Origin of the sequence: Streptodolium elevatio (assembly GCF_040649515.1) — a bacterium.
GTDB classification, from domain to species: domain Bacteria; phylum Actinomycetota; class Actinomycetes; order Streptomycetales; family Streptomycetaceae; genus Yinghuangia; species Yinghuangia elevatio.
The window spans coordinates 55,045-110,684 of record NZ_JBEZFP010000012.1 but is presented as its reverse complement, the minus strand read 5'-3'; the positions used below and the strand labels follow the sequence as shown (position 1 = coordinate 110,684).

Annotated in this window: 56 protein-coding genes, 2 tRNA genes and 1 other RNA gene (1 of these 59 running past the window's edge); 27 read left to right on the top strand and 32 right to left on the bottom strand. The window is 70.7% G+C overall.

Features of this window, described 5'->3' with window-relative positions:
* Positions 1-77 precede the first annotated feature (77 nt).
* Positions 78-165, bottom strand: a tRNA-Ser gene (locus AB0C36_RS07400).
* 107 nt (positions 166-272) lie between these two features.
* Between AB0C36_RS07400 and ffs the strand changes: the two genes are divergently transcribed.
* The 10 genes from ffs (at position 273) to AB0C36_RS07350 (ending at position 10,529) form a co-directional block, all read left to right on the top strand.
* Positions 273-369, top strand: an RNA gene (ffs, locus tag AB0C36_RS07395) — signal recognition particle sRNA small type.
* 45 nt (positions 370-414) lie between these two features.
* Complete coding sequence (locus AB0C36_RS07390) at positions 415-2,784, top strand: DNA polymerase III subunit gamma and tau (RefSeq protein ID WP_358350599.1); 2,370 nt, start codon at positions 415-417, stop codon at positions 2,782-2,784.
* A 164-nt stretch (positions 2,785-2,948) separates the two neighbouring features.
* On the top strand, positions 2,949-3,302 hold the full coding sequence (locus AB0C36_RS07385) for a YbaB/EbfC family nucleoid-associated protein (protein ID WP_358350589.1): 354 nt from the start codon (positions 2,949-2,951) through the stop codon (positions 3,300-3,302).
* 234 nt (positions 3,303-3,536) lie between these two features.
* Positions 3,537-4,136, top strand: a complete 600-nt coding sequence (gene recR / locus AB0C36_RS07380; RefSeq protein WP_358350587.1) for a recombination mediator RecR — start codon at positions 3,537-3,539, stop codon at positions 4,134-4,136.
* The gene (locus AB0C36_RS07375) at positions 4,129-4,758 is read left to right on the top strand and encodes a DUF5063 domain-containing protein (protein ID WP_358350585.1); all 630 of its coding nucleotides are present in this window, start codon (positions 4,129-4,131) and stop codon (positions 4,756-4,758) included. The genes recR and AB0C36_RS07375 overlap by 8 nt, the downstream gene beginning before the upstream one ends.
* A gap of 316 nt (positions 4,759-5,074) precedes the next feature.
* Complete coding sequence (locus tag AB0C36_RS07370) at positions 5,075-6,343, top strand: aspartate kinase (RefSeq protein ID WP_358350582.1); 1,269 nt, start codon at positions 5,075-5,077, stop codon at positions 6,341-6,343.
* Entirely contained in the window at positions 6,340-7,416 is a 1,077-nt protein-coding gene (locus tag AB0C36_RS07365) for an aspartate-semialdehyde dehydrogenase (RefSeq protein ID WP_358350580.1), read from the top strand. The genes AB0C36_RS07370 and AB0C36_RS07365 overlap by 4 nt, the downstream gene beginning before the upstream one ends.
* 567 nt (positions 7,417-7,983) lie before the next feature.
* Positions 7,984-8,502 (top strand): SigE family RNA polymerase sigma factor, encoded by a 519-nt coding sequence (locus tag AB0C36_RS07360; RefSeq protein ID WP_358350577.1) that lies wholly within the window; start codon positions 7,984-7,986, stop codon positions 8,500-8,502.
* Positions 8,499-9,590: a hypothetical protein gene (locus AB0C36_RS07355; protein WP_358350574.1), complete on the top strand. Its 1,092-nt coding sequence runs from the start codon at positions 8,499-8,501 to the stop codon at positions 9,588-9,590. The genes AB0C36_RS07360 and AB0C36_RS07355 overlap by 4 nt, the downstream gene beginning before the upstream one ends.
* A gap of 48 nt (positions 9,591-9,638) precedes the next feature.
* The gene (locus AB0C36_RS07350; RefSeq protein ID WP_358350571.1) at positions 9,639-10,529 is read left to right on the top strand and encodes an SURF1 family protein; all 891 of its coding nucleotides are present in this window, start codon (positions 9,639-9,641) and stop codon (positions 10,527-10,529) included.
* 64 nt (positions 10,530-10,593) lie between these two features.
* Here AB0C36_RS07350 and AB0C36_RS07345 read toward each other — a convergent pair whose 3' ends face one another.
* A complete protein-coding gene (locus AB0C36_RS07345) occupies positions 10,594-12,474 on the bottom strand; it encodes a S9 family peptidase (RefSeq protein ID WP_435839000.1) in 1,881 nt (626 codons plus the stop codon).
* A 266-nt stretch (positions 12,475-12,740) separates the two neighbouring features.
* Here AB0C36_RS07345 and AB0C36_RS07340 point away from each other — a divergent pair, with 266 nt between their 5' ends.
* On the top strand, positions 12,741-13,853 hold the full coding sequence (locus tag AB0C36_RS07340; RefSeq protein ID WP_358350565.1) for an MBL fold metallo-hydrolase: 1,113 nt from the start codon (positions 12,741-12,743) through the stop codon (positions 13,851-13,853).
* A gap of 260 nt (positions 13,854-14,113) precedes the next feature.
* A complete protein-coding gene (locus AB0C36_RS07335; protein ID WP_358350562.1) occupies positions 14,114-14,977 on the top strand; it encodes an SDR family NAD(P)-dependent oxidoreductase in 864 nt (287 codons plus the stop codon).
* A 120-nt stretch (positions 14,978-15,097) separates the two neighbouring features.
* On the opposite strand, the gene AB0C36_RS07330 is transcribed toward AB0C36_RS07335, so the two are convergent.
* Complete coding sequence (locus AB0C36_RS07330; protein ID WP_358350559.1) at positions 15,098-15,550, bottom strand: DUF6247 family protein; 453 nt, start codon at positions 15,548-15,550, stop codon at positions 15,098-15,100.
* Between the two features lie 187 nt (positions 15,551-15,737).
* Here AB0C36_RS07330 and AB0C36_RS07325 point away from each other — a divergent pair, with 187 nt between their 5' ends.
* Complete coding sequence (locus AB0C36_RS07325; RefSeq protein WP_358350556.1) at positions 15,738-16,181, top strand: PaaI family thioesterase; 444 nt, start codon at positions 15,738-15,740, stop codon at positions 16,179-16,181.
* Between the two features lie 163 nt (positions 16,182-16,344).
* On the opposite strand, the gene AB0C36_RS07320 is transcribed toward AB0C36_RS07325, so the two are convergent.
* Positions 16,345-17,061 (bottom strand): TetR/AcrR family transcriptional regulator, encoded by a 717-nt coding sequence (locus AB0C36_RS07320; RefSeq protein WP_358350554.1) that lies wholly within the window; start codon positions 17,059-17,061, stop codon positions 16,345-16,347.
* 118 nt (positions 17,062-17,179) lie between these two features.
* Here AB0C36_RS07320 and AB0C36_RS07315 point away from each other — a divergent pair, with 118 nt between their 5' ends.
* Complete coding sequence (locus AB0C36_RS07315) at positions 17,180-17,914, top strand: SDR family oxidoreductase (protein ID WP_358350552.1); 735 nt, start codon at positions 17,180-17,182, stop codon at positions 17,912-17,914.
* Between the two features lie 66 nt (positions 17,915-17,980).
* On the opposite strand, the gene AB0C36_RS07310 is transcribed toward AB0C36_RS07315, so the two are convergent.
* From AB0C36_RS07310 to AB0C36_RS07300, 3 genes are all read right to left on the bottom strand, one after another.
* Positions 17,981-18,442 (bottom strand): GlxA family transcriptional regulator, encoded by a 462-nt coding sequence (locus tag AB0C36_RS07310; RefSeq protein WP_358350549.1) that lies wholly within the window; start codon positions 18,440-18,442, stop codon positions 17,981-17,983.
* A 691-nt stretch (positions 18,443-19,133) separates the two neighbouring features.
* Positions 19,134-19,526: a cupin gene (locus AB0C36_RS07305; protein ID WP_358350547.1), complete on the bottom strand. Its 393-nt coding sequence runs from the start codon at positions 19,524-19,526 to the stop codon at positions 19,134-19,136.
* Positions 19,523-20,983 (bottom strand): MFS transporter, encoded by a 1,461-nt coding sequence (locus AB0C36_RS07300; RefSeq protein ID WP_358350544.1) that lies wholly within the window; start codon positions 20,981-20,983, stop codon positions 19,523-19,525. Before AB0C36_RS07300 ends, AB0C36_RS07305 begins: the two co-directional genes overlap by 4 nt.
* 58 nt (positions 20,984-21,041) lie before the next feature.
* Here AB0C36_RS07300 and AB0C36_RS07295 point away from each other — a divergent pair, with 58 nt between their 5' ends.
* Positions 21,042-21,710: a TetR/AcrR family transcriptional regulator gene (locus AB0C36_RS07295; protein ID WP_358350541.1), complete on the top strand. Its 669-nt coding sequence runs from the start codon at positions 21,042-21,044 to the stop codon at positions 21,708-21,710.
* Between the two features lie 252 nt (positions 21,711-21,962).
* Positions 21,963-23,288 (top strand): sensor histidine kinase, encoded by a 1,326-nt coding sequence (locus tag AB0C36_RS07290; protein WP_358350538.1) that lies wholly within the window; start codon positions 21,963-21,965, stop codon positions 23,286-23,288.
* 352 nt (positions 23,289-23,640) lie between these two features.
* On the opposite strand, the gene AB0C36_RS07285 is transcribed toward AB0C36_RS07290, so the two are convergent.
* The 3 genes from AB0C36_RS07285 to AB0C36_RS07275 form a co-directional block, all read right to left on the bottom strand.
* Entirely contained in the window at positions 23,641-23,877 is a 237-nt protein-coding gene (locus AB0C36_RS07285) for a hypothetical protein (protein ID WP_358350535.1), read from the bottom strand.
* Positions 23,878-24,833: 956 nt separating this feature from the next.
* A tRNA-Pro gene (locus AB0C36_RS07280) sits at positions 24,834-24,907 on the bottom strand.
* A 72-nt stretch (positions 24,908-24,979) separates the two neighbouring features.
* On the bottom strand, positions 24,980-25,876 hold the full coding sequence (locus tag AB0C36_RS07275; RefSeq protein ID WP_358350533.1) for a metallophosphoesterase: 897 nt from the start codon (positions 25,874-25,876) through the stop codon (positions 24,980-24,982).
* A 111-nt stretch (positions 25,877-25,987) separates the two neighbouring features.
* Between AB0C36_RS07275 and AB0C36_RS07270 the strand changes: the two genes are divergently transcribed.
* Positions 25,988-26,443: a GatB/YqeY domain-containing protein gene (locus AB0C36_RS07270; protein WP_358350530.1), complete on the top strand. Its 456-nt coding sequence runs from the start codon at positions 25,988-25,990 to the stop codon at positions 26,441-26,443.
* Between the two features lie 91 nt (positions 26,444-26,534).
* Here AB0C36_RS07270 and AB0C36_RS07265 read toward each other — a convergent pair whose 3' ends face one another.
* On the bottom strand, positions 26,535-28,859 hold the full coding sequence (locus tag AB0C36_RS07265) for a transglycosylase domain-containing protein (RefSeq protein ID WP_358350527.1): 2,325 nt from the start codon (positions 28,857-28,859) through the stop codon (positions 26,535-26,537).
* A gap of 356 nt (positions 28,860-29,215) precedes the next feature.
* Between AB0C36_RS07265 and AB0C36_RS07260 the strand changes: the two genes are divergently transcribed.
* The gene (locus AB0C36_RS07260; RefSeq protein WP_358350524.1) at positions 29,216-29,539 is read left to right on the top strand and encodes a WhiB family transcriptional regulator; all 324 of its coding nucleotides are present in this window, start codon (positions 29,216-29,218) and stop codon (positions 29,537-29,539) included.
* Positions 29,540-29,818: 279 nt separating this feature from the next.
* Here the strand turns inward: AB0C36_RS07260 and bagB are convergent, their stop codons facing one another.
* The 4 genes from bagB to AB0C36_RS07240 all read right to left on the bottom strand — a co-directional run bounded on the left by bagB (position 29,819) and on the right by AB0C36_RS07240 (position 35,040).
* Complete coding sequence (gene bagB / locus AB0C36_RS07255) at positions 29,819-31,312, bottom strand: ATPase BagB (RefSeq protein WP_358350521.1); 1,494 nt, start codon at positions 31,310-31,312, stop codon at positions 29,819-29,821.
* Positions 31,309-32,259 (bottom strand): ATPase BagA, encoded by a 951-nt coding sequence (gene bagA / locus AB0C36_RS07250; protein ID WP_358350597.1) that lies wholly within the window; start codon positions 32,257-32,259, stop codon positions 31,309-31,311. Before bagA ends, bagB begins: the two co-directional genes overlap by 4 nt.
* A gap of 408 nt (positions 32,260-32,667) precedes the next feature.
* Complete coding sequence (kynU, locus tag AB0C36_RS07245; protein WP_358350518.1) at positions 32,668-33,903, bottom strand: kynureninase; 1,236 nt, start codon at positions 33,901-33,903, stop codon at positions 32,668-32,670.
* A 186-nt stretch (positions 33,904-34,089) separates the two neighbouring features.
* Positions 34,090-35,040 carry a tryptophan 2,3-dioxygenase gene (locus AB0C36_RS07240; RefSeq protein WP_358350516.1) on the bottom strand — a complete coding sequence of 317 codons (951 nt, stop codon included), beginning with the start codon at positions 35,038-35,040 and terminating at the stop codon, positions 34,090-34,092.
* A gap of 152 nt (positions 35,041-35,192) precedes the next feature.
* On the opposite strand from AB0C36_RS07240, the gene AB0C36_RS07235 reads away from it, so the two are divergent.
* The 5 genes from AB0C36_RS07235 to AB0C36_RS07215 all read left to right on the top strand — a co-directional run bounded on the left by AB0C36_RS07235 (position 35,193) and on the right by AB0C36_RS07215 (position 38,395).
* Positions 35,193-35,648, top strand: a complete 456-nt coding sequence (locus AB0C36_RS07235) for an Lrp/AsnC family transcriptional regulator (RefSeq protein ID WP_358350513.1) — start codon at positions 35,193-35,195, stop codon at positions 35,646-35,648.
* 11 nt (positions 35,649-35,659) lie between these two features.
* A complete protein-coding gene (gene sp36 / locus AB0C36_RS07230; protein WP_231773247.1) occupies positions 35,660-35,818 on the top strand; it encodes a Sp36 family protein in 159 nt (52 codons plus the stop codon).
* Positions 35,815-36,288, top strand: a complete 474-nt coding sequence (locus AB0C36_RS07225) for a RidA family protein (RefSeq protein ID WP_358350510.1) — start codon at positions 35,815-35,817, stop codon at positions 36,286-36,288. Before sp36 ends, AB0C36_RS07225 begins: the two co-directional genes overlap by 4 nt.
* Before the next feature lie 381 nt (positions 36,289-36,669).
* On the top strand, positions 36,670-37,515 hold the full coding sequence (locus tag AB0C36_RS07220; RefSeq protein ID WP_358350507.1) for an NUDIX hydrolase: 846 nt from the start codon (positions 36,670-36,672) through the stop codon (positions 37,513-37,515).
* Positions 37,516-37,576: 61 nt separating this feature from the next.
* Positions 37,577-38,395, top strand: coding sequence for an MBL fold metallo-hydrolase (locus AB0C36_RS07215; protein WP_358350504.1), 819 nt, complete (start codon positions 37,577-37,579; stop codon positions 38,393-38,395).
* 487 nt (positions 38,396-38,882) lie between these two features.
* Here the strand turns inward: AB0C36_RS07215 and AB0C36_RS07210 are convergent, their stop codons facing one another.
* Entirely contained in the window at positions 38,883-39,557 is a 675-nt protein-coding gene (locus AB0C36_RS07210) for a Crp/Fnr family transcriptional regulator (RefSeq protein WP_235053408.1), read from the bottom strand.
* A gap of 452 nt (positions 39,558-40,009) precedes the next feature.
* Here AB0C36_RS07210 and nth point away from each other — a divergent pair, with 452 nt between their 5' ends.
* From nth to AB0C36_RS07195, 3 genes are all read left to right on the top strand, one after another.
* Entirely contained in the window at positions 40,010-40,813 is an 804-nt protein-coding gene (nth, locus tag AB0C36_RS07205) for an endonuclease III (RefSeq protein WP_358350501.1), read from the top strand.
* A complete protein-coding gene (locus AB0C36_RS07200; RefSeq protein WP_358350499.1) occupies positions 40,810-41,550 on the top strand; it encodes an NUDIX hydrolase in 741 nt (246 codons plus the stop codon). The genes nth and AB0C36_RS07200 overlap by 4 nt, the downstream gene beginning before the upstream one ends.
* Positions 41,551-41,760: 210 nt before the next feature.
* Entirely contained in the window at positions 41,761-42,945 is a 1,185-nt protein-coding gene (locus AB0C36_RS07195; RefSeq protein WP_358350497.1) for a MarP family serine protease, read from the top strand.
* 658 nt (positions 42,946-43,603) lie between these two features.
* Here AB0C36_RS07195 and AB0C36_RS07190 read toward each other — a convergent pair.
* The 5 genes from AB0C36_RS07190 to AB0C36_RS07170 all read right to left on the bottom strand — a co-directional run bounded on the left by AB0C36_RS07190 (position 43,604) and on the right by AB0C36_RS07170 (position 48,637).
* Positions 43,604-44,524: an alpha/beta fold hydrolase gene (locus tag AB0C36_RS07190; RefSeq protein ID WP_358350494.1), complete on the bottom strand. Its 921-nt coding sequence runs from the start codon at positions 44,522-44,524 to the stop codon at positions 43,604-43,606.
* A gap of 125 nt (positions 44,525-44,649) precedes the next feature.
* Positions 44,650-45,069, bottom strand: a complete 420-nt coding sequence (locus AB0C36_RS07185; RefSeq protein WP_358350491.1) for a phage holin family protein — start codon at positions 45,067-45,069, stop codon at positions 44,650-44,652.
* A gap of 115 nt (positions 45,070-45,184) precedes the next feature.
* Positions 45,185-46,531 carry a Na+/H+ antiporter NhaA gene (gene nhaA, locus AB0C36_RS07180; RefSeq protein ID WP_358350489.1) on the bottom strand — a complete coding sequence of 449 codons (1,347 nt, stop codon included), beginning with the start codon at positions 46,529-46,531 and terminating at the stop codon, positions 45,185-45,187.
* Between the two features lie 457 nt (positions 46,532-46,988).
* Positions 46,989-47,654, bottom strand: a complete 666-nt coding sequence (gene merB, locus AB0C36_RS07175; protein ID WP_358350486.1) for an organomercurial lyase — start codon at positions 47,652-47,654, stop codon at positions 46,989-46,991.
* A 116-nt stretch (positions 47,655-47,770) separates the two neighbouring features.
* On the bottom strand, positions 47,771-48,637 hold the full coding sequence (locus AB0C36_RS07170) for a GNAT family N-acetyltransferase (protein WP_358350483.1): 867 nt from the start codon (positions 48,635-48,637) through the stop codon (positions 47,771-47,773).
* Between the two features lie 105 nt (positions 48,638-48,742).
* Between AB0C36_RS07170 and AB0C36_RS07165 the strand changes: the two genes are divergently transcribed.
* Complete coding sequence (locus tag AB0C36_RS07165; RefSeq protein WP_358350480.1) at positions 48,743-49,255, top strand: protein-tyrosine phosphatase family protein; 513 nt, start codon at positions 48,743-48,745, stop codon at positions 49,253-49,255.
* Positions 49,256-49,356: 101 nt separating this feature from the next.
* Here AB0C36_RS07165 and AB0C36_RS07160 read toward each other — a convergent pair whose 3' ends face one another.
* From AB0C36_RS07160 to AB0C36_RS07110, 11 genes are all read right to left on the bottom strand, one after another.
* A complete protein-coding gene (locus tag AB0C36_RS07160; protein ID WP_358350477.1) occupies positions 49,357-51,387 on the bottom strand; it encodes a recombinase family protein in 2,031 nt (676 codons plus the stop codon).
* A 238-nt stretch (positions 51,388-51,625) separates the two neighbouring features.
* Complete coding sequence (locus tag AB0C36_RS07155; RefSeq protein WP_358350474.1) at positions 51,626-52,018, bottom strand: hypothetical protein; 393 nt, start codon at positions 52,016-52,018, stop codon at positions 51,626-51,628.
* Positions 52,019-52,121: 103 nt separating this feature from the next.
* Positions 52,122-52,397: a hypothetical protein gene (locus AB0C36_RS07150; protein WP_358350471.1), complete on the bottom strand. Its 276-nt coding sequence runs from the start codon at positions 52,395-52,397 to the stop codon at positions 52,122-52,124.
* Between the two features lie 264 nt (positions 52,398-52,661).
* Positions 52,662-53,162: a hypothetical protein gene (locus tag AB0C36_RS07145; RefSeq protein ID WP_358350468.1), complete on the bottom strand. Its 501-nt coding sequence runs from the start codon at positions 53,160-53,162 to the stop codon at positions 52,662-52,664.
* Positions 53,159-53,365 (bottom strand): hypothetical protein, encoded by a 207-nt coding sequence (locus AB0C36_RS07140; protein WP_358350465.1) that lies wholly within the window; start codon positions 53,363-53,365, stop codon positions 53,159-53,161. The genes AB0C36_RS07145 and AB0C36_RS07140 overlap by 4 nt, the downstream gene beginning before the upstream one ends.
* Complete coding sequence (locus AB0C36_RS07135) at positions 53,358-53,657, bottom strand: hypothetical protein (protein ID WP_358350462.1); 300 nt, start codon at positions 53,655-53,657, stop codon at positions 53,358-53,360. Before AB0C36_RS07135 ends, AB0C36_RS07140 begins: the two co-directional genes overlap by 8 nt.
* Positions 53,658-53,742: 85 nt before the next feature.
* Positions 53,743-54,321 (bottom strand): deoxynucleotide monophosphate kinase family protein, encoded by a 579-nt coding sequence (locus AB0C36_RS07130; RefSeq protein WP_358350460.1) that lies wholly within the window; start codon positions 54,319-54,321, stop codon positions 53,743-53,745.
* Positions 54,318-54,599: a hypothetical protein gene (locus AB0C36_RS07125; protein WP_358350457.1), complete on the bottom strand. Its 282-nt coding sequence runs from the start codon at positions 54,597-54,599 to the stop codon at positions 54,318-54,320. The genes AB0C36_RS07130 and AB0C36_RS07125 overlap by 4 nt, the downstream gene beginning before the upstream one ends.
* 13 nt (positions 54,600-54,612) lie before the next feature.
* Complete coding sequence (locus AB0C36_RS07120) at positions 54,613-54,921, bottom strand: hypothetical protein (protein WP_358350454.1); 309 nt, start codon at positions 54,919-54,921, stop codon at positions 54,613-54,615.
* Positions 54,922-55,027: 106 nt separating this feature from the next.
* On the bottom strand, positions 55,028-55,480 hold the full coding sequence (locus AB0C36_RS07115) for a hypothetical protein (protein ID WP_358350451.1): 453 nt from the start codon (positions 55,478-55,480) through the stop codon (positions 55,028-55,030).
* Between the two features lie 59 nt (positions 55,481-55,539).
* On the bottom strand, positions 55,540-55,640 hold the end of the coding sequence (locus tag AB0C36_RS07110; RefSeq protein WP_358350448.1) for a hypothetical protein. It continues 460 nt past the right edge of the window; only the last 101 of its 561 coding nucleotides appear in the window; its start codon lies off the right edge, out of view; the stop codon is at positions 55,540-55,542.

Here is a 55,640-nt window from a genome sequence, read left to right as displayed (position 1 = left end):
CCCGGTACTCGAAGTCGGTGTAACTCAGCCCGTGCCCGAACGGGAAGACGACCGGCCGACGCTTTGCCTGTTCAGGCTGGCGGAGGATACGAGATTCGAACTCGTGAGGGGTTGCCCCCAACACGCTTTCCAAGCGTGCGCCCTAGGCCACTAGGCGAATCCTCCGCCGGACAGCTTACCGGAGGGTTCGGGGTGGTCGCGCACGAGTATCCGGGGGCGGTGGGTGGGGGAGTGGTGGGAGCGCGGGGGGCCGCGGTTCGGGTACTGTAGGCGCGGACCCCCCGTGTGGCGGCATCCTGCTAAACCCCCCCAGGGCCGGAAGGCAGCAAGGGTAGGCGGGCTCTGTCGGGTGCGCGGGGGGTCTTCAGCGTTCCCGGGGCGTGGTGACGGGCGCCGGACGTGGCTTGGCTCCGGATGTGGGTCGGTCCGGCTATCGTCGTCGTCGTGTCGCTTGCCCTTTACCGTCGCTATCGCCCCGAGACCTATGCCGAGGTCATCGGGCAGGAGCACGTGACGGATCCCCTGCAGCAGGCCTTGCGGAACAACCGCGTGAACCACGCGTACCTGTTCAGCGGGCCACGGGGGTGCGGCAAGACGACCAGTGCGCGCATTCTCGCCCGGTGCCTGAACTGTGAGAAGGGCCCGACGCCGACGCCGTGTGGTGAGTGCCGGTCGTGCGAGGACCTCGCGCGGGGCGGGCCGGGGAGCATCGACGTCATCGAGATCGACGCGGCGTCGCACGGTGGTGTGGACGATGCGCGTGATCTGCGGGAGAAGGCGTTCTTCGCGCCGGTCAACTCGCGCTACAAGATCTACATCATCGACGAGGCCCACATGGTCACGTCGGCGGGCTTCAACGCGTTGCTGAAGGTGGTCGAAGAGCCGCCGGAGCACCTGAAGTTCATCTTTGCGACGACCGAGCCCGAGAAGGTCATCGGGACGATCCGGTCGCGTACGCACCACTACCCGTTCCGCCTCGTGCCGCCCGGTGTGCTGCGCGACTATCTGGAGCAGGTGTGCTCGACCGAGGGCATCTCGGTCGACAAGGAGGTCTTCCCGCTGGTCGTGCAGGCCGGCGCGGGGTCGGTGCGTGACTCGATGTCGGTCATGGACCAGCTGCTGGCCGGGGCCGACGAGGGCGGTGTGACGTACGCGATGGCGACGTCGCTGCTCGGGTTCACCGACCGGGCGCTGCTCGACGACGTGGCGGAGGCGTTCGCGGCGCGGGACGGGGCGGCGGCGTTCCAGGTGATCGACCGGGTGATCGAGGGCGGGTTCGACCCTCGGCGCTTCGTGGCGGACCTGTTGTCGAGGCTGCGGGACCTGGTGATCCTGGCCGCGGTGCCGGATGCGGCCGACAAGGGGCTCATCGACGTACCCGGTGACCAGTTGCAGCGCATGGTCGCGCAGGCGCGCTCCTTCGGGCAGGCGGAGTTGACGCGTGCGGCGGACATCGTCAATGCCGGGCTGACGGAGATGCGCGGGGCGACCTCGCCGCGCCTACAGCTCGAACTCATTTGCGCGCGTGTGCTGTTGCCCGGCGCCGGGGCGGACGAGCAGTCCCTCGGGGCGCGGCTCGATCGGCTGGAGCGCCGCGTCGAACTCGGGCCGCCCGGCAACGCGTTCGGTGGGTCGGCCGGCCCGGCGGGCGGTGGCATGGGGTCCGGGGGCGGCGGGTTCGAGGAAGCGCCGCCTGTGCAGCGTGCGCCTGCGGTACGCCCTGCCGCGCCGCCCCGCGAGGCCCCGGCTCCGGTGCCCGCCGCTGCCGAGCCCGCAGCGGCTGTGGCCGGCTCGGCCGCGAAGGCGCCCGGCGCCTGGCCGACGACGTCGCGTCCACCGCAGCAACAACAACAGCAACAACAGCAGTCACAGCCGCAGCCGGTTCAGCCGCAGCAGGCCGCCGCCCCGGGGGGAGCACCCGCGGCGGTGCGGGCGCAGCCTTCGTCCCAGCCGCAGCCGCAGGCTTCGGGAGGCGGCGGGGATGTGAACCGCGTCCGCGGAATGTGGCCGCAGATCATAGAGGCCGTCGCGCGGCGCAAGCGTGTGACCTGGGTGCTGCTCCAGCGCGCGGGCGTGGCCGGGTTCGACGGGTCGACGCTTCAGGTGTCGTTCGAGCACGCCGGGGCCCGCGACGGGTTCGTCAACAGCGGGCACGACGAGGTGTTGCGCCAGGCCGTGATGGACGCGGTCGGCGTGGAGTGGCGTATCGAGTGCATCGTCGACCCGGGAACGGGCGGCGGCTCGGGGCCCGGCGGCGGCGGTTCGGGACCGGGCGGCGGTTTTGCGTCCGGTGGCGGCTCGGGCGGCGGTTTCGGCGGCGGTGGCGGTGGCGGGCGTACGCAGCAGGCCTCCGCGCCCGCGCAGCCCCTGGCGGCCCAGGCGCCGCAGGCTCCCACCCAGCAGGCCTCGGCTCAGCAGGCCCCGGGGGCGTGGCCCGCGACGTCGCGTCCGCCGCAGCAGCAGACGGCCCAGGCGGTCATGGCGCAGGCAGCCCCGCCGATGTCCGCGCCGGCGGGGCCGGTGGCCGCGGTTCCGGCGCCCGCGTCGCGGCCCGTCGCGCCGCCGTATGCGGAGGAGCCGCCTCCGCCGATGGACGCGTACGAGCCGCCCGTCCCCGAGTACATGCCCGGCCCGGCCGACGAGCCGCCCCCGGACGACGCGGTCGACTATGCGGACGCCGGGTCGTACGAGGACGAAGAGGTCGATTTCGGCGGCGTCAGCAGCCACGAGCTGCTGGCGCGGGAGCTGGGCGCGACCGTCATCGAGGAGACTCCCGGGCACTGAGCAGCGGCCCGTGCACCCGGTGTGATGATCGCATCGGACGCGCCGCCCAACGCCACCCCTCCCGCGCGCCTCTTAACAGCGCCACACCTCTCCACCCCGTAGTCTCAAGCCCAAGTGGCAGCCGCGATCCGGGCTGCCGCGGTCAGCGACGAAGGGTGCGTCAAGTGTTTCCCGGTGGAGGCCAGCCCGACATGCAGCAATTGCTGCAGCAGGCGCAGAAGATGCAGCAGGACCTGATGGCCGCGCAGGAGGAGCTTGCGCGTACGCAGGTGAAGGGCACCGCCGGCGGCGGCCTCGTCACCGCGACCGTCAACGGCGCCGGTGAGCTGCTCGCTCTGGAGATCTCGCCCAAGGCGGTGGATCCTGAGGACACGGAGACACTCGGCGATCTGATCGTCGCCGCCGTCCGCGACGCCAACCGCGCCGCCGCGGAACTCGCCTCCCGCACCATGGGTCCGCTGGCCCAGGGTCTGGGCGGCGGTGGCGGCCTCGGCGGTCTGGGCCTGCCGGGCATGTAGCCGTACGGCACGACAGCCGCACAACACAACGACGCGGCAGGCACAGCAAGGCAACACAGCAAGGCAGCACAGCAAGGCAACACAGCACCACGACGGCACCGCCAGGCAACATCCAGCACCACCGCAGCATTACCGCAGACACCGCAGCACCACCGCAGCACCACCGCAGACACCGCAGCACCACCCGCAGAAGCACACCACCAGCCCGAGCAGCCCGAGCCGAGGAGCCCGCAGGTGTACGAAGGCGCCGTACAGGACCTCATCGACGAGCTGGGCCGCCTGCCCGGCGTCGGTCCGAAGAGTGCGCAGCGCATCGCCTTCCACCTCCTCGCCGCCGACCCCGCCGACGTACGCCGCCTGGTGAACGCCCTCGTCGAGGTCAAGGACAAGGTCCGCTTCTGCACCACCTGCGGCAACGTCGCCGAAGCCGACCAGTGCCGCATCTGCCTCGACCCGCGCCGCGACCCCGCGGTCATCTGCGTCGTCGAGGAATCGAAGGACGTCGTCGCGGTCGAGAAGACGCGCGAGTTCCGCGGCAAATACCACGTGCTCGGCGGCGCGATCAGCCCCATCGAGGGCGTCGGCCCCGACGACCTGCGCATCCGCGAGCTGATGACCCGGCTCGCGGACGGCACGGTGACCGAGCTCATCCTGGCGACCGACCCGAACCTGGAAGGAGAGGCGACGGCGACGTACCTGGCCCGCCTGTGCAAGCCGATGGGTCTCAAAGTGACCCGGCTGGCCAGCGGGCTGCCGGTGGGGGGTGACCTGGAGTACGCCGACGAGGTGACCCTCGGGCGTGCCTTTGAGGGGAGACGACTGCTCGATGTCTGACGACGACCTGACCGACTTCACCGCGGAAATCGCCGACCAGATCGAGAGCTTCGTGGTGGCTGTCACGGAGGTGGCCCGCGGCGAGGAGCCCGGGGCGGCCGTGTCGATGCTGCTGCTGGAGGTCTCGCAGCTGATGCTCGCCGGCGGCCGACTCGGCGCGATCGCCGACGTCGTGCCCGACGAGCGCTTCGAGCCCGATTCGGGCCCGGACCCCGATGTGGACGCGCTGCGCTCGTCGCTGTCCGTCCTGCTCGAACCGATCGACGTGTACTACGAGGTCTTCGACCCGTACACGCCGCGCCCCAAACCGGTCGCCTTCCGCATCTCCGACGACATGGCGGATGTGGTCACCGACCTGATGCACGGGCTCGCCCACCACCGGGCCGGGCGTACGACCGAGGCGTTGTGGTGGTGGCAGTTCTCCTACCTCGCCAACTGGGGTGCGACCGCCAGCGCGGTGCTGCGCGCGCTGCAGTCCGTCGTCGCGCACGCTCGCCTCGACGCGGCCTCCGCCGAGGGCCTGGAGTCCGCGGTCGACGACGCGCTGGGCGACGAGTTGGCCGACGAGCTCGCGGAGCAGCTGGACGACGCCGTCGTGCTCGGCGGCCCGCAAACTCCCTGAAACTCGCATAAAGCCCGAACAGCCCGAACACAGCCCGAACAGCCCGAACGGCTCCCGGACAGCTCCCGTACAGCTCCAACGGCCCCTGACATTCGCCGGCGCGGGCCACCGGGGAACGGGACGGCAGGTCCTGGCAGCGGACAACCGGAACCGCAGCTTTTCGCGGTTTCGGTCGTCCGTACGCCACATTTGGCGGCCTTCACTCCACTCTGTTCAAAAAGTGATACGTACGTCTCACTATGTGAATAGAGGTTGGGTCCCCCGGCCGCCTCGTTAGACTGTGCCGACCGCAGCAAACACGAAACGAGGAGCGCACGTGGGCCTTGTCGTGCAGAAGTACGGAGGCTCCTCCGTTGCCGATGCCGAAGGCATCAAGCGCGTCGCCAAGCGGATCGTCGACACCAAGAAGCTCGGCCACGAAGTGGTCGTGGTGGTGTCCGCCATGGGTGACACGACGGACGAGCTCATCGATCTCGCGCAGCAGGTGAGTCCCATCCCTGCCGGCCGCGAGCTCGACATGCTGCTCACCTCGGGTGAGCGGATCTCGATGGCACTCCTGGCGATGGCGATCAAAAACCTCGGTGTCGAGGCCCGGTCGTTCACCGGCAGCCAGGCGGGTGTCATCACCGACTCCGTCCACAACAAAGCGCGCATCATCGACGTGACGCCCGGCCGCATCCGCTCCGCGCTCGACGAGGACGCCGTGGCGATCGTCGCCGGCTTCCAGGGCGTGTCGCAGGACACGAAGGACATCACCACCCTGGGCCGCGGCGGCTCGGACACCACCGCGGTCGCGCTGGCCGCCGCCCTCGACGCGCAGGTCTGCGAGATCTACACGGACGTCGACGGCGTGTTCACCGCCGACCCCCGCGTGGTGAAGAAGGCCCGCAAGATCGACCGCATCAGCTACCAGGAGATGCTGGAGCTGGCGGCGAGCGGTTCCAAGGTGCTGCACCTGCGGTGCGTCGAGTACGCGCGCCGTTACAACATGCCCGTCCACGTGCGCTCGTCCTTCTCCGGACTCGAGGGCACCTGGGTACGAAGCGAGTCCGAAGGGGACGACGTGGAGCAGGCGATCATCTCCGGTGTCGCCCACGACACCAGCGAGGCCAAGGTCACCGTGGTCGGGGTCCCGGACAAGCCGGGCGAGGCCGCGAAGATCTTCCGCACGGTGGCCGACGCCGAGATCAACATCGACATGGTCGTGCAGAACGTGTCGGCCGCGTCGACGGGTCGCACCGACATCTCCTTCACGCTGCCCATGACCGACGGACACAAGGCGATCGAGTCGCTGACCAAGGTCCAGGAGGGCATCGGCTTCGAGTCCCTCCAGTACGACGACCAGATCGGCAAGATCTCGCTGGTCGGCGCCGGGATGCGCTCGCACCCCGGGGTCACCGCCGAGTTCTTCGAGGCGCTGTCCAACGCCGGCGTCAACATCGAGCTGATCTCGACGTCCGAGATCCGCATCTCGGTGGTCTGCCGCGCCGACCAGGTGCCCACCGCAATCCAGGCCGTCCACACCGCATTCGGCCTCGACGCCGAGTCCGAGGAGGCCGTCGTCTACGGAGGTACCGGCCGATGAGCGCCGCCAGCAGTACCCGCAAGCCCACCCTCGCCCTCGTCGGCGCGACCGGCGCGGTCGGCACCGTGATGCTCGAACTGCTGTCGACGCGCCAGGACGTCTGGGGCGAGATCCGCCTCATCGCCTCCGCCCGCTCGGCCGGCAAGAAGCTCGTCGTACGCGGCGAGGAGGTCGAGGTCCAGGCGCTCTCCGAGGAGTGCTTCGAGGGCGTCGACGTCGCGATGTTCGACGTGCCCGACGAGGTGTCCGCGCAGTGGGCGCCGATCGCCGCCGCCAAGGGCGCGGTCGCGGTCGACAACTCGGGCGCGTTCCGCATGGACCCCGAGGTCCCGCTCGTGGTGCCCGAGGTCAACCCGGCCGCGGCGCGCATCCGTCCGCGCGGCATCATCGCGAACCCGAACTGCACGACGCTGAGCATGGTCGTCGCCATCGGCGCGCTGCACGCCGAACTGGGGCTGCGCGAGCTGGTCGTGTCGTCGTACCAGGCGGCGTCGGGGGCCGGCCAGCCCGGCATCGACACGCTGCGCGAGCAGCTCGCCAAGGTCGCGGGCTCGGCCACGCTCGGCACGCAGCCGGGCGACGTACGCCGCGCGGTGGGCGAGTTCGGCCCGTTCCCGGCGCCGCTCGCGCTCAACGTGGTGCCGTGGGCCGGCTCGCTCAAGGACGACGGCTGGTCGTCCGAGGAGCTCAAGGTCCGCAACGAGTCCCGCAAGATCCTCGGCCTGCCGGACCTCAAGGTCTCCGCGACCTGTGTCCGGGTCCCGGTGATCACGACGCACTCGCTGACCGTGCACGCGGTGTTCGAGAACGACGTCACGGTGGCGCGCGCCCACGAGATCCTGGCCGAGGCGCCCGGTGTCGTGCTGTGCGACGACCCGGCCAACGGCGAGTTCCCGACGCCGGCGGACGTCGTCGGCACGGACCCGACCTGGGTCGGCCGCGTACGTCAGGCGCTGGACTTCCCGAACACGCTCGAGATGTTCATGTGCGGTGACAACCTCCGCAAGGGCGCGGCACTCAACACCGCCCAGATCGCCGAGCTGATCGCGGCCGAGCTGAGCGAGCAGGGCTGACCGAGCGGTCCTGCTCCTGACCGAGCGGGCCAGGCCCAGCAGGCCCAGCAGGCCAAGCCGGCAGGGCCGACCGCGTACGCGCGTACGACCGACGCCCCCGATCCCGCACCCGCGGGACCGGGGGCGTCGCGCGTGTCCGCCCGTCCGCCCGTACCGCGACGTCTCGACCCTCAAGAAGCCCCTCCCTGACGGGCCGTCACGCAGTAGCGTGTCTCCCCAGGCCGACAACCTGATTTTCCCGGAGCGACCCGGTGGCCCCCGACGACTTCCCGGGAACTTTCCGAACAACCTTCCGGGGCGACTGGGTGTCTAACGTTCGTGGCGGAGTTGGTGGGGGTGGAACCACGGGTCAAGCGGGGCGTCCGCCCTGCGCGCCCGCCTGTCGACGTGCCGGTCCCCGGGTCCGCGGCGGTCTCGCCGTCGGCCTCCGATCCGCCGGGGGGCGGATGGGAGTCCATGGACTCGCTGCTCGGGTACGCGGTTTCTGACGTGGCGTCCGACACCGTCCCCGACACCGCGCCGGAGGCCGGCCCCGGCCGATCCGCCGAAAGTCCGGAACGGAGAACCATGTCGGCCGCGGAGGCGTCCGACGGTGCGGGGGTCTCCGTTGATCTGCTGACCGAGACATACCGTGCGCACTACGGCACACTGCTCAGGCTCGCCGCGCTGCTGCTCGACGACCCGCACTCGTGCGAGGACGTCGTGCAGGAGGCTTTCGTCCGCGTCCATGTCGCCCGGCACCGACTGCGGGAACCGGACAAGACGCTGGCGTACCTGCGGCAGACTGTCGTGAACCTCTCGCGGTCGACGCTGCGCCGCAGGCTGATGGCCTTGCGTCTGATGCCCCGGCCCGCGGCGGACGAACCGGCCGCGGAGGAAGGTGCGCACAGTGTGCTGGAGCGCGATGCCCTGGTCAGGGTGCTGCGCGAACTGCCGAGAAGGCAGCGTGAGGTGATCGTGCTGCGCTACTACGCGGATCTGACGGAGGTTCAGGTGGCTGACCTGCTTGGACTGTCGGTCGGTTCGGTGAAGGCATACGGTTCGCGGGGGCTTGAGGCGTTGCGGGCCCGGATGGAGACGTCGTGAGCGCGATGAACGAGGACCGGGGGGCGGCCGGCGGGCGGTCCGGTGACGAGATGCCCGACGACGGCCTGCCCTTCGAGCTGCGCCGCAGACTGAACGACGCGGTGTCGGACATCCGTCCGGCACCCGACGCGCTGGACCGGCTGCGTGCCGCGGTGCCCGCGCGACGCAGGCGGCGCCGTGCGATGGTCCTGACCACGGTCGGCACCGTCGCCGTGCTCGCCGTCGCGACGCCGGTCGTGCGGACCGCGGTCATCACCGACCAGACGACCCAGAAGAGCGGTACGCAGGCCGACGCGGACTCCGGCGAAAACGACGTCGAAAACGCCAACGGCAACGGTGCGGACGACGACGGCGAGGGCAACAAGGACGGCCACGGGTCGCTCGGTTCGAGCAGCTCCGGCAAGGACGACGGCGACAATCCGCCGGCGAGCGTGTCCACCCTGAACACGCCCTCGACGCCGACCGCGCTGCCCACGTTCGGCCTCATCCCGACACCGCCGGCCTCCGTGCCGTCCGCCACCGCCGGGCCGACGATCACGCCGACCACGGCCACCGCGACCGTCGGGCCGACCGGTGCCACCACGCCGCCTCCGGCACCCGCGTGCACCGTCAACGATCTTGAGCAGGGGCCGGCCACGGTGCTCGGCTCGCCGGGGGCCGACGGCATCGCGTACGGCGTCGTCGAGATCCGCAACACCTCGCGGCGCGACTGCTCGATCGGCGGTCCCGGCAACGTCATGGTCGCGGCCCCGCCCGGCAATCCGCCGATCCAGGTGTCGGTGATCGTGCACCAGAGCTCGGACCCCGCGGTACGCCTGCCGGAGGTGGCCGCTCCGACCGGACCGCTGACGGTGCGCAAGGGCGCGGCGTACGAGTTCCAGTTCGCGTGGCAGCCGACGGCCGGCACCGGCGCCGGGGGCAGCTGTACGCCCGGCGACCCGCCCGGTCCGCCGCCGCCCGTGCCCGCGCTCGGCTACGCCCTCTCGGACGGCGGCGTGAAGCTGGCCGAGGTCCGGCTGACGGCGGCGTGCGGCGGTGTGGTGTACCGCACGGACGTGTACCTGTCCGGGGCGTACCCCAAGGCCTGACCGGACCCGAGGGACTGCGGACCCTCCCGCCCCGGTTACCGTGGTTGCGTGCACCGCTTCCTCTTGCAGCCGCGCTGGGTGGCCTTCCACGTCCTCGTACTGGTGGCCGTCCCGGTGTGCGCGGCGCTCGGGCTGTGGCAGTTCCAGCGGTACAACGAGCACAGCAAGTCCACCGAGAAGGCCGCCGAGACGAAGGTCTCGGCCGAGCCGGCGGTGGCGCTCGCGGACCAACTGCGCGGCGGCGTACGCGTGACCTCCGACGACCGCGGCCGCAACGTCTTCGTGGACGGCCGCTACGACGCCGCGAACCAGTTGCTCGTGCCGGGCCGCGAGGTCGACGGGCGCGACGGCTCGTACGTCCTGACGCCCCTCGAACCGAAGGGCGGCGGCGACCGCCTCCTCGTCGTCCGCGGCTGGGTGCCCGGCGCCCCGCAGCCGGAGACCGTGCCGCCGGCACCGACGGGCGACGTCCGCGTGACCGGGCGCCTCGAACTGTCCGAGACCGAGCACGGCTCCGGGATCGACCGCCAGGTCGGGCTGCCCGCGGGACAGGTCTCCCTCATCAATCCGCCGGACCTGGTCAACATCCTTCCGTACCCGATCTACGACGGGTACGTGGCACTGAGCGCGCAGGAGCCGGCCGCCCCGGCCGGGCTCACGCCGGTGCCGCCCGCCAAGGCGCAGAAGGGCGGCGGCATTTCGGGCCGCGCCTGGCAGAACCTGGGCTACACCGCGCAGTGGTTCGTCTTCGCGGGTGCGTCCGTGTTCCTGTGGTGGCGGGTCGTGCGGCGGGAGATCGAGGAGCGCCGGGAGGCCGAGGAGGCCGCCGTGCTGCGCGAGTTGGGCCTCGAACCGCAGGAACAGGGCCAGGAACAGGGCCAGGGGCGGGAGCAGAGGCAGGACCAGGAGCAGAAGCAGGAGCCCCAGGTCTCCGCCTGACCGTTCCCCGGCGAGCGGTCGGACGGCCGCCGGTCCCGGCAGCCGTCCGCGAACCCGCGTCCGCTCACACGCTCTTGGGCATCTCCAGATGCCGCTTCACGAAGTCGAGTTCCTTGCGCACCTGCCGGATGCGCTCCTCGACGACCGCCGAGCCGTGTCCCGCCTCGTACCGGTAGACCTCGTGCACCGCGCCCAGTTCGCCGAGCCGCGCCACGTAGTTCTCGATCTGCCGGATCGGGCAGCGCGGGTCGTTGAGGCCCGCGCTGATGAACACCGGGACACGCACGCGGTCGACGTACGTGATCGGCGACGACGCCGCGTACCGCTCCGGGACCTCATCGGGAGTGCCGCCGACGAGCGTGCGGTCCATCGCCTTCAGGGCCTCCATCTCGTCCTCGTACGCCGCGACATAGTCGGCCACCGGCACGGCCGCGAGCCCCAGCGCCCAGTTCTCCGGCTGGACGCCCAGACCCAGCAGCGTCAGGTAGCCGCCCCACGAGCCCCCGGACAGCACGAGGCGCTCCGGGTCGGCGAGCCCGGACGACACGGCCCACTCGCGTACCGCGGCGATGTCCTCCAACTCGATGAGGCCGACCCGCTCGCGCAGCGCGTCGGTCCATTCCTTGCCGTAGCCGGTCGAGCCCCGGTAGTTGACCCGGACCACCGCGAAGCCGTGGTCGATCCACACCGCGACACCGGGCGCGAAGTGGTCCTCGTCGTGCGCGGTCGGGCCGCCGTGCACCTCGAACACCGTCGGGTACGGGCCCTCCCCGCCGGCCGGCCGCGACACCAGCGCGTGGATCACACCGCCGGGCCCCGCCACCCACGCGTCCTCGACCGCCACCGAACCGGGGGCCCGGTCGCCGGGCGGCACCAGCACCGTGCCGCCGCCCGTCGAGCGCAGCTCACTCGGGCGTTCGCCGCTGGACCACAGGTATTCGACGCTCCCGTCCGGGCGCGCGGTGGCGCCCAGCACGGTGCCGGCCGGGGTGGCGAGGCGTTCGAGGGCGCCGGTCGCGAGGTCGTAGCGGTACAACTCGGACCGTGCCTGGTGGTCATGCTCGACCAGCAGCGCGCTCGCGTCCGGATACCAGTCCACCCCCACGTCGCCCGGCAGCCCGAGGTCGATCTCGTGCTCCTCGCCGGTCAGCGGGTTCCAGATCATCGGCTCCCAGCGGCCGCGGCGCTGGTGCGACACGAGCACGCGGGAGTCGCCGAACACCGGGGCGAAGCCGGTGCAGGACAGGCCGGAGGCGGGCGCCTCGCCAGGTGGGCCGTCGTGCAGGTCGGCGACGAGCGACCCGTCCAGGCGTACCGCGCGCAGCGACGGGTGCATCGTGTCACCGTGCTCGCTGTGCTCGATCACGACGAGCGTGTCGTCCTCGGACAGCGCCGAGACGCCCGCCGACTCGCGGTGCCGGTAGATGGTGACCGGCTCGGCCCCGGAGCGTACGACGTGGACCGTCGATCCGTCCTCGTCCGTGGACCGGGCGACGACCGCGAGGCCGTCGGCCCCGATCGCCAGGCCCGCCGGGTACGACGGCGCCAGGCCGGGCGCCGCCTCGACGTCGGGGCCGCCGCCGAACGGCTGCCGCATCCACACGCCGAACTCGTCGCCGTCGGTATCCGCGAACCACCAGATCCATTCCCCGGTCGGATCGATCGAGGCCGTCGTGGTGCCGTTGGCCCGGTCGGTGACCTGCCGCTGCGCCCCGGTGCCGCGGTCCCAGGCGTAGATCTCGTACGTGCCCGACGCGTTCGACAGGAACACCGAACGGTCGGGGGCGTGTTCCGCCCAGTCGGGGAGGCTCACCCGAGGAGCCCGGAAGCGCCTTTCCCACGCGGGCGCGGCATCGTCGAGGGGAACGGCGGAATCGGCGGTACCAGGGGTGTCTGCGGAATCAAATGGACCCACGGCAGCGACCGTGGACGCGGAGTCGGACATGCGCTCCATTGAACTACGCCCGCCCGCCGCCCGGCGTGTACCCGGTCCCTCCGGTCGAGACAGCGGCCCCAGGGGCACATCCGCGCACCACGGGCACCGCGGGCACCGCAATCCGGACGGATGCCGGGAGAGAACGGCAACGACTTCGTGCGGCGCGGCACGGGGGAGCGTACGAAGAACGGGAACTCGGCATAACTGCGGGCACCCGCGGGAACACAGAGCGCCCTGCGGCGGTTGAACATCCAGGCGAACCGAGGAGCGACCCGATGGCAACACGAGCACTGCGCGGCCTGGTCACCGGCGGAGTGGCGCTGGCCGCCGCCGGGTGGGCGCTGCGCGACGTCCCGGCCGAGTTCGGCGGCAAGGCAAGCGGCGAGCGCCTGGCGCGTATGCAGCGGTCGCCGCAGTTCCGCGACGGGTCCTTCCACAACGCGGTGCCCGCGAGTGTGGTGTCCCCGACCAGCGCGCCGCAGATCATGCGCGAGATGGCGCGCAACCGTGCGCTGCGGCATCCGGTCGGCGACGTACCGCTCGTGTCCGCGCCGAGCACCCCGGCGTCCGCCGACGGCGTGAGCGCGATTTGGTACGGGCACGCCAGCACGCTCGTCGAACTCGAAGGCCGCCGCATCCTGTTCGACCCCGTGTGGAGCGAACGCGTCTCGCCCTCGCAGCTCGTGGGCCCGCGCCGCCTGCACCCGCTTCCGGTGCCGCTCGGCGACCTCCCGGCGCCCGACGCCGTCGTGATCTCGCACGACCACTACGACCACCTCGACCGAGCCACCATCCGGGCGCTCCTCGCGGCGCACTCGGCGCCGTTCCTGGTCCCGCTCGGTATCGGCGCGCACTTGGCGCGCTGGGGCGTCCCGGAGGACCGCATTGTCGAACTGGACTGGGAGGAAGAGGCCGTCGTCGCGGGGCTGCGCTTCACGGCCACCGCCGCCCGCCACTTCTCCGGGCGTACGCTGCGCCGCAACGACACCCTCTGGGGCTCGTGGGTGGTGGCCGGTGACCGACACCGCGTGTTCTACGCGGGGGACTCCGGCTACTTCGACGGGTACGCCAAGATCGGTGCGGAGCACGGGCCGTTCGACCTCACGTTGATGCCGATCGGTGCGTACAGCCCGAGTTGGCCGGACATCCACATGGACCCCGAAGAAGCCGTCGCCGCACATCTCGACCTGGGCGGGCGCCTGCTCCTGCCGGTGCACTGGGCGACGTTCGACCTGGCCCCGCACCCCTGGGCGGAACCGGTCGACCGGCTGCTCCGCGAGGCGAAGGCGACCGGCACGACGCTCGCTCTGCCGCGCCCCGGCGACCGGGTCACGACCAGCCTGCCTGTGCAGACGCCTTGGTGGGAGAGCCTGGTCGCGACTCCCTGAACCGACACGGTGAACCGAGTTCCTGAACCGAGTTCCTGAACCGGCACCGGGCGCCTGCGCGCTCAACCAGGATGCCGAGTCGGTGTACTGCACCGGGGTCTGAACCGACCCACCTGACCGGCGGGTTGACCGCAGAGCGCAAGGGCCGGCGTTCGTCACCGGCCGCCGGCCCTTGCGCTCTGCGGTCGTGCGCGTCACGCTCCCTGTGGAAATACCGAAAGGCCCTTCGGTATATCAAAACTTCCCCCCAGGAGGCGCCCATGACCGGCGGTTCTGACCCCTCGGACGTCTTCACGCTCCCGGGTAAGGCGGCCGTCGTCACCGGCGCCGCGTCGGGCATCGGCCGCGAGACGGCCGTGGTTCTGGCCGAGGCGGGCGCCGCCGTCGTGCTGGCCGACGTCGATGCCGCCGGGTTGGCCGCGACCGCGGAAGCCGTACGCTCCCGCGGCGGCCGCGCCGACGTCGTCCCCACCGACGTCACCGACGCCGCCCAGGTCACCGCCCTCGCGGAGCGCGCGGTCGCCGAGCACGGGCGCATCGACGTCTGGGCGAACGTCGCCGGCGTGATCCGCTCCGCGCCGGTGGTCGACACCTCCGAGGAGACGTTGGACCTGATCATCGGGGTGAACCTGAAGGGCACGTACTTCGGCTGCCAGGCCGCCGCGCGCGTGATGACCGCCCAGGGTTCGGGTGCGATCGTCAACGTGGCATCGGCCGGGGCGGACATGCCGGCGCCGGGGATCTCGGCGTACGCCCTGACCAAGGCGGCGGTGCTCATGCTCACGCGTACCCTGGCCGTCGAGGTCGGCCCGGCGGGCGTACGCGTCAACTCCGTCGCGCCCGGCTTCATCGACACGCCCATGGTCCAGGGCTATTGGACCGCCCCCGACGGCACCGTGGACGAGGACGCGCGCACCCGAACCATCGGGAACCGCGCGGCCCAGGCCCCACTTGGCGTCATCGGCGAGCCCCGCGACATCGCGCTGGCGATCCTCTACCTCGCCTCCGACGCCGCCCGCTTCGTCACCGGGCAGACCATCCGGCCCAATGGCGGCGTCGTCATGCCGTGGCGCCCGGGGGTCGCGGGGGCGCGACGATCGCGAGCCCGACGGCGATGCCGGTGAGCGGCGGCAGGATCAGGCCAACCGCGCCGTACTGGACCGGATCTGCGACAAGTGGACGATGCTCGTCGTTGCCACGCTCCACGAACAGCGCGAGCAGGCCCGCTTTCGACACTCCGGCGGCTACTGCGGACCCAGGCGCTCGGTGACCCGGTAACCGAAGGCCAGGTAGCGCAGCGGGAGGTGGTCCAGCGTCACGGCGGCCTCCTCGGCGGCGTTCCGGAACGCCTCCTCGAACCGCACGATGATGGCCGTCGCCTGGTTGCCGAAGGCGAACGCCGTGTGCCGGCAACAGGTTTCGTCCTGCGGGACGCAGTGCGCGTGATCGGCGTGTCCGGCCACCGTGTCGCGGTCGATTCGCGCCACGGCGGGGTCGCCGCCGGAGGCGATCCACCACCTTCGGACCACTTCGCTGAGCGGTTCCACGTCGTACGTCACGGCCGCCACGTGCAGCGCGTCGTGGAACTCCCGGTCGAACTTGCGCCGTTCTTCGTCGGACAAGGCCGCGTACACCGCCGGTCCGGTCATCTCCAGTGGAATTGCCGCACCGCGCTCCGTCGAGTGGGTCGCACTCATGGCCACCAGTGTGACCCGCCGCCGCGCCGCACGCGAGGGGGCCTTCCGCATGAGGGAGGTCAAATTCGCGTCGGCTGCGGAGTTTCCGCACTCCGGGTCAAGTAGGGGACCCGGCAACGCATTTCGGCACGGCAATTCGCGGCGTCGTCACCCTGCCGGAGAGGGTGCTCGGGACTAGGGTCCCCCCATGACGACTCATGCGGAGAGGCAGGGCCCGTTCTGGGACGTCCTGGCGGGGCGTACCCCACCGCCGCCCGCGGCGGAGACGCTCGGGTGGGAACTGGTCGCGGTCGACCCCGAACAGGGCACCATCGAAGTCGCCTTCCAGGCCACCGAACGCTTCCTCAACCCGGCAGGCGTGGTCCAAGGCGGGTTCCTGGCCGCGATGTTGGACGACACGATGGGCCCGGCCCTCGTCGCGACCCTGCCCCACGGCCAGTTCGCACCGACGCTCGACCTGCACGTGCAGTTCCTGCGTCCGGCCCGCCCCGGCCGCCTGCTCGGCCGCGGGCGAATCGTCCAACGCGGCAGGGAAGTCTGCTTCCTGGCCGGCGAACTCCTGTCCCCGGAAGGCAAACTCGTAGCCGTAGCGACCGCGACAGCCCGTATCCAGGGCGTACCGGCGTCCTGAAAACCGACCGACCGGAATCACGCCGGGCCTTCACGCCGGGAATCCCACCGCCCAGTATTCCGCCGGTAGTTGGTGGTCGCGCCGCGAACGGACGGGACGGCACGACCACACCGCCCCGGATCCGGTCATTCGGTCTCCGGTCGTTCGGTCCCCGGTCATCCGGTCATCGTGATCCGCTGCCCGTCATCCGGTCGAGCCACCTGAGGAGCAGGGCCGACTCCTCGGGCTCCAGTGCGTCGGCAGCGGCCAGTTGCAGTTGCGCGCGGAGTCGCCGCGCGGCCGCGCGTACCGGATCCTCGTCGTCGCGTGCCGCGTCGGACGCCGGGCTCTCGGTGAGGACGCGGGCGAACACCGCGTCGCGGAGTCGGTGCGAGCGTTCGACGCTGTCGAACCGCGCGGGTTCGGCGATGTGGTCGAGCGCGATCCCGACATTCGCGGCGAGCGCCATTTCGGCCGCCGCCCGTGGTTCGATCCGCAGCCTGCCGACTGCCGCACACCGCACCAGGGCCGCGACCAGGAGGTCGAACACCCGGTCGCGCGCTCGGGAGTGCGACCACGGGCGCGGCGCGAACATCAGCTGGTAGAGCGCCGGGTTGTCCCGGGCGAACGCCATGTGGCCGTCCCAGCCGGCCAGCAGGTCGGCCACGGGATCGCCGGTCTGCTCCTGGGCCGCCTTCAGCTGCGCGTACCGCTCGTAGCCGTGGTCGGCGACCGCGTCGAGCAGGCCGCGCTTGTCACCGAACAGGCGGTACAGCACCGGCTGGGTCACGCCCACGGCCTCGCAGACCGACCGGGTCGCGATGTCGAAGTCCGGCGAGGCCGCCAACTGCCCCTCGGCGGCTTCGATCATCTGCGCCCTGAGCTGCTCCGTCTCCACCATGGAATCAATGATACGTGTCAGTGCTAGCGCCGGTACGCGCGCGGTGCTACCGTCGATACATAACGTCGATACGAGTCATTCATATCGCCGATACAACGGACCGAATCGGAGACTTCCCATGAACAGCGAGCGCGTCGCCGTCGTCAGCGGCGGATCCCGGGGGATCGGACGAGCCGTCGCCCAGACGCTGGGCGGCCAGGGCTACGCGGTGGTCGTCGGCTACACGTCGGCGGCGGACGCCGCGGCCGAGGTGGTGGACGCCGTCACGGCGTCCGGCGGCCGGGCCGTCGCGGTTCGGGCCGACGTCGCCGACGAACAGGCCGTGGCGGCCATGTTCGACGCCGCCGAGCGGGAGTTCGGCGGCGTCGACGTCGTCGTGAACTCGGCGGGCCGGATGGCACTTTCGCCAGTCGCCGACCTCGACCTGGCCGACCTGGACGCCCAGTACCGTACGAACGTCCGCGGTGCCTTCGTCATGGCCCGCGAAGCCGCCCGCCGCGTCCGGCCCGGCGGTGCCATCGTCACCTTCTCCACGTCGGTCGTCGGGCTGCGCTTCCCCGGCTATGCCGCGTACGCCGCAGGCAAGGCCGCGGTCGAGACGATGACGCAGATCCTCGCCCGAGAACTCCGCGGCCGGGACGTCACCGCCAACGCCGTCGCCCCCGGCCCGACCGCCACCGACCTCTTCCTCGACGGCAAGGACCAGGACACGATCGACCGACTCGCCAAGCAGCCCCCGCTCGAACGCCTCGGCACACCCGAGGACATCGCCGAGGTCGTCGCCTTCCTCGCAAGCCCCGCGGGCCACTGGGTCAACGGCCAGACCCTCCGCGCCAACGGCGGCATCATCTGACGGCAGCCGACAACCACGTCATCGGCGTCACAACCACCAGCAAGCCGCCACGCACACCGCCGGCACTCAAGCCGTGTCCGCGCCTGCCTCCGACTGTCCGTCGGGCGGCGGCGGCACGGACAGGAACGTGTCGCGGTACACGCTGGGCGGTACGCCGACACGGGCCTTGAAGAGCGTCCGGAAGTTGGCGGGCGTCCCCAGGCCGCAACGGCGTGCGACCGCCTCGACGGTCAGGCCGCTGGTTTCGAGGAGTTCACGTGCGCGGGCGAGTCGCGCGTCCAGCAGCCACCGCATCGGCGGCAGGCCGGTGTCGGCGTGGAAGCGTCGGATGAGGGTGCGGCGGGACACGCCCGCCCGGCGTGCCAACTGCTCGACGGTCAGGGGCTGGTGCAGGTTCTCCAGCGCCCAGTTGTACAACTTCGCGGAGCCGTCGGACGGTTCCGGCCGCACCGGCAGGTCGATGAACTGGGCCTGCCCTCCGGTGCGATGCGGTGCGGCCACCAGCAGGCGGGCCAACTGGTGCGCCACGCGGGGGCCATGGTCGCGGTGGACGAGGTGCGGGCCATCTGGTGCCGTGGTTCGGCGACATGCAACGTCACGCGGCCTTCCTTGGTGGGGACCACCACGTTCGTCGAGTCGTCGCCGAACGCCGGGCTTCGGCCCTTCCATGTAGCCGTCCGCCAGACCGCAGTTCGCCAGTGCGTCGACTCCGGAAACCTGGAGCTTCGGCGACGACTTCGACGAGGGACCGGTGGATCCGCTACTCGACGCAGTTCCGCCGTCAGCCGTGGAACCGCGGATGGCCGCAGGGCGTTCACGCTGCCTGTGGTGGACCCACCGATGTCGAACCGCCCGACTCATCTCTGTCGCAGCCCGAGATCAGCAGCGCTGCAGGGACGAGGACGGCAACGGCGAAGCGACGGACGGCCTTACGCCTGCGGAACGTTCTTTCCGAAGGATGTCGGAGCGGCAGACGGCTGAACAAAGAGCCGCCAATGTATCGGCGCCCCCACCGGCCATCGTCCCCGGCTCCGGTCTCATGCGCGTTCCGCACTCCCGGTCGTGCGAACGAGCCGACGGGCGTGCCATCCCTCATAGCTGCGCAACCTGCCGCCCGTCAACGCGCAGTGGCGGCTCCTTGAGTCGGAACCATCTCGCGGGCAGAGTCAGCTGCGCCGGCAGGGGCGGCCCAGCAGGGTGTCTGCCGGGCCGCGGCTGCTCAGTGGGTGGCGGTCCGTGGTTCGAGGCGGGTGCCGTGGCGTCGGCCGATCGACATCAGAGTGCTGGGAGCGTCCAGCTCCAACCGGTGCCAGCGGCCGCGGGGGACGACGACGGCGTCGCCCGCCTGCAATTGCGCCATGTCCTCGGTGCCGCCGGGCTCGGCGGGCCGGAGATAGAGGCGTACGCCGCCGGTCAGGCAGCACACGGCCTCGTCGGCTTCGGGGTGCATCTCCCAGTGGTCGGCGTGGACGTCGGCGTCGGTCTCCACGCGGAAGGCGGCGATCTGCCAGGCGTCGGAGTCGCCTCCTGTCATCTGCCGTTCGACGACTCGGACGTCGCCGTCGGCGTGGAAGTGCAAGGCCGAGGCGAACAGGTCGAGGGTGGTGGTCATGATGCTGTTCCTTCCAACTGCTTGTCGGCCTGCCTCGTTGCCGGGGCAGGCATCTGCGGGTGCGCTGCGCCGGTCCGGCCGCGGGGCAGCACCACGACCGCCACGACGGCCGCGATGACGAAGAGGCCGGCAGCGACGGCCAGGGCCAGGGCGTAGCCGTCGTTGAGGGCCGCCGGGCTGGTGTCCGTGCCGGTGCGGTGTGCAGCGACGGTGGCCAGGACGGCCAGGCCGATGGATCCGCCGAGCTGGCGAGAGCTGTTCATGAGTCCGGACGCCATGCCGGCCTCGTGTCGCGCGATACCGGTGGTCGCGGCGGCGGCGACCGGGGCCAGCACCAGGCCGGCGCCGATGCTCGTGACGAGGGACGGGCCCAGTACGTCCGCGAGGAAGCTGCCGCCGGGGCTGATGCAGGCGAACCAGGCCAGGCCCGCTGCGGCCAGCAGCGAGCCCGGCACCAGGGACGCACGGGCGGCGCGTGCCGCGGTGATGCGGGTCGCCACGACGGTGCCCGCGACCAGGCCCGCACTGAAGGGCAGGAATGCGGCGCCGGTTGCCGCAGCTCCCATGCCCAGGACCTGCTGCATGTACAGGGACACGAAGTAGAACGCTGCGAACTGCCCGGCCGCGGCCAGGAATACCAGCACGTTCGCGCCGGCCACCCAGCGGCTGCGCAGCAGCCCGAGGCGCAGCAGCGGCGCGGAGGCCCGGGACTCGGCGAAGACGAAGCCGGACAGCAGGACACCTGCGGCGGCAAGGGTCCCCCACGTCGCGGGGGAGCCCCACCCTTGGGCGTCGGTGCGGACGACTGCGAGCACCAGCAGCCCTACTCCGCCGGAGGCCAGGACCGCACCGGGGACGTCGAGTCTCTCCCGCCGGGCAGGTGCTGCCTCGGACGGCACGCCCGCGAGGACCAGGGCCGAGGCGAAGGCGACGAACGGCAGGTTGATCAGCATGACCCAACGCCAGCCCGCGTACTCGGTCAGCAGCCCGCCGGCCAGCACGCCCAGCGCGCCGCCGGCCGCGTTGACCGCGCTCCACACTCCCAGTGCCCGGACGCGTCCGGGGCCCTCCGCGAACGTGGTGGTGAGCAGCGCCAGCGCTGCCGGTGCGGCTGCCGCGGCGCCCACTCCCTGCCCGGCGCGCGCGGCGATCAACTGCCAAGGGGCCTGAGCCAGCCCGCCGGCCAGTGAGCACACCCCGAAGACGGCCAGCCCCAGCAGGAACATCCGGCGCCGGCCGTACAGGTCGCAGGCGCAGCCTCCCAGCAGCAGCAGGCCGCCGAAGAACAGCGCGTACACGTGCACGACCCACGACAGGTCGAGCGGTGCGAACCCCAGGGCAGTGCGGATCGCGGGCAGGGCGACATTGACCACGGACATGTCGAGGGCGAACACGAACTGGGCGACGGCAGCGGCCGCAAGCACCACGCCGGGCCGCTCAGGCGAGTTTCTATACATGTAAGAAAACTAGCGCCGGACGACCGCCGCTGTCGACATCTGGGGAAAGATGGAGGGCATGTCGCAATCGCCCGCACCGCGCAGAACCCTCGGCCGGCCTGCCCGGATCTCCCGCGAGCAGGTCATCGCCACAGCCCGACGGATCGTCGACGCGGACGGCGTGGACCGGCTGACCATGCGCCGCCTGGCCACGGAGATCGGCACCACGCCGATGGCGCTCTACCACCACGTCCGCAACAAGGACGAGCTGCTCGTCGCCCTGCTGGACGACTACGCCGAACGGGCACTGCGCCGCCCCGAACTGCCCGGCGACCCCCGCGGGCGGGTCCTTGCGGCCGCCGCCGCGATCCACGAGGCCCTGGCCGCCTGCCCCTGGATCACCGAGGTGCTGACCGCCGACGACCTGATGTCCACATCCGCCCTGTGGTTCGTCGAACAGATCCTCGACGGACTGATCGCCTGCGGACTGACACCCGACCGCGCAGTCCACGGCTACCGGGCGATCTGGTACTTCACCGCCGGAGAGATCATCGTCCGGACCACCGCGACCCGGCGGCGCACGGACGACGACCGCCCCACCTACCGCGAGCGCGTCTTCGCCGACGTCGACCCGGACGAACTGCCCCGTTTGGCACAGGCCGCAGGCCGCTGGGCGGCACTGACCGCCGAGGACACCTACCTCGACGGACTCCAAGCCCTGCTCGACGGCCTCCTCGCAGCGCACTGACGGGCGGGCGGGCAGCCGAGCACGCGACTGGCTGGGCCGGTGCCCATGCGAGCCGGTTGCGCAACGGCGCGGCGGAGACCGGCTCGACGGCCGGGACGGCGAGGTCCCCTGTTCCACCCGCAGGCGGCTAGGCGCGGTGCGGTCCGTCGCCGGTGCGAGAGCGACCGGGGTCCTCCATGGGGGCACACCCCACCCCGTCCCCCCCTGGAAACCGGCTGGGCACCGGGCGCACCCTCCGGGCACGATCACCTCATGAACGACACGCGGGACGACACGCGCACGACGACCCCCGGCAGGCCCAGGCAGCGGGGCTCGTTCTGGCGTCAACTGGGCTACCTGTACTCCGGACTCCCGATCGGCATCGCCGCCTTCGCCGTCACGGTGAGCGGCCTCGCCGTCGGCGCGAGCCTCCTGGTGCTGGTCGTCGGCGTGCCGGTGCTTGCAGGGACCCACCGAATTGCGCGGGTGTTCGCAGCCAACGAACGCAGGCGCGTGGAGAAGGCCACCGGGCGTGCGCTCCCACCGCACCACTACAGCGTGCCCCGGCAAAGCGCCCCCAGGTACTGGTGGGCGGCCCTGCGCGACCCGCAGTCGTGGCGCGACACCGCGCACGCGCTCCTGGCCTTCCCGATCAGGGTCGTCACGTTCTCGCTCGCTCTCACGTGGACCGTCGGCGGCCTGGGCGAGCTGACCTACGGCCTGTGGTCTGGGCCGATCCCGCGCGACGAGGGCAAAGCGGGCCTGCTGGACCTCATGTTCGGCATCTCCTCCCGCGCCGCCGACATCGCGTTCAACACCGGCATCGGCGTCGTACTGCTGGCGACCAGCGTGCCGATGGTCCGCGGCCTCACGGCAGTGCACGCCGGCTTGGCGCGCTGGCTGCTGACCAACGAAGCGGCCGCGCTGCGCGCCCGGACCCGGCAACTCGCGGACGGACGACGCAGCGCCGTGGCCGCGGAGGCGCAGACGCTCCGCCGACTCGAACGCGACCTGCACGACGGACCTCAGCAGCGCCTCGTACGCCTCAACATGGACCTCGAAGCGGCCGCCCGCCGCCTCGACGCGGAAGAGTCGGCGCAGGCCCGACTCCTCGTCGACGAAATGATCGGGCAGAGCCAGGAGGCGCTCGCCGAACTCCGCGCGCTGTCCCGGGGGATCGCGCCTCCCGTGCTCGCCGACCGCGGGCTGCGGGCCGCTCTCACGCAGGCCGCCGGACGGTCACCGGTGCCGGCGACGCTGGCCGCCGAGATCGCGGAGGGGCAGCGGTTCCCCTCGGTCGTCGAGAACACCGCCTACTTCGTGGCGACCGAGGCGCTGACCAACGCGGCCAAGCACTCCGGCGCCACCCGCTGCGACGTCTCCCTGCACGCCGACCGCGACGCGCTGCACCTGCGAATCTCCGACGACGGCCGCGGCGGCGCGCACATCGGCAAAGGCCACGGACTCGCGGGCCTGGCCGACCGGGTCGCCGCCGTCGAAGGCACGCTGGAGATCACCAGCCCGCCCGGCGGACCCACCATCGTCGCCGCCACCATCCCGCTCACCGGCGTCGACGACGACCACGGCCCGAGGACCTGACGCGAGAAAGCAGCCGGCCTCTGCAGCGCATCGTGCCCGCCCACAACGCACTGCTGCTGCGCGAAGGACGCGATCGCCTGACCGGCGAAGCAGGCCCGCGAGCCGCCGCCGCGGTCGACGGTGCACCAGAACCCCTCGCCGCGGTGGTCGAGTTCGACCGGACACCGCGCGACGGTGGACGTGCGCATGCTGGCGGCGTTCAGCGGCGACAGGCTGCGTGCGATGGTCGGCATCCGGCGAACCGCCCCGGGCGCGGCCGCTCTGAGATGCTCGCGCCGGCCGCTGACGAGCCTTGTTTTGTTGCCCTGCTGGCCGAGACGCCGACGTCCGCTGAGTGACCGCGTTGGTCCGGTCAACCGTGATACTGGACGGGCCCGTGCTCGTGGCGCAGGTGGTCGTTCAGGACCTGCGAGATCAGGTCGAGCCAGGCTGACCACGAGGAGTTGCCGGCGGAGCCATGGCCATGGGTGTCGGCGAAGAAGCTCCGCAGGGCGGCGTCGTCGTGGAACAGTGCCCGGGCCTCGGCGCACTCGGCGACGATGGTAGGCAACTCCCAGATGCAGATTCCCGTCTTGTGAATGTTGGCCACGCACACGCCGATCCGCTCGGAGTCGGTCAGGTCTTCGTCTTCCCAACCGCTGACCCAGCTCCCAAGCGGTGGGCACCGACGCGGCGAGCTTGGCGTAGGTGTTGGTCTGCCAGGCGTTGACGTAGTCGGCGATGTGGAAGAACACCTCAGCTCGGCCGCCCGGTCCGGAGTCGGCCGCGAGTTTCCTGAGATCCTCGGGCAGTTCGTCAGTTGCCGCCTTGCCGGCTGCCAGCGCGTCTCCGATGCCCCGGACCTGGGCCGCGACCTCGTACACCGTCCGGCCGCCCCGTGCGGAGCGGTCGAGCAGTACGCGCAGCGGCGGTTGCAACGCCGCGGCGCGCTCCTCCGCGTCGACCGGGATGACACCGGTCGGGGAGTTCACGAAGGGATCAAGGAGGAGACGGGCACCGGCATAGCGGAAGTGGTTGCGGAACGGGAGCACAGTGCAGGATCCCCCAGCGGCAGACGCGGACCGGACCGGAAGATCCGGTTGGGAGCATCGTCGGCCACCGTCAAAGCTCCGCCCACCCTTCCGCGCCGGTCGGCCGAGCGCCCGCGGCTTTCGGCCAGAGCGCACTGTTCCGCTGCGAGCACGCCAGGACTGCACCACTGGATGCCGCTGGCCGCCGTCCCAGAAGAGCGCTGGAATCAGATATCCGTCGAACGGCCTTGGCGCGAAACGGCGCCAGAGAGCCGCCTGAGTACGGCTACACAGGGTCAGACGGCACCGTCTGAACACGCGCCTCGGTGGCTACCCCCAGAAATTGGCTCACCCCCACGACCCCCCAAACCAGCCCTGCACCGGCGGTTGCGTCGTCGAGCGAAGGGGGTCTGAGCTGCGGATTTCTGGTCTCCTTGGCTGTTTTGAACCACGATCCCTTTGCAGGTGCCGAAGAGCGCGAGAACGCGTCAGAGGCCCTTCCGGAAGATCCGGAAGGGCCTCTGGTACATCAGCGTCGGGGTGGCGGGATTTGAACCCACGACCTCTTCGTCCCGAACGAAGCGCGCTACCAAGCTGCGCCACACCCCGTTGATGCGCGTTTAGCTTAGCGGACGGGTGGGCCCAGGCGAAATCCGGTTTTGGTGGGGGAGAAGGTGCAGGTCAGGCGGGGGTGAGGGTGAGGAGGGTGGCCTCCGGGGGGCAGGCGAAGCGGAAGCGGGCGTAGCGGGAGGTTCCGCATCCGGCGGAGACGTGGAGGTAGGTCTCGTTGCCGGCGGAGTCGTAGCGGGAGAGGCCCTTGGCGCGCTTGCGGTCGAGGTCGCAGTTGGTGGTGAGGGCGCCGTAGAAGGGGACGCAGACCTGGCCGCCGTGGGTGTGGCCGGCGATGACGAGGGGGTAGCCCTCGGCGGTGAAGGCGTCGAGGGCGCGGCGGTAGGGCGCGTGGACGACGGCGAGGGAGAGTTGTGCGGAGCGGTCGGGGCCGCCGGCGACGAGTTCGTAGCGGTCGCGGTCGATGTGGGGGTCGTCGAGGCCCACGAGTTCGAGTTCGAGGCCTTCCAGCTTGAGGCGGCCCCGCGCGTTGTTGAGGTTCTCCCAGCCGGCGCCGTCGAAGCCGTCGCGCAGTTCGGTCCAGGGGTTCTCGACGCTGAAGCGGCGGGTGCCGTCGTCGCGGCGGAGGTAGCTGGTGGGGTCCTTGGGGCGGGGGGCGAAGTAGTCGTTGGAGCCGAAGACGTACGCGCCGGGGAGGGCGAGGAGGGGGGCGAGGGCGTCGAGGGTCTCGGGCACGGCCTCGGGGTCGGAGAGGTTGTCGCCGGTGTTGAGGACGAAGTCCGGCTTCAGGGCGGCCAGTCGGCGCAGCCAGTCCTGCTTCTTGCGCTGGCCGCACACCATGTGGATGTCGGACACCTGGAGCACCCGGAGCGGGCGTGTGCCGCGGGGCAGGACTGGGACCTCGACGCGCCGGAGCCGGAACGATCGGGCCTCGTAGGCGGCGGCATAGGTCAGGCAGGCGGCACCCGTGGCGGCGATCCCCAGTGGAAGCGCAAACTTCGTTCGCATTCTTCCCATGGTTCCAGAGGTCGGGCTCGGGCGGGGAGCCGCTGGTCTGTGAGGCGTAACGGGTGGCTAATTGGGTGGGGGCGCGCGCGGGGCGGCTGCGACACTGGGGGCATGGGTACCTTCAAGAGCCGCCTCCAGACCGACCTGACCGAGGCCATTCGCGCACGTGACGAGCTGCGTTCCTCGACGCTGCGCCTCACGCTGACCGCGGTGACCAACGAGGAGGTCGCGGGCAAGGAGGCGCGGGAGCTCTCCGACGCCGAGGTGCTGAAGATCGTGGTACGCGAGGCCAAGAAGCGCCGCGAGGCCGCCGAGGCGTTCGAGCTCGGCGGTCGCGCCGAGTCGGCGGCCCGGGAGCGTGCCGAGGGCGAGATCCTTGCCGAGTACCTGCCCAAGCAGCTCGACGACGCGGAGCTGAAGGGCATCGTGGCGGCGGCGATCGCGGAGACGGGTGCCTCGGGGCCGTCCGCGATGGGCCAGGTCATGAAGGTGGTCCGGCCCAAGGTCGGGGACCGCGCCGAGGGCGGGCGCATCGCGGCGGAGATCAAGAGCCAGCTGGGGAGCTGACAGCGGGGGACAGGAACGTGTGAGGCCCGCCCCGGGATCGGGGCGGGCCTCACACGTTGTCCGGGAAGAGATCAGACGGGATCAGACGGGATCAGCGGTCGTTGCCCGGCGGCCTCGTCGTACCCGGGAATCCCGGGATCCCCGGAATGCCCGGTGTTCCGGGATTGGTGGGCGTGCCGGGTCGGCTCGGGTCGGGCTTGTTCTGGTCGTCGTCCGGCTTGTCCTCGGGCTTCGGCGCGTGCTGCGGCGCGGGCGGCGGGATGACGCCGGCGGCCGGCGGGGTGAACCTCAGCTCCTGCTGGCCGGCCAGGGCCTTGGTCATCGCCTTCTGCCAGATCGGGGCCGGGACCGAGCCACCGAAGACCTGGGTGACGCGCTTGCCGCCGATCATGATGCCGCCGGACGGCTCCATGGTCTTCTGCGTCTTCGGACCGCCGACCCAGACCGCCGTGGACAGCTGCGGCGTGTAGCCGACGAACCAGGCGTTCTTCTTCTCGTCCGTGGTACCGGTCTTGCCGGCCGCCTCGCGCGAGATGTTCGCCTGCTTACCGGTACCGCGCTCGGTCACGCCGTTGAGCAGGAAGTTGATGACGTCGGCGTTCTCGGCCTTCATCACCTGGCGGCAGTTGCTGCCGTCGACCGCCGGGATCGGCAGCTTGGTGCCGTCGAGGCGGGTGACCTCGGTGATGGCGCGCGGCTCGCAGTACTTGCCGCGGGCGGCGAAGGTCGCGTACGCGTTGGCCATCATCAGCGGGGTGACGGTGTTGGTGCCCAGGGTCAGGCCGGGGAGCTGGTCGAGCGGCTTGCCGTTGCCCTGGGTGATGCCCATGCTCGCGGCGAGGGTGGCGACCTGGCAGAGGCCGACTTCCTTCGACAGCATCACGAAGTAGGTGTTGATCGAGAACTGGAGCGCGGTCTGCATGTCGTACGTGCCGAACTCGCTCTTCGACTCGTTCTTCAGACCTCCGCCCTTGATGTCCTTGCCCGTCCACGACTCCGCGTACAGGGGCTGGTTCTCGCAGTTGGTGAACTTCTCCTTGTCGTACTTGATGATGTACGAGTCGGTCGTGTACGTCTGACCCGGCGAGAACCCGGCCTCCAGCGCCGCCGCGGCCGTTATGGCCTTGAACGTCGATCCCGGCTGGAAGCCGAACGCCGAGCCGCCCAGCGCCTTCTCCACGGAGAAGTTGATGACGGTCTCGTTCTTGACGTCCTCGAAGCCGTACGGCCGGCTCTGCGCCATCGCCTTGATCTTGCCGGTCCCCGGCTCGACCATCACGACCGCGTCGGCGACCTCCTCCTGCTGGAGCACGCCTTCGGTGGCCGCCTTGTACGCCGCCTCCTGCATCTTCGGGTCGAGCGTCGTCTTGATGCGCAGCCCGCCCGCCCGCCACAGGGCGTCGCGCTCTTCCTTCGTCTTGCCGAACACGGGGTCGTTCTTCATGACGTTGCGCACGTAGTCGCAGAAGAACGCCGACCCGTTGAACTTGTTGGCGACCATGCAGCCGTTCTCCAGCGTCTGCACGTTCAGGTTCAGCTCGGTGAGCTTGGCCTGGTCCGCCTCGACCTGCGGGACCGCGCCGACCTCGGCCATGCGCTGGAGCACGATGTTGCGGCGCGTCTTGGCGGCCTCGGGCTGCGCGATCGGGTCGTACTTGGTCGGCGCGTTCACGACGCCGGCGAGCAGGGCCGCCTGAGGCAGCGTCAGGTCGCGGGCCTTGACGCCGAAGTAGCGGAAGGCGGCGGCCTCGACGCCGAAGGCGCGCTGGCCGAACGGGATGATGTTGAGGTAGCGCTCCAGGATCTGGTCCTTGGTGAAGCGCTGCTCCATCCCGATGGCGTACTTGAGCTCCTTGATCTTGCGGGAGAGCTCCTGCTTCGTGGCGTCCGCGACCTTGGCCTGGTCGTCGCCGGCCAGCTCGACGAAGATGTTCTTGACGTACTGCTGGGTCAGGCTGGAGCCGCCCTGGACCTCGCCGCCGGACTGGTTCTTGACGAGGGCGCGCAGCGTGCCCTTGAGGTCGATCGGCCCGTGCTCGTAGAACCGCGAGTCCTCGATGGCCACGATCGCCTTGCGCATGAGCGGCGCGACGTCGTTGATGCCGACGAGGATGCGGTAACGGTCGTAGACGGTGGCGAGCTGGTTGCCCGCGGCGTCGTAGATCGTCGACGGCTGGGCCAGGAACGGCGCCTCCAACTCGTCGGGGAAGTCGTCGAAGTTCTCCGCGCCGGCCTTCGCGGTCAGACCGAGTCCGCCGACGATGGGCAGCGCGATGCCCGCGACGAGGGCGCCGGCCAGGATGCTGGCGCCGATGAAGGCCGTGAGGCGGCCGGTGAATCCTATGAACGACCGCGGGCGCGTGGGACCTCGACCCGGTGCGCCGGGGCGGGTCCTGCCGGAGGGGGTACGGGCCATGCGGGAAAGACTACGTGGCGAAACCGCCCGCAAGTCGGAGGGACTTCGCCTAGTCTGTAACAGCAGCCGGGGGACAGCTCCCCGTACCTCGTTCACCCTTTCGAGTGAATTCGGGTGAAGGCGGGACCTACCCGGCGGCCCCCCGGCGGGGGACTACGGGCCATAGCCCCTGGTCGCGCAAGAGTTTTCACCCGGACGGGTGGGCCCATATTTGCGCATAGTCCGTCCGGGTCATTCATGACCGCCCAGTAGGGGCTGTTGCGCGCGCCTGTCTTTTCGTAGCGTCCTGCTTGGCAACGGGATTTCCCCGTTGCCGCCGTAGGGGGAGCCTCGAATCGGGAGAGGACGGCACCAGCATGAGCTGGGTTACCGACTGGAACGCACTGGCAGCGTGCCGCGCCAGCGATCCGGATGAGCTGTTCGTGCAGGGGGCGGCCCAGAATCGCGCAAAGGCCGTATGCACCGGATGTCCGGTGCGTACCGAATGCCTGGCCGACGCCCTCGACAATCGGGTCGAGTTCGGTGTCTGGGGAGGGATGACCGAGCGGGAACGCCGTGCTCTGCTGCGCCGCAGGCCGACGGTCACGTCTTGGCGCAGGCTCTTGGAAACGGCCCGCGAGGAGTACGAGCGGGACATCCACGCCGACTACGACAACTTGGGGTTGCGCGCGGCAGGCTGACGGGCGCACTTCAGCACCACGCACCATCACCACCACGCACGACCACGACGCACCACTACGACGCACCACAACGAGGCACCACCACCGACGCGCAGGCGTCCGACGCGCACTCATGGTCCACGGGCCCGGGAGTCAGGCCCCGGCTCGGGGACCCGGGTGCCGCGCCAGGCATCCGCGCGCCGGACACCCGCCATCCACCCGGGACTTCGCGGGGCGCGGCCTGTCAGGGGCGGCGCCCGGCACGCTGTCGGAGCGTACGGCCGCCGGCGCGCACGCGGGTCAGCCCAGGTGGCGGCCGATCGTCCGCAGCCCGTCGAGGTCGTGGACGTCGCCCGGCAGCGCGGGTACCTCGACCAGGGGGACGTCCGGGTGGATCGACGTGAAGCGCGTCCGTACGCGCTCCTCGCGCCCGATCATCCGCAGCCGTTCCGCGTGCAAGGTGAGCAGCCCGGCGACCAGCCGAAGGTCCTCCGCCGACGGCCCGTCCGCGCCGGGCTCACTCACATGCCCGCCCGAGGCCGCGGGGTCGCCCGAGTCGGCGTCGGGGGCGATGTCCGAGTCGGTGTCCGGATCGGTGTGGGTATCGGTGTCCGTGTCTTCGGGCGCACTGTCGTCCGGGGCCAGGTCGGGATCCGCGTCCGGGTCCAGGTCCGGATCCACGTCCACGTCCGCGTCCGGGTCCGCGTCCAGCTCCAGGGCTTCTTCCAGCAGCGTTTCGGCCGCGGCCGCGCTGCGCTCCGCGGACAGTTGGCCCGCCGCGGTTTCGTGCACGCGGTTGAGCACCAGCCCCGCGAGCGGCATGGCCTCGGCGTCCAGCCGTTCGACGAAGTACGCGGCCTCGCGCAGCGCGTCCTTCTCCGGCGCCGCCACCACCAGGAACGCCGTGCCGTGCGCCTGCAGCAGCTTGTACGTGGCGTCCGCACGCTTGCGGAAGCCCCCGAACGTCGTGTCGAGCGCGGCCACGAAGGTCTGGATGTCGGTGAGCAGATGCGTCCCGACGACCTTGCTGAGCGCACCCGTCATGAGGCCCATCCCGGCCGACAGGAACTTGAGCGCACCCCGCCCGCCGACCTTCGCCGGCGCGGACAGTATGCGGATGAGGCGCCCGTCGAGGAACGATCCGAGCCGCTGGGGAGCGTCCAGGAAGTCGAGGGCGGAACGGCTCGGCGGGGTGTCGACGACGATGAGGTCCCACGTGCCCCCGGCGTGGAGCTGGCCCAGCTTCTCCATCGCCATGTACTCCTGCGTACCGGCGAAGCTCGACGACAGCGACTGGTAGAAGGGGTTCTCCAGGATCTGCCGGGCGCGCTCGCCGTCCGCGTGCTGTTCGACGATCTCGTCGAACGTGCGCTTCATGTCGAGCATCATCGCGTGCAGGCTGCCGCCCTTGGTCTCGTCGACTCCGGCCACCTGCCGCGGCGTGTTGTCGAGTTCGGTCAGCCCCATCGACTGCGCGAGCCGACGTGCCGGGTCGATGGTCAGTACGACGACGTCGCGCCCGCGTTCCGCGGCACGCAGGGCGAGCGCCGCGGCGGTCGTGGTCTTGCCGACGCCGCCCGAGCCGCAGCACACGACGATGCGCGTGGCCGGGTCGTCGATCAGCGGGTCGATCTCCAGCGTGCGGGTGCGGGCGGCCGCCCGGGTCGCGGCCGGGCTCGCGGAGCGGCTCGTGGAGCGGGTAGTGGGGCGGGTAGTCGAGCGGGTTGTGGACCGGCCTCCGGACTGGCTCGCGGACCGGGTGCCCCGCGCGGAGCCCTTGCTCGCGGAAGTCATGCCACCCCCTGCTCGCGCAGTGCGTCGGCCAGGCGGTACAGGCCGCCCAGGTCGACTCCGTCGGGGAGCAGCGGCAGTTCGTACACCGGCAGCCCGAGGCCGCGGACGGTACGCCGCTCCTCGGTCTCCAGCGCGATCCGGCTCGCGTGCTCGTCCGCCTCGTCCAGCAGCGCCGCCACGAGGGCCTTGGTGGGACGTACGCCCGCCGCCCGCAGCCCCGCGTCCAGCAGCTCCGGGCCCAGTCTGCGCCCGGTGTCGGTCTCGTCGTCTGCGCGCAACGGCGGTCGGGCCATGTTGACCACCACCCCGCCGACCGGAAGCCCGGTGCCGCGCAGTTCGGCGACGCCGTCCACGGTCTCCTGCACCGGCATCTCCTCCAGCAGCGTCACCAGGTGCACCGCGGTCTCGGGGGAACGCAGCACCCGCATGACCGCCTCGGCCTGCGAATGGATCGGACCGAACCGGGCGAGCCCGGCCACCTCGGTGTTGACGTTCAGGAAGCGGCTGATGCGGCCCGTCGGGGGCGCGTCCATGACCACCGCGTCGTACGCCCATTGGCCGCGGTCGCCCTTGGCCCGGCGGCGCACCGACTCGCACGCCTTGCCGGTCAGCAGCACGTCGCGCAGGCCGGGGGCGATGGTGGTCGCGAAGTCGATAGCGCCCAGCTTCTTGAGGCCCTTACCGGCGCGGCCCAGGTGGTAGAACATGTCGAGGTAGTCGAGCAGGGCCTCTTCGGGGTCGATGGCGAGCGCGTACACCTCGCCCCCGCCCGGGGCGACCGCGATCTTGCGTTCCTCGTAGGGGAGTTCGGCGGTCTCGAAGAGCTGGGCGATGCCCTGCCGCCCCTCGACCTCCACGAGCAGGGTCCGGCGTCCGTCGTGGGCGAGGGCCAGCGCGAGCGCCGCGGCGACAGAGGTCTTGCCGGTGCCGCCCTTCCCGCTGACCACGTGGAGGCGGACGCCCTCCCAATCGGTGTCCCCGTCGGATTTCGGGCCCGCCGTGCGGGGATTGTCCGGTTCAGTCACCTGGCTCACATTGTCGAGACTAACCACCACTCGGGCGACCGAACCGCCCGCGGTCCGTGCGGGTGACCGGCATCACTCCTCCTGGCGTGCCCGAGGACCGCCGTCGGCTTCGCGCGGGCTCCGCTATGCCGCCGCGGGCTTCCGCATGCGTCCGGCGGGCTCCGCACGCTTCCCGCGGGTTCTGTTACGCGTCCCGCGGCTTCTGTGCGTATCCGGCGGGTTCTGTACGCATCCGGCGGGTTCTGTAAGCATCCGGTGGGTTCTGCACGCGTCCGGTGGGTTCTGCACGCGTCCGGTGGGTTCCGTACGCGTCCGGCCGGTGTACTTCGGTCAGGTGACGGTCGCGCGCACCGCGAAGCGCGGGTCCCGGTGGCTGCCGGAGGCCAGGACGTCGCCGAGTGCGGCGGCGGCATCGACGACGTCCGAGTAGGAGACGTACAGCGCGTTGAAGCCGAACCGCAGGATGTCGGGCGGCCGTACGTCGCCGATCACGCCCCGCTCGATGAGCGCCGCCATGATCGGGTGCGCCTCGTCGTGCCGTACCGCGACCTGGCTGCCGCGGCGGGCGTGCTCGCGCGGGGTGGCGACCTCCAGGCCCAGTTCGTCGACGCACGCGATGAACAGGTCGGTCAGCGCGAGGCTCTTGGCCCGGATCGCGGCCATGCCGGTCTCCCGGAAGACGCCGATCGCGGACTCCAGGGCGAGCATGCCGAGGATCGGGGGACTGCCGATGCGGGCGCGCGCGATGCCGTCGGCGGGCCGGTAGCCGGGCTCCATCGCGAACGGCTCCTGGTGGCCGTGCCATCCGGTGAGCGCGGGGTCGAAGACGTCGTGCAGGCGGCGTGCGACGTACAGGAAGGCAGGGGAGCCGGGACCGCCGGACAGGTACTTGTACGTGCAGCCGACCACGAAGTCCAGGTCGTGCGCGTCCGCGTCGATCGGCACCGCGCCCGCGGTGTGGCAGACGTCCCACAGCGCCAGCGCGCCGGCGTCGTGGGCCGCGCGCGTGATTCCCGCGAGGTCGCGCAGTTCCCCGGTGCGGTAGTCGACGTGGTTGTACGCCGCCACCGCGACGTCCGCACCCTCCGCCCCGCCCAGGACGGCGGCGGCCTCGCCGGCGGGCACACGCCGTACCCTCGCGCCGCACAGCCTTGCCACCGAGTCGGCGAGGTAGCCGTCGGTCGGGAACGTGTCGGGGTCGGTGAGGATCACCGAGCGCCCCGGCCGCAGGCGTACGGCCGCGACCAGGGCGTTGAACAACTGCACCGACGTCGAGTCGCCGCACACGACCTGGCCCTCGGCGGCACCGATGAGCGGCGCGATCGCGGCGCCCACCCGGGTCGGTGCGTTCCACCAGTCGTTGTCGTTCCACGAGCGGATCAGGTCCACGCCCCACTGCCGCAGGACCACGTCGTCGAGGGCGCCCGGCACGTCGTCGGGCAGCGCGCCCAGCGAGTTGCCGTCGAGGTAGACGACACCCTCCGGGAGGCGGAAGCGCTTGCGCAGCGGGGCCAGCGGATCGCGGGCGTCGAGGGCCAGGGCGTGGGCGCGGGACGTGTCGGACACGATCGGTTCCCCAAACGGATTCGGCAGGCGATTCGGGAGGACGCTGCGGCGGCCGGGTTCGGCGGGCCGGATTCGGCGGTGCCGGGTTTGGCGGTGCCGGGTTTGGCAGGCGGGTTCGGTGAGCGGATCAGGGAGGAGACTGCGGCGGACGACACGGGTCGTCGAACCCCTGCGGCCTCGGGCGAATCAGATCACGGACGTGCGCATCGTCCACAGATCCGGGAAGACCCGGTCGCGTACCGTACGCTCCAGCCACTCCGCCCCCGAGGACCCGCCCGTGCCGGGGCGGTTGCCGAGCGCCCGCAGCGTGGCCGCGAGGTGCCGCTCGCGCCAGCGCGTCCAGCGCTCGGAGAGGTCGGTGAGCACCTCGCCCAGGTCGCGCAGGTCGGGGTGCGCGGTGCCGGTGGCGAACACCTCGGCCCATGCCGCCTCGACGCCGGGATCCGGCTGGTAGGGGCGGGTCCGGTCGGCCTCCAGCGTGGCGGTGGGCACCGGCAGGCCGCGGCGGTGCAGGGCGGCGAGCGCGGCGTCGTACAGGCTCGGGGCGTGCAGGGCGGCGTCGAGTTCCGCGTGTACGGAGGGCACTCCGGCGTACAGGCGCATTACGTTCGCGCGCTTCAGGCCGAGCAGGAACTCCAGCTCGCGGTACAGGTGCGACTGGAAGCCGGACGCCTCGCCCAGCGCCTCGCGGAACGCCCCGAACTCGGCCGGGGTGAGCGTCGCCAGCAGGTCCCACGAGTCGACCAGGACGTCCGCCTGGCGCACGCTGCGCCGCAGTACGCGCGTCGCGTCGGCCACCTCGTCGCGGTCGAGCAGCCCGCGCGCGACCGTCCACTCGTGCTTGAGCAGCGCGAACAGCAGTTCCATCACCTGCGACGCGATGACGAACGACATCTCGGCCGGCTCGTCGGTGCGCGGGTGCTGGAGGCTGAGCAGGCGGTCCAGGCCGACGTAGTCGGCGTAGGGCGGCTGGTCGGCGTACGCGGTGCGCGGCTGCTGCGGCGTCGGCTGCGGTGGCTGCTGCGGCTGGGCCTGAGCGCGTGGCTCCGCCGTGCCGTTCGCTGCGCTGCTGCCGCCCATTCCCATGGGACAGATCCCGGACATGCCGACCTCTGTTCCCGCGGTCGCGCCGCCCATCACCCACCACCTCGCTGCCGGTCCTCTGCGTGCCTTTATCGAAGCGCCGCATCGAGGAGTTGTGAATGGATGATCCAAGGGCCTGGAGGCCGATCGTCTTACGATAGGAAAGCAAAGCAAACTACTGCTTGACGATCGAAAAGGTGCCTCGCATGGCGCTGGATGCGTCCGACCGGCGGCTCCTCGAGGAGCTCCAGCGAGACGCGCGCGTCTCGTACAACGAACTTGCGCGGCGCGTGGGACTGTCCCCGCCCACCGTCGCCGACCGGGTGCGCCGCATGGAGCGCGCCGGCGTGATCACCGGGTACCACGCGCACGTCGACCCCGCGGCGGCCGGGCGCGGCGTCATCGCTCTCGTACGCATGAACTGCTACGGCCCCGGCTGCCTGCTGCGCCGCGACGCGGACGAGGTGCGGGACTGGCCCGAGCTGCTGCAACTGCACCGGGTCACCGGCGACGCCTGCTGCCTGCTCATGGTGGCGACCCCGACGATGCACGACTTCCAGGTGCTGATCGACCGGCTGGCCGAGCACGGCACGCCGTCCAGCACGATGGTCCTGTCGAGCCCCGTCCCGTGGCGTGCGGTCGACACCCCCGAGCCGCGTTAGAGTCCCGTCCCATGAAGAAGTGGGAGTACTTCACCGCGCCGTTGCTGATCCACAACACCAAGCAGATCCTCGACACCTTCGGTGAGGACGGCTGGGAGCTCGTCCAGGTCGTGCCTGGGCCGAACCCGGAGAACCTGGTGGCGTACTTCAAGCGGGAGAAGCAGTCGTGACCGACGAGTTCGTGCACCCGGAGGACCGGCTCGCCCAGCTCGGGCTGACCCTCCCGGGTGTGGCGGCGCCGGTCGCCGCGTACGTTCCGGCGCTGCGTACCGGCAACTACATCCACACCTCGGGCCAGCTCCCGATGGTGGAGGGCAAGTTGCCGCAGACCGGCAAGGTCGGCGCCGAGGTGACGCCCGAGGAGGCCAAGGCGCTCGCGCAGCGCTGCGCGCTCAACGCGCTGGCCGCGGTCAAGGCGGAGCTGGGCGACCTCGCGCTGGTACGCCGCGTGGTCAAGGTCGTCGGGTTCGTCGCGAGCGACCCCGGCTTCACCGGCCAGCCCGCGGTGTTGAACGGCGCGAGCGAGCTGCTGGGCGAGGTCTTCGGCGAGGCGGGCAAGCACGCCCGCAGCGCGGTCGGCGTCGCGGTCCTGCCGCTGGACGCGCCGGTCGAGGTGGAGATCGTCGTCGAGGTCGTCTGATCCTTCCGCTTCGCTGACCGGGGACGCATTCCGGCGGTCCGTCGAGCCGGGCCGGCCGTGGTGGGGCGTCGGGGCCGAGCTGTGCGGCGGCGCGACGAGGCCGGCTGCGCGGCGGTTCTTCGAGGGGCGGGTGCGTGCGCCGTGTGTTCGGTGCGTGCGCACCCGCCCTTTACGACGTCCTGGCCGTGTGCCCTGATGCCACGCACGGATCCTGGGTTCTAGCTCAGGGAGGCTGCTGTGGGGCTTCCAGGGGGTGTCCGAGGGTCAGTTCCGGGGCAGCTCGGGGGCATTTCCGAGGAAGGCCCGGTGACGCCGGAACAGCGGCGTGCCGGAAAACTGACGACCTGTCAAAAGTTCTCGACGCCGCGTAGCATCCGCCGCATGACATCGCCCGGCTTCCCCGCGTCCTGGCTGGAGCGCGCCCGCGCCATTCTCGACGGTGACCTCGTGCCCGCCGAGCCGCGCCGTGCGGCCACCGTCGTCCTGCTGCGTCAGCGGCCGGAGGGGCCTGAGGCGTACCTGCTGCGGCGGCACGCGGGCATGAAGTTCGCCGCCGGCATGTACGCGTTCCCGGGCGGCGCGGTCGACCCGCGCGACGCCGACCACGAGGTGGGGTGGGCCGGCCCGGCCCCCGAGGACTGGGCGAAGCGCTTCGGGACGTCGCCCGCCGAGGCCCGGGCGATCGTCGCGGCGGCGGTACGCGAGACGTTCGAGGAGTCCGGCGTCCTGCTCGCCGGCCCCGACACCGACTCGGTTGTGTCCGACACCACGGGCGACGACTGGGAGGCCGACCGCGTGGCGCTGGTCGACCGTACGCTCGGCCTCACCGAATTCCTCGACCGGCGCGGCCTGGTGCTGCGCTCCGACCTGCTGGGCGCTTGGTCGCGCTGGGTCACCCCCGAGTTCGAGGACCGGCGCTACGACACGTGGTTCTTCGTCGCGGCGCTGCCGGAGGGGCAGCGCACGCGCGACGTGTCGGGCGAGGCGGACCGCGTGGCCTGGGCCCGGCCCGCCGACGCGCTGGTCGGCCTGAAGGCCGGCGAACTCGGCATGCTGCCGCCGACGATCGAGACGCTGCGCAATCTCGCGGCGTACGACTCGCCTGCCGCGGCCAGGGACGCGTCCGCCGACCGCGACCTCGCGCCGATTATGGCCAGGCCGCGGTTGGACGGGGACCGGCTGGTCATCGAGTGGGCCGGCATCGCGGACCCGTTCGGGACGGCCTGAGCGGGCCGTCAAAACCGATCCCGCCCGAACGGACTCGAAAGCACTCGGAAAGACTGGGCACATGGACTCTTACCGCATCCCCGGGGACCCGCGGCAGGTCGTGGCGGGTCCGGCGACCACACGTACGACCTGTGTCCTGGCCCCCAACGCGAACCCGATGACGCTGGACGGCACCAACACGTGGCTGGTCGCCGAGCCGGACGCCGACCGCGCGGTGGTGATCGACCCCGGGCCGCTCGACGAGGGACACCTCGCGGCGGTGCTGGCGGCCGCCGAACAGCGCGGAGTACGCGTCGCCGAGATCCTGCTGACCCACGGGCACCCGGACCACTCCGAGGGGGCCGCACGGCTCGCGGAGCTGGCCGGGTGCGGTGTGCGGGCGCTCGACCCGGCCCACCGGCTCGGTACCGAGGGGCTCGTGGAGGGCGACGTGGTCACCACGGGCGGGCTCGAGCTGCGCGTCATGGCGACCCCGGGCCATTCGTGGGACTCGCTGTCGTTCGTGCTGCCCGCCGACGACCTGGTCTTGACCGGCGACACGATCCTCGGGCGCGGCACCACGGTGGTCGCGCACCCGGACGGCACGCTGGGCGACTACCTCGACTCGCTGGCCCGTCTGCGGGCGTTGGTCCAGACGGGTGAGGTGAGCCGTGTCCTGCCCGCCCACGGGCCCGTCCTCGACGACGCCCTCGGCGTCGTCGAGTTCTATCTCGAACACCGCGCGCAGCGGCTCGCCCAGGTCGAGGAGGCCGTGGCCCTGGGGGACACCACCGCCCGCGAGGTCGTCGAGCGGGTGTACGCCGACGTCGACAAGGGCCTGTGGTGGGCGGCCGAGATGTCGGTCCGCGCCCAGCTCGACTACCTCAAGCGACGCCAGTAGCCAGGCAAGGCCCTTAGCCAACAAGCAACGGGAGTGAGGCGTCCGCCCGCGAACGGCGGCAAGGTCCGCAACGCGGCGAGCGTGCGTGCCACGGTTCGCGGGCCTGGCGAGAATTTGGAAGACACTCCCTAGCCCACGGCCCGCGGGCTATCCGACGCGAATTTGAAGACACTCCCTAAAACCACCACGATCCGAGCCGTTCGCAAATCCGGGCCAACCACGATCCGGGCCGACCACGATCCGGGCAGACCCCCAGTCCCGACCACCCGGTAGCCGAGCCGCCCGCAATCCGAGCCGCCCACGATCCGGTCCGCCCGCAAGCCGGGTCGCCCGCAGTCCGGGCCACCCGCAAGCCAAGCCGTCCACAAATCCGCGCCGCCCGCGGACCCGGTTGTCGAACCCGGGTTCGACGCCGAGACGACCCCGAGGCAGGCGACCCCAAGGCAAGCGGCCCCAAAGCCGGAGCCCCCGAAGCCGGAGCCCCGCCTCAGCGCGAGCGGCGCGAAAGACGCTCGACGTCGAGGAGCACCACGGCCCGCGCCTCCAGGCGCAGCCAGCCGCGGCTGGCGAAGTCCGCCAGCGCTTTGTTGACCGTCTCGCGCGAAGCGCCGACCAACTGGGCCAGCTCCTCCTGCGTGAGGTCGTGCGCCACGTGGATGCCTTCCTCGGCCGGCACGCCGAAGCGGCGTGACAGGTCGAGCAGCGCCTTGGCCACGCGGCCCGGCACGTCCGAGAACACCAGGTCGCCCAGGCTCTCGTTGGTGCGACGGAGACGCCGGGCTATCGCCCGCAGCAGCGACAGCGCGACCTTCGGCCGGCCGTTCAGCCACGGCTGGAGGTCCTGGTGTCCCAGGCCCAGCAGGCGTACGTCGGTCAGCGCCGTGGCCGTGGCGGTACGCGGCCCCGGGTCGAACAGCGACAACTCGCCGAACATCTCGCTCGGCCCGAGCACCGCGAGCATGTTCTCCCGGCCGTCGTTCGAGCTGCGGTGCAGCTTGATCTTGCCTTCGATGACCACGTACAGACGGTCGCCCGGGTCGCCCTCATGGAAGAGCGAGTCACCGCGCTCGAGCCCGACCTCGGTCATGGAGGCACGCAGCTCGGCGGCGTCCTCGTCCTCGAGTGCCGCGAACAGCGGCGCCCGCTGCAGAACGTCGTCCACGAGGGGTCCCTCCTTGCCGGTCCCGATCACCCGATCGGAGCCTGGCGGTCAAACAGTGCGATCGGTCACAGTCTGACGCACGCGGATCAGGTTTGTTCACGCGGGTGGTCCGACTCACTATCCGGAGGCTTCCGGGTGTCTCGGACATATCCCCTTGCGTGATCATGTGTATGCGTGGTGATACGAGGATCTCACCGACTCCGCGACGCCGCCTCCAGGGCCCCGACTCCCGCCGCTCCATCAGCCGCCCCCACCCCGAATCGCCGCCGCACACCGCGCCGACAGGCCGCCGAAAATGCCGCCAAAAAGCCGCCAAAAAGCCGATGAAAAAGCCGCCGTACGCCGCTCAGCGCTCCTCAACGCCGCAGTACGCCGCGATTCGCCACCGTCCGCCGGAGGCGTCCGAAGGTCGCGCACCCCATGTGTAGCACCCGTCTGCGTACTCTGGCCGGGTGCCCGTGAAAAAGCAGGAGAGCCGCGTCGCTCTCGTCCGCCGCGCCCGTCGGATCAACCGGGAACTGGGGGAGTTGTACCCCGGTGCGCACTGTGAGCTGGACTACGACAACGCCTTCCAGCTCCTCGTCGCCGTCGTGCTCTCCGCGCAGACCACCGACCGCAGCGTCAACAACGTCACGCCGACGTTGTTCGCGCGGTACCCGGATGCGGAGGCGCTGGCCAAGGCCGAGCCTGCGGAGCTGGAGGCGATCGTCAAGCCGACCGGGTTCTTCCGGGCGAAGTCCCGCTCGATCATGGGGCTCGCCCAGGCGCTGTGCGACAAGTTCGGCGGCGAGGTGCCCCGCAAGCACGCGGACCTGGTGACGCTGCCCGGAGTGGGCCGCAAGACCGCCAACGTGGTGCTCGGCGAGGCGTACGGCGTGCCGGGCATCAGCGTCGACACCCACTTCGGCCGACTGGCCCGCCGCTTCGGCTGGACCGCCGAGGAGGACCCGGTCAAGGTCGAGCACGAGGTCGGCGCGCTGTTCCCGAAGAAGGACTGGACGCTGCTCTCGCACCGGGTGATCTTCCACGGCCGCCGCGTGTGCCATTCCCGCAGGCCCGCCTGCGGGGCGTGCGGAATCGCGCCGCTGTGCCCGTCGTTCGGGGAAGGGGAGACCGACCCCGACAAGGCACGCAAGCTCTTGAAGTACGAACTGGCCGGGCAACCCGGCCAGCGCCTTCGGCCACCGGCGACGCCGGTGCTCGCGATCGGGGCCGCACCCGCCGACGGGGCGGCACCAGGAGAAGGGACCGTATGACCGAGACCGATCCGGTGACCCGTCAGGACGCGCCGATCGTCGAGGACGGACTGCCCGCGTGGCTCCGTCCGTTCGCCGACGCGGCCCGTGCCGTCAGCCCAGAGCAGCTCAGCCGTTTCCTGCCGCCCGAGCAGGGCGGTCGGCAGTCGGCGGTGCTGATGCTGTTCGGCGAGGGCGAGGACGGCCCCGACGTCCTGCTGCTCGAACGCTCCCACACGCTGCGCAAGCACGCGGGCCAGCCTGCCTTCCCGGGTGGCGCGATCGACCCCGAGGACGCCGGGCCGGTCGACGCGGCGCTGCGCGAGGCCCAGGAGGAGACCGGGCTCGACCCGTCGTGCGTGCAGGTGTTCGGCATGCTGCCGCCGCTCTACATCCCGGTCAGCAACTTCGTGGTGACGCCGATCCTGGCGTGGTGGCGGGACGACTGCCCGGTGGCGCCGGTGGACGCGGGCGAGGTCGCGCGCGTCGTACGGGTGCCGCTCGGCGACCTGACCGACCCGCTGCACCGGGCGCGCCTGCGGCATCCCACCGGCTACCTCGGTCCGGCCTTCCTGGTGGACGGCATGGTCGTGTGGGGGTTCACCGCGGGCCTGCTGGACCGCACCATCGCGCTGGCGGGGTGGGAGCGGCCGTGGGACCACGAGCGCGAGGTCGAACTCACCGAGGCGCAGTGGCGGCTGGCGCGGCGCGGGTACGACCGGTACGAGGAGACCGCGTCCGACCCGGCGTCGGGCTGACGTACCCGGCTCTCGTATCAGACCGACGTATCGGGCTGACGTATCAGGCACACGTGTCGGGCCGCGTACCGCGCTGACATCCCGTCAAGACGGTTGGGGGCGCCGGTCCGACGCGACCGCCTGCGGGGCGTGTGCCAGGCACGTCACACCACGTCGACGAGCCCGTCGCCACTGCGGACATCAGGTATCCCGCCGTGAGAACGTGACACGGTGAACGTCCTCGACCTGATCCTCATCGTCGCCGCAGTGGCGTTTGCGGTCTCCGGCTACCGGCAGGGCTTCATCGTCGGCGTGCTGTCGTTCGTCGGATTCCTCGGCGGCGGCGTGCTCGGGATGTGGCTCGTGCCGTACATCCTCGAGCACTTCGAGCCGGGGCTCGGCCCGTCGATCGCGGCGATTTGCGTCGTGCTCGTCCTGGCCACCCTGGCCCAGGCGATGGCGACGGCACTGGGCAGCAGACTGCGTCGCCACCTGACGTGGCAGCCCGCCCGGATCGTGGACGCCGCGGGCGGCGCGGTCGTGAGCGTGTCCGCGCTGCTGGTCGTGGTCTGGCTGATCGGCTCGTCGGTGGCCGGTTCGACGATGCCGACGGTCGCGCGCGAGGTACGCGGGTCGCAGGTGCTCGGCGGCGTGCAGAAGGTGCTCCCGCAAGGCGCCGACACGTGGTTCTCGTCGTTCAGCAACCTGCTCGACAGCAACGGCTTCCCGCAGGTCTTCAGCCCGTTCGTGCACGAGGACATCCCGCAGGTCCCGCCACCGGACCCGGCGCTGCTCAACTCGCCTGCCGTGCAGAGCACGCGCGACAGCATCGTGAAGATCGTCGGCACCGCCAAGAGTTGCGGCAAGGTCATCGAGGGCTCGGGCTTCGTGTTCGCGCAGAACCGCGTCATGACCAACGCGCACGTGGTCGGCGGCGTACGCAAGCCGACCGTGCAGATCGGCGGCGAGGGCAAGCAGTACGAGGCCGAAGTCGTGCTGTACGACTGGCGCCGCGACATCGCGGTCCTCGCGGTGCCCGGACTCAAGGCCAAGCCCCTGGAGTTCGAGCAGAAGGCGCCGCCGGGCTCGGACTCCCTGGTGATCGGCTTCCCGGAGAACGGCGCCTTCCACGTCGAGGCGGCGCGTGTGCGGGCGCAGATCAAGGCCGGCGGACCGGACATCTACAAGCGCGGAACAGTCAGCCGCGACGTCTACTCGCTGTACGCCAAGGTCCGCCAGGGCAACTCGGGCGGCCCGCTGATCTCCCCGGAAGGCAAGGTCTACGGCGTGATCTTCGCGAAGTCGCTGGACGACGACTCGACCGGATACGCGCTCACCGCCGAGGAGATCCGCGAGGACATCGCGGCGGGCATCCGCAACACCAAGCCCGTCGACACGCAAGGGTGCGCGCTGTAGCGGTACGCACCCGCCGACCGCCGACCGCCGACCGCCGACCGCCGACCGCCGACCGCCGACCGCCGACCCGCCCCGCGGGTCCGCGGCAGCACGCCCGCGACAGCAATCCGCAGCCGCAAGTCCGCACGCGCGGCTGCGTGGTCGCGGCCGTACGGTCGCCGTGGTGCGTCCGCGCAGGCGTGCATGTACGCCGCCTGGCGGCAGTGGTGTGCGGATGCCTGGGGCCGAGGCCTACCGGGCGCGTATCCGCAAAGAAAGCCAGCGCACGCGCCGGCGCAATATGGCGACCAGTCCCGCGAGATGCCCCGCGCGGTCGGGGGACGTCCAGTGGTACGTCCGGCTCATGTCCCGGCGCCTACCCAGGCGCTTCAGCGGATAACCGCGCGATGCCATGCGCACAGGATTTCACGGGTACGGCTCGTCCTGGTTTGTAGATAACTGCCAGGAATTCCCGCTCAGTTGATCGAGATGATCTAGTGCGGGTGGCGCCTGCCACACCGCCTCCGCCACCCACGGATCACCGTGTCCCGGTTCACCCCGAACCTTCACCCGACCGGAACGCCCCGCCCGGAACGCCCGACCGCCCGGAACGTCCGCCCGACCGGGAGACCCGATCGGAACACCCGACCGGACCCCGCCCGACCGGCGGCACCGGCACTCAGCGTTCCGGCTCCGGGTCCTTCAGCCAGTTCAGCAGTTCGTGCGTGAACGTGTCCGGGGCTTCTTCATGCGGGAAGTGCCCGACGCCGTCGAGCAGTCGCCAGCGGTACGGGGCTTCGACGTACCGCCCCGAACCGGCCGCCGTGCGCGGCAGGATGGCGGTGTCGAGCGCACCGTGCAGATGCAGGGTCGGCACCCCGACCGGTGTCTTCATGCGCGCGGCGTACTGCAGGCCGTCGGGGCGCGGCAGCGAGCGCATCAACCACCGGTAGTGCTCGGCGGCGCAGTGCGCGGTGCCCGGGATCAGCATCGCGCGCCGGTAGCGCTCGGCGACCGCGGCGTCCGGCCAGCCGGGCGCCGCCCACTCGCCCATGAGGTCCTCGACCATGGCCGCGTCGTCGCGCACGAGTTGCCGCTCGGGCACCCACGGGCGCTGGAACGAGAAGATGTGCCGGCTCGCGGCGATCTGGTGGCGGTCCGTCAGCAGCGCGGTGCGCAGGCGGCGCGGGTGCGGCATCGAGACGGCGACCAGGCGGCGTACGAGCTTGGGACGCAGCACCGCGGCGGTCCACGCGAGCGAGGCGCCGACGCCGTGCCCGGCGACGATCGCGTCCGGTTCGCCGAGCGAGCGGATGACGCCGGTGACGTCGAGAGCCAGGGTGATGGAGTCGTAGCCGCGCGGCGGGCGGTCACTGCCGCCGTACCCACGCAGGTCCATCGCGACCGCCCGGAACCCGGCGCGCGCGAGCGCCTCCATCTGGTGGCGCCACGTCCACCAGAACTCGGGGAAGCCGTGCAGCAGCAGGATGACCGGCCCCTCGCCGAGTTCGGCGATATGGAAGCGCGCACCGTTCGCCGAGATGTCCCGGTGTGTCCAGGGACCGTCGATATTGACCGCAGAGCTCTCGGGAACCGTCACGTCAGCAGACTTGCACACATCGCGGCGCGTCCGGTGGAGCCGTGCGCGCCCGGTAGGTCACATGTGTTCCACGGCCCCGTGCCGCCTCGCCGACCAGGCGCGCTGCCGCCGCGCGTCCCGGCGGATCAGCCGACGTTCTTGAGTGTCGCCACCGTCTCCTGCGTGGACCGGATAGTGCGCTGCGGCGGCCGGACCTTTTTGAACGACATGACGCCGAAAAGCCCCAGCAGGACCGCGAGCAGCAGGTAGGCGCCGCCGACGATCAGGAACGACCAGCCGAGTCCGAGTCCGAGCGCGTGGATGCCGTACGCGATCGCGACGCTCAGGAACGGGAACGCGAAGAACGCCAGGGCGCCCGCGACGATGAACGCCCCGCTTCCCTTGGCCGCGTGGACGACGTTGATCTTGATCTCGCTCTTGGCGAGCTCGATCTCGCTGCGGACCAGCGTGGACATGTCCCGCGTCGCGTCGGAGAACAGCTCGCCCAGGGACCGCTGGCTGTCGACGGGCACGTCCTGCGCGCGGGGCCTCTCGGTGCCTGACATGCTCTCTCCTCGTCGTGCTACCGGCGTGTAGCCCCGATCATGCCCTGCCCCGGCGCCCGCTATCCAGCGGGGCGCGGCGTACGGGTGTGACAGATGTGTCGCGTTTCGCCCGGCGTCAGTCGCCGGAGGTGCCGCCGAACCCCTTCGGCGCCTGTTTGAGCTTCGCGTCGTGGGCGCGGCGGGCGTCCTCCTGGTAGATGTCCGGGATGCCGTCGCCGTCGTCGTCGCGGTCCTCGGCGTCGATCAGCGCGCGGTACCGGTTGTTCCTTATCCGCAGCAGAACGGCGGCGCCGAGCGCGGCGAGCAGCGACCCGGTGAGCACGGCGGCCTTGGCCTGGTCGGTCATCCCGGGGTCGGTGTCGAACGCGAGTTCGCTGATGAGCAGCGAGACGGTGAACCCGACGCCCGCGAGCATCGCGAGGCCGAGGACGTCCGCCCAGGCGAGGTCCTCGTTGAGCTCCGCACGGGTGAACCGGGCGGCCAGATAGGTGCCGCCGAAGATGCCGATGGCCTTGCCCAATACCAGGCCGAGGACGATGCCGAGGGGCATGCGGTGGGTGAAGACGTCGCCGAGCGCGGTCGCCGACACCGCGACGCCGGCGGAGAAGAGCGCGAAGACGGGGACCGCGATGCCGGCCGAGATAGGGCGTACGACGTGTTCCAAGTGCTCGGCGGGCGACGCCTCCTCGTCCTTGTCCGGGAGCACGCGCATCAGCAGGCCCATCGCCACGCCCGCGACGGTGGCGTGCACGCCGCTCTCGTGCACGAGCACCCAGATGACCAGGGCGAGCGGCACGTAGAACCACCAGCCCCGTACCCGGTAGCGCTGCAGCAGATAGAAGACCACGAGCCCCGCGACGGCGACGCCCAGCGCCCAGAACTTGACCTGGTCGGTGTAGAAAACCGCGATGACCAGGATCGCGAGCAGGTCGTCGACGACGGCGAGTGTGAGCAGGAACGCGCGCAGCGCCGACGGCAGGTTGGTGCCGATGACCGCGAGCACCGCGAGGGCGAAGGCGATGTCCGTGGCGGTCGGGATGGCCCAGCCGTCGAGGTTGTCGCCGCCCGCGTTGACCGCGAAGTAGAAGAGCGCGGGCATCGCCATGCCGCAGACCGCCGCGATGACCGGCAGTGCGGCGGCCGAGGGCGAGCGCAGTTCGCCGACCACCAGTTCGCGCTTGAGTTCGATGCCCGCCACGAAGAAGAAGACGGCCAGCAGGCCGTCGGACGCCCACGATCCAAGCGAGAGGTTCAGGTGCAGGGACTCTGGGCCGAGGTGGTAGTTCTTGAGGTCCTCGTAGGAGTTGCTCCACCCGGAGTTCGCCCAGATGAGGGCCACGACCGCGGCGATCAGCAGGAGCGCGCCGCCGACCGTCTCGGTGCGCAGCGCGTCGGCGACGAAGTTCCGCTCTGCGAGGGTGGACGGCCGCCGAAGGAACGTACGGCGGAGGGCGGAACGCACGGATGGGCCTCCTGGTCGCGACGGCTCGCAGGCCTATACCGCACTGCGAATCGGACAAAACTGGTGGATACGTGACGTATCCCGCCGACCAGGCTTCCCGGCATGCCTCCTGGCGAGGGAGGCCCTTTGTACGTCGGGCGCCGATGCCGCCTCGCGTGCCGACGGCACCGCGCGGGCGGCTGGGGCCACGGTCGTTCGTCCGCACCGTGGGCAGCCCGAAAACAATCCCGAACGCCGTCAGTATATCGACAAGAGTTTCCCCTCAGGCCGATGATCGGCGCCGCGGAACCGGGCGGTGACGCTGGGGCCGTGACGCGGTGGCCGCGCCCGTCTCGCCTGGTGGCCGTGTCCGGTCGCTGTGCCCAGCCGCTGCACCCGGTCGCGGTGCCCGATCGCGGTGCCCGATCGCTGTGCCCCGGCCGGGTTTCCGGTCGAAGCTCCGAGCCGCGGCTTCGGATCACAGGCCCCAGAAGGCGCCTTGCAGGCCGACGCCGCGGAAGTACTCGGCGGCCTCGGCGGGTTCGCGACGGCGGTAGCCGGGGCCGAGGCGGCCGGCGTACCAGCCGCGTGCGAGCTTCCACAGGGTCGCGAGGTCCATGACGTACCCGCGCGTGTCGCCGGTCGCCTTCAACCACGCGTCGACGCAGAGCGGGCGGCAGAACAGCCGCTGGTTGCCGCATGTGCGGACGACGTCGTCCCACATGCGCGCGGTCGGTACCAGGAAGTGCGCGACGTGGTCGCCGGGCGGGGGCGCGTCGCGGTCGACCACCCAGGCCAGGGCCGCGCCGCAGCCGGGGCAGCGCGTCGAGACCAGGACTTCGGGTTCGCCGCCCACGAGGTGCGGGATCGCGAACGCGTCCCACGCGCAGCCGCCCCACCACAGGGTGCGCGAGCCCATCACGGAGAACCCGAGGGGGATCGAGGAGAACGGGTGCGCCATGGCGATCGTGCCGTCGGAGGCCAGGACGATGTGGCGCTGCTCGTGCAGCGTGCGCAGTCCCGCGCGTACGGCGCCCTGGTCGGTCGCGAAGCGCACGGCCAGTTCGGCGGGGGTCGGCGCGCGGCCTTTCGTGGCGAACGCGTCGTACACGGCGATCCGCAGCGCCTCGGTGTCCGGGGTCATGCCCGGCATTGTGCCCCGCCCGGGCGGGGAACGCCCGTGTTCCGGAGTACTTCTGGTGGTACGTCAGATCCGGAGCGCGGCACTCCGCCCCAGCTCGGGAAACCCCAGGCCGGCGGTCACGGCCGCGGGTCGAACGCCAGGATCACCCGGTCCTCGACCGGTTCATAGCCGATCTTCCGGTAGATGCTGTTGCTCGTCGGGTTCGCGAGATCGGTGAACAACAGGACCTCGTCCGCGCCGGCGGCGAGGGCGGCCTCGGTGCGCGCCGCGGTGACCGCGGCCCCGTAGCCCCGCCCCCGGTGCTCCGGAGGCGTGTATACCGGCCCGATGCGCGCGGCTCCCGCGACAGCGGGGGTCTGCCCTGCGACCGACACCACCGCGCCGTCGTGTTCCCAGAGCGTGTAGCCGCCGAAGGAGAGGCGGAGTTCGACCTGCGCGGCGGCGTTGCGCACCCCTGATTCCCCGGGAGTCGCCTCCGCTTGGAAGGCGTTGACGTGTGCGACGAGTGTCGCGGTGTCCTCCGGACCGGCGGCCCGGGCCAGGCCGGCGGGCGCGGGGGCGGGCGGCGTCAACGTGCCCAGCCGGAACAGTCGTTGGGCCTGCTTCACGCGCGGTGTCGTGCCGGTCCGAGCCGACCAGATCTCGGCGAAGGTGTCGGAGACGGCGGTACGCGCATTCACCGAAAGGGCCGCCGGGCCGACCACCTCGGCGAGCGCGTCCGCGAGCGGCGCGAGCGAGGCGTCGGGGGTGCGCGCGAGGAGGACGGGAAAGGGCGGCGTGTGTACGAACGCCCCTGCCACGGCCCCGGATTCGTCGGTCCACCAGCCGAAGCGCGGGGGTTCGGGAGCGAAGGCGTGCGGGCCGCGCTCGCGCAACGCGTGGAGGACCGTCAGGTTCTGGGTGTGGGTCACCGGATCGGCAAGCAGGAAGGCGTCGGCGGCGGTGTCGAAGGCGCCGAGGTCGTCGGTGAGAGTCCAGGCCATGGACCATCATCAAGGGATGAAAGGAAGCCGCGCGATTGTTTTTCCGTCGCCGGGAGCGGTGGTGCGCGGGTAGCGTCGCGAGCGCCGAAGGCGAGGGGAGACGCTGTGAGGGTCCGCCAGAGGGACCGCAACACGCCGGGGCCGGACAGTCCGTGGAACGAGATCATCCACAACCTGTGGATGGGCGGGCACTTCTACCGGTCGCCGTGGGGCGAGTACGAACCGGCCGTCGTACGCAACCAGTTCGACGTTGTCGTCAGCCTGTACGAGGCGGAGGGCCACGGCCCGGCCCCCGGTGTCGACCACCACTGCACGGTCATACCCGACGACCCGCTCAACCCCGCGCAGATCGCGGTGGTCGAGTCGATGGCGGCCCTCGTGCGCGGCGCACTGCGCGACGGCCGGCGTACGCTCGTCCGCTGCCACGCGGGCTACAACCGCTCGGGCCTGGTGGTCGCCCAGACCCTTGTCGAACTCGGCTACGACGCCCCGACCGCGATAAAGATCATCCGTGAGCGCCGTTCGCCGTTCGCCCTCAACAACGAGGTCTTCGTCGAGTACCTGGAGGCCGGCTTGAACGTGGCCCGCCTCCTCACCGGGCTCGACGCCCCGGCGTGACGGCCCGCGGGCGGCAGACGCGGACGGGCCCGGGCGGAGCAACTCCGCCCGGGCCCGCGGCCGTTCCCGGTGGCTGACGCACCGTCAGCCACCGATTTCCGTCAGTCCTCCGACGCGGCCGACGGCAGCTTGGTCTGGATCAAGTCCATAACCGACGCGTCGGTGAATCCGCTACGGCTGCGTCCCCCAGCTTTCGCTTTCTCGGAGTCGCCCCACTGACCTGCGTAAACACTGCTGTCGGGCATCTCGATGGCCCCTGTAACCAGCATCGGAGGCAGGGAGAATTGGGGCGCTGCGGGCACCTGCGGGTAGGACCCAAGGGCCTTGAGCGCCTGCTGGTACTCGCCGGTCTCATCCCAGTGACGGACCCGCCGCATCAGCGATGCGTACGCTCGACCGCCAAGCCGCGCGTCCTTGTTGTAGTCCATCCACACCCGCCCCGTACGGACCTTCTCAAGCAGTACCTCGAAGGCGCCACGGACGTCCTTCCACTTCTGCGTGTTCGAGACGATTGGGGAGACCTTCTCCCACATCTCGTCAGTCAGCTCAGCCGGCACCGCCGTGCCGGTGTCCCAGTGCCACTTCGAGATCGGATCGAAGTTCCCCCTCCGGTGGACCTTCGCGCGCCCCGTGACCTGCACCCGGATGTCGAGCATCTCAATGAGGTCGAGCTGTTCGCGCTTGGTCAGCTTGCCGATCTTCGTGCGCAACTTGTCCGCAGCCGCAAGCACCTGAAGGGCTCGCTCCTCCTCGCACTCGACGTCGGCGATCCAAGACTCAACCCGCCCGCGCTCTTGGAGAAGTTCGGCCTCTTCGGTCTTGTAGCGCTCCTTCAGCTCTGCGATCTCTTCGCGCATCTCCGTCGCGAACTCGTCGTCATCGTCGTCCTCGACGACTGCCACGAGGCGGGCGATGGCCTTCTTCCGGGTCTTGCGCTTCTTCTCCAGCGTCTCGTCGATCTCGGCCAGCCGTCGCCGGTACGACTCCAGGCGGCTCGGGGTGGTCCCAAGGGCGTCCTTGATGAGGCTGTGGAGCCTGTCCCGGTCCTTTACGGCGTTGGTCACCTCGATCATTACGGCGGCCTCGACGTCGTCCGCGTACAGCGACTGGCAGTCGTGGCCGGCGCCGTCTCGAACCTTCTGGCACCGGTACTTGCGGGTGCCGGTTCGGTTGTCGATGCCGCCGACCATGCCAGCCCCGCAGAGGCTGACCAGGCGCGTCGAGAGGGGGTAGTCGTTCGACGCGCTCTTGATCTTCGCCGTACGCGCAAGCGCCTCCAGTGCCAGCAGAGAGCGTTCGGGACTGATGATCTCAGGCAGCGTGAGAACGTGGACCTGTTCGTTCTCGGTGCCGCCAGCGAAGGTGAACTCGACGACACGACCAAGAGCCCTCTTGAGTGGCCCGACGATGAGGTTGCCATCCCACAGGTTTCCCTTGCGGGTTCGGTAGTGCACGTTCAGCCGCTTGGCTACTTCCGTTCGGGTCGGGGTCTCGGGGGAGTCGACCAGGAACTCGACCATCCGCTCGATGACCACGGCCTCAAGCGGGTTGATCACGACCTCTCCCGTCTCGGGGTCGATCATGTAGCCGTAGGGGATGCCGCCGTGCGGCCAACCACCAGCCATGACCTTCTGAATGCGGCCACTCATCGTCCGCTCCAGGATCAGCGCGTGTTCCATCTCCGCCATGTAGGCCAGGAGCGCCAGCATCACGCCGAACATGTCATTGTCGGAGTCGAGGCGGCCGTCCGCAGTAACTATGCGCACCGTGCGGCCCGGCTCCACCTCGATGTCATGGGTGTCGTACACCCATCGGTGGATGTTCTTCATCGTGCGACCGATGCGGTCCAGCCTGGCGAAGATGGTCAGGTCGATCTTCTTCGCAGCAATGTCCCGGTTCATCCGGTCCAAGTCGTCGCGCTGTGCGAGCTTCCCGGAAATGCCACCGTCGACGTAGACGTCCACGACAACGTACTTGCCGACCCCGAGCATCAGGTCCAGCCACCGCCGGCACAACTCCTCCTGACCCTCAAGGCCGAACCCGTCGAGCTGCTTTGACGTGCTCACGCGCAAGTAGATGGCTACGCGGATGAGTTGGCGGTTCGTGTAGCCAGGCAGCGCGGCCTTGTTCATGCGTGTCCCCTTGTCCCCGAAAACGCGCAGGGGCACTCCAGCGGAGTGCCCCTGCGAGAGATGATCAGCTTACGAAAGTGTGCTTTTTGCATCAATAGGATGATTGGACCGAACTGCTACTCGTCGTCGTCCTCGTCATCCGAGAGGAGGCGGAGCAACAGCGAAGCGAAGCGTGCGCGTTTATCGCTGGTCCACTGCACTTCGCGCCACTCGGACTGCACTTGCGGGTACTGCTCGCTCAAGTGGCAACTCGCCCACTCGCGGTGGAGGCCGCGTCTCCCGTTTCCGCTTGGCTGGACTCGTACTTCGGCGGCTCGATCGTGCAGATGCCGGCGTGGAAGAAGAAGAGGCAGCGTTCCGCGGCTTGCAGGTGTTTGCCGGCCTCGACCAGCCGCGTGTCCTCGCGGTGCTCGGCGTACGGCATGGTCCTCAAGCGATCGACTACGTCTGCGACTTGGTGGTGCCAGCGCATCACGTCACGCTTGGCCCACTTCGTTCGCCACGCCCTCTTCGCGCCCCGCTGGCGGTTCGTGGGCGCGCTCTGCTTCTGCCCCTTGACTCCGAGCACCCACCCCCAGCCGTTGGCGATGGCCTGCTCTCGGGGTGTCTCGTCGGGGATGTCGATGGTCACGGGTGCTGGGCTCCTTCAGTGGGCTGCGGGCGCAACACAAGCGGCGCAGACGGCGAGGACAACGATGGTCACCGAGGCGTATACGGCGAGGAGAGCGAGGACTTCACGCGACAGCGGAGGTCACCTCCTCCAATTGCGAGACGTGGTAGATCTCGGTCCCGCACGCGTGCTTGAGGAAGTCCAAGCGGTCGTACATCTGGTACGCCTCGCGGCCGATGCCGAGGTCCATGTGGAAGACGCGCTTCGGGCGGCGGCCGTGTAGGGCGTACGCGCCGAGTCGCGAGATGATCTGATTCGGCTTGAACAGCTCTCGGTACTGCCACGCCTGGTGGAGGGCGTAGACGATCAGGAGGTCGTCTTCGTCGATCGGTCGCTGCACAGCTATGCCTCCGAGGTCCGTGGATCCAATTAGCACACTCGCACCCGCTTTTCGTAGGAGCTGCGGCTTTCCGACGTCAGGTGCCACGTGCCGTACTCGCACTCGTAGTGGCGGCTCTCCATGTGCATGCCTCGCCGGGTGCCCTGCGCGTCAGCGCGGCGGGTCCGCTTGGCTTGGGCTCGGCCAAGCGCCTTCTTCGCCTCGTGTTCGCAGGCAAATCCGCGCTTGTTCCCGCAGTCGCAGGGCCGCCAGTCGACGACCTTGTTACGACTCACCGTGCAGTCCTCCGGTCTCTCCCCCGGTCTTGTCTGTGGCCTTCTTCTTGCGGTGAGGGTCGTCCTTGACGAACTTCTCGCAGTCGCACGTGGGTTCATGGCACTTGCCTCGACTGGACGCGACGATCGAGTGGTCGAAGGGCGGATGCCCGCAGTCGGGGTTGTAGCAGTAGCCAGGCCAGCCGGCCTTCCCGGTGTGATTGGCGAGGATCACCCCAGACGACGTCATGGGGATGAGGCGGCCGGTGCCGCCAAGGGACACCTTCTTGGCGAACGCTTCCGCCTCTGCGATGGAGCCGAAAGGACCCATGTTGAGCCCCTTCGACCCGTTCGAGAACGTGTGGGTCATTACCCACAGGTCCCGCATCTGGATGATGTGCGCAGCCTCCTTGAACATCGCCTTCGCGAGCTGCTCCGCGGACGTAAACGTCGGGTCTTCGAGGAGGTCGACGAGCCGCTGGACCTCATGCGCTCGGGGCGTGAGCCTCAAGCCGGATCCTCCTCGCCGAAGCAGTCCTCGCAGGAGCTGCGTGCCTGCTGTTCGTGGTCCGGGCACATCTCCTCGACGTAGATGAGATCGGCCCAGTAGCCGTCGTCCTCGGCCTTGTACTCGTCAGCCTTCGCCTCAGCCTCTTCGCGGCTGTCGAAGACGTCGGTGCACCCTTCGTCGCTGAAGACTCCGAACTTAGGCATCGCTGGCCGCCACTAGTTCCGGGAAGGCTCGTCCCACCTGCCCCGTCGCCCAGTCCCGCATGGCCTTGGCCTCGACCTCGGTGAGGTCGTCACCCCACCCCTCAAGCCCGCCGCTCCCTCGGTAGTACAGCTCCTCCCTAACCGCGGCGAGCACCTTGGCGCGGCTCAGGTCCGGCATGCCCTCGTCGGTGTCGTGGTAGCGGAATGCCGACGCCAACACGCTGGCCAACTCGCCGAGACCCATGCGGTGCGTCACTCGCAGGTCGAATCGGAGCCGACCATCCCTGCTCATGGTTGCCTTCATTGGTCATCTCCCATCGGTCAAATTTGCACACCTACTGCGAAGAAGCGGGGCCTCGGCCCCGACGTCAGTCACATTAGCACACCGTCGGCGACATGAGCCCGGTTGTCGTGAGGATGGTCGCCCCGACCACCTTGCGGTGCAGATCCTCGACGGTCCCGTCATTGACCAGGACGTGATCGAACGGCCAGTCGTCCAAGGCCGTCTCGGACTCATGCGGCATCACTCCGACACCCGGCCGCTCGATGCGGATCAGCAGGCCGCCGCGGTCGGCGATGGCCTGCGCCTCGTTGGGAAAACGGACGTCGCTGATGACCACGGCCGGCTCTTCGGCGATGTCGCGGAACAGGGCGTCGATCCAGATGTCCTGGCCCAGAATTCGCCTGCCCGCCTCGGTGCCCGCGCGCTGGAGAAGCACCCGCACCTCCGGGTACCAAGTCTTCGCGTAGTCCCACCCGCGGCGCGCGACGACCGTGGACAGGCGCATCGGCTGGCCTCCACGCGTGCTCGGGACCATGGGATCCAGCGCACAGACGAAGTCCTTCACCTTGTCGGCGAACGCCACCTGGCGCCAGCCACCGGCCACCAGCGCCTTCGCGGCCTCGTCCTTGCCCGAGCGGGCGTATCCGCTGAGTCCGATCAGGAAGTCGTTCACTCGTTGTCCCTCCACCTTCGATCGTCAGGTCCCCGCTCGCTGGCGGGAATGTTGGGGTCCGCGGTCGAGGCCACGGCCACGTCGTACGCGACCGCCGCAGCATGCGTCATGCACGCGAAGTGCTGGATCTCCTCGGCGCTGTCCACGAAGTAGAGGACAGCCCCCTCTCCGCACATTCCGCACTTGGCTGGCGGCAGCCCGGAGTCGTCGTTCTCGACCAGGCCGACGCGCCCTTCACCCGTGCCGTAGCCTCCGCGCAGGCGTTGTGCTCGATTCATACCGCTCACTCCTTCACCCGGTCGCGTCCTCGTCGCCAGGGTAGATGGGCATGATCAGGTCGGCTGCGTAGATGCGGCCCTGACGCCAGGCGTACCGACGGTGCGGCGTGGTGAATTCCTCGGGCACCTCGGGCTGCGCCTGGCGGATCTTCTCGGCGCAGTCGCGCTGTACGGCCCGGATCAGGTCGTCGATCTCGCGCTTGGCCTCGTCGTACTCGTCGCCGTACAGGCCGCACAGCATGTCGGCCACCTGCACACCCGTGGTGGGCGCCCAGCGGGGTCCGTTCTTGGTGTGCTCCCAGCCGTCTACTTCGCGTGCCATCTTGCTGTCCATCCTTCGCCGCTCGGGTGGGTGTTCTGCGTCAGGGGGGTGGGTGCCGGGGGCTCGAACCCCGGTGCCGGCCGGTCACCCTTGAGAAGCGGCTTGGTCATCCGCCGAGAGGAGCACTGAACAGCTCCCACCCGTATGCGACTTCGGGGCATGTGACGGTGAGGACGGCGGTCATTCCGGCTCGGTCGTGCCGGCCGGGGGCCTCGGTCACATGCCCGCCGCAGTCGACTGCAAGCCGCTCGGGCATGGCCCTTGCCTGCGCCTCGGTCGAGAAGACTCGGACCGCTTCGTCGGGCTGGTACTCGACACCGACGAGCACCCACACGCCGCATTCGCGGTTGCCCATGGTTCGGCAGTCCCAGCCGGTTTCGTCCTCGTCGACGCGTCCGTCGTTGTTGTCGTCGCCGGGGAGGACGCCCTCTCCGGAGGCGACGGAGTACGGCTTGGGGTCGGGCTCAGCGGTGCTGACGTGCACTGCACCGACGGCTGCGAGACCCAGGGCCAGGCCGGCACCGATCATGGCCACGGCCGCACGCTTGAGGTTCTTCATGGTCGTCTCCTCTTGGGGTGGGCGGCCGAGGCGTGGTTCGCACGCCTCGGCCGATCCAATTAGCACACGTGGCTGTAGATGCTGATGCGGTGCAGGAGTTCGGCGACTTCCGCTTCGGCCGCCTCCATCTCCTTGCGCGCCTTGCTGGCCTTGTCCGTCC

What these genes read in the sequence shown, in the direction of transcription:
- AB0C36_RS07290 (WP_358350538.1), top strand. Translation starts at nt 21,963, where the DNA reads ATGAACGACACGCGGGACGACACGCGCACGACGACCCCCGGCAGGCCC.
- AB0C36_RS07220 (WP_358350507.1), top strand. Translation starts at nt 36,670, where the DNA reads ATGACATCGCCCGGCTTCCCCGCGTCCTGGCTGGAGCGCGCCCGCGCC.
- AB0C36_RS07200 (WP_358350499.1), top strand. Translation starts at nt 40,810, where the DNA reads ATGACCGAGACCGATCCGGTGACCCGTCAGGACGCGCCGATCGTCGAG.
- AB0C36_RS07275 (WP_358350533.1), bottom strand. Translation starts at nt 25,876, where the DNA reads ATGCGAACGAAGTTTGCGCTTCCACTGGGGATCGCCGCCACGGGTGCC.
- AB0C36_RS07360 (WP_358350577.1), top strand. Translation starts at nt 7,984, where the DNA reads ATGTCGGCCGCGGAGGCGTCCGACGGTGCGGGGGTCTCCGTTGATCTG.
- AB0C36_RS07125 (WP_358350457.1), bottom strand. Translation starts at nt 54,599, where the DNA reads ATGAATCGAGCACAACGCCTGCGCGGAGGCTACGGCACGGGTGAAGGG.
- AB0C36_RS07345 (WP_435839000.1), bottom strand. Translation starts at nt 12,474, where the DNA reads ATGTCCGACTCCGCGTCCACGGTCGCTGCCGTGGGTCCATTTGATTCC.
- AB0C36_RS07260 (WP_358350524.1), top strand. Translation starts at nt 29,216, where the DNA reads ATGAGCTGGGTTACCGACTGGAACGCACTGGCAGCGTGCCGCGCCAGC.
- AB0C36_RS07115 (WP_358350451.1), bottom strand. Translation starts at nt 55,480, where the DNA reads ATGAAGAACCTCAAGCGTGCGGCCGTGGCCATGATCGGTGCCGGCCTG.
- AB0C36_RS07215 (WP_358350504.1), top strand. Translation starts at nt 37,577, where the DNA reads ATGGACTCTTACCGCATCCCCGGGGACCCGCGGCAGGTCGTGGCGGGT.
- AB0C36_RS07330 (WP_358350559.1), bottom strand. Translation starts at nt 15,550, where the DNA reads ATGAGTGCGACCCACTCGACGGAGCGCGGTGCGGCAATTCCACTGGAG.
- AB0C36_RS07375 (WP_358350585.1), top strand. Translation starts at nt 4,129, where the DNA reads ATGTCTGACGACGACCTGACCGACTTCACCGCGGAAATCGCCGACCAG.
- AB0C36_RS07140 (WP_358350465.1), bottom strand. Translation starts at nt 53,365, where the DNA reads ATGCCTAAGTTCGGAGTCTTCAGCGACGAAGGGTGCACCGACGTCTTC.
- AB0C36_RS07365 (WP_358350580.1), top strand. Translation starts at nt 6,340, where the DNA reads ATGAGCGCCGCCAGCAGTACCCGCAAGCCCACCCTCGCCCTCGTCGGC.
- AB0C36_RS07170 (WP_358350483.1), bottom strand. Translation starts at nt 48,637, where the DNA reads ATGGCCTGGACTCTCACCGACGACCTCGGCGCCTTCGACACCGCCGCC.
- AB0C36_RS07295 (WP_358350541.1), top strand. Translation starts at nt 21,042, where the DNA reads ATGTCGCAATCGCCCGCACCGCGCAGAACCCTCGGCCGGCCTGCCCGG.
- AB0C36_RS07305 (WP_358350547.1), bottom strand. Translation starts at nt 19,526, where the DNA reads ATGACCACCACCCTCGACCTGTTCGCCTCGGCCTTGCACTTCCACGCC.
- AB0C36_RS07160 (WP_358350477.1), bottom strand. Translation starts at nt 51,387, where the DNA reads ATGAACAAGGCCGCGCTGCCTGGCTACACGAACCGCCAACTCATCCGC.
- AB0C36_RS07270 (WP_358350530.1), top strand. Translation starts at nt 25,988, where the DNA reads ATGGGTACCTTCAAGAGCCGCCTCCAGACCGACCTGACCGAGGCCATT.
- AB0C36_RS07390 (WP_358350599.1), top strand. Translation starts at nt 415, where the DNA reads ATGTGGGTCGGTCCGGCTATCGTCGTCGTCGTGTCGCTTGCCCTTTAC.
- AB0C36_RS07120 (WP_358350454.1), bottom strand. Translation starts at nt 54,921, where the DNA reads ATGGCACGCGAAGTAGACGGCTGGGAGCACACCAAGAACGGACCCCGC.
- AB0C36_RS07185 (WP_358350491.1), bottom strand. Translation starts at nt 45,069, where the DNA reads ATGTCAGGCACCGAGAGGCCCCGCGCGCAGGACGTGCCCGTCGACAGC.
- AB0C36_RS07315 (WP_358350552.1), top strand. Translation starts at nt 17,180, where the DNA reads ATGAACAGCGAGCGCGTCGCCGTCGTCAGCGGCGGATCCCGGGGGATC.
- AB0C36_RS07135 (WP_358350462.1), bottom strand. Translation starts at nt 53,657, where the DNA reads ATGAGCAGGGATGGTCGGCTCCGATTCGACCTGCGAGTGACGCACCGC.
- AB0C36_RS07300 (WP_358350544.1), bottom strand. Translation starts at nt 20,983, where the DNA reads ATGTATAGAAACTCGCCTGAGCGGCCCGGCGTGGTGCTTGCGGCCGCT.
- AB0C36_RS07265 (WP_358350527.1), bottom strand. Translation starts at nt 28,859, where the DNA reads ATGGCCCGTACCCCCTCCGGCAGGACCCGCCCCGGCGCACCGGGTCGA.
- merB (WP_358350486.1), bottom strand. Translation starts at nt 47,654, where the DNA reads ATGACCCCGGACACCGAGGCGCTGCGGATCGCCGTGTACGACGCGTTC.
- AB0C36_RS07340 (WP_358350565.1), top strand. Translation starts at nt 12,741, where the DNA reads ATGGCAACACGAGCACTGCGCGGCCTGGTCACCGGCGGAGTGGCGCTG.
- sp36 (WP_231773247.1), top strand. Translation starts at nt 35,660, where the DNA reads ATGAAGAAGTGGGAGTACTTCACCGCGCCGTTGCTGATCCACAACACC.
- AB0C36_RS07235 (WP_358350513.1), top strand. Translation starts at nt 35,193, where the DNA reads ATGGCGCTGGATGCGTCCGACCGGCGGCTCCTCGAGGAGCTCCAGCGA.
- AB0C36_RS07240 (WP_358350516.1), bottom strand. Translation starts at nt 35,040, where the DNA reads ATGGGCGGCGCGACCGCGGGAACAGAGGTCGGCATGTCCGGGATCTGT.
- AB0C36_RS07335 (WP_358350562.1), top strand. Translation starts at nt 14,114, where the DNA reads ATGACCGGCGGTTCTGACCCCTCGGACGTCTTCACGCTCCCGGGTAAG.
- AB0C36_RS07320 (WP_358350554.1), bottom strand. Translation starts at nt 17,061, where the DNA reads ATGGTGGAGACGGAGCAGCTCAGGGCGCAGATGATCGAAGCCGCCGAG.
- AB0C36_RS07325 (WP_358350556.1), top strand. Translation starts at nt 15,738, where the DNA reads ATGACGACTCATGCGGAGAGGCAGGGCCCGTTCTGGGACGTCCTGGCG.
- bagB (WP_358350521.1), bottom strand. Translation starts at nt 31,312, where the DNA reads ATGACTTCCGCGAGCAAGGGCTCCGCGCGGGGCACCCGGTCCGCGAGC.